The following is a 44,539-nucleotide window of genomic DNA, read 5'->3' on the forward strand; positions in this document are numbered from 1 at the left end:
AGTACAAAAGTACTTCGCTCGACTTGCATGTATTAGGCACACAGCCAGCGTTCATCCTGAGCCAGGATCAAACTCTCGAAAAAATTGACTTCGTCATGTTTATATATCTAGTTTTCAAAGAACGATTTGCATTGTTAAGAACAATTGCTATATAATGTTAGCACATTTTTTAATTTAGAAAAAATATTTTTTAAAATTTTTTTAGTGCTTGTTTTACGGACATATCTCACAATTGCCGTGATATAAATATACATTATTATTGATAAGATCAAAACATTTTTTTTATTTTTTTTAATCAGTTATTTAAAAATAAAAAAATAGCAAAATATAATAAGGTACAAATTTTAATATTAATATTAATATAAGTATTAATTAGATCATAATTTTTGGTTGATTAAAACTGTATTTACCTTTTGAAAGCAACTAAAATTAGCATGTTGTTTAATAGATTTTTATGCCTTCATTCCAAAATAAATTACATATTGGCGATAAAAGCCAAATTTTTTTTATTTTTTTGTAGCGTTTTGGCAACTATTTTGCTCCCAATAAGCGAAATAAAAATAAAATATCAAATAAATTTAAGTCTGTTTTCGATAAATAATTTGTTTATTTAGAAAAAATAAAACGTTAATTTAGGAAAACGGAGCAATAAAATCAAAAATAATTATTTAAGAGTAAAAAAACGCCTATATATGATTTTTTATTTGTTTTGCTACATTCGCATAAATAAAATGGTATATGTAGCAAAAACTAATGTTTTTATTTTAGAATTTACTAATTGCCGTTAAATATAGGCCTAAAAAATTAATACGTATTATGTATAAAAAAAATTTTTGCAAAAAACTAAAATTCACAATCAAATTTACTATAATAAATTCGATAATTTTTTATCAATCTTTACATTAGGAGAATACAGATACTATGAAAATGAAAGCATTAGTTTACCATGGCGACCACAATATCTCGCTAGAAATGGTAGATAAACCAGTTATTCAAAAACCAACCGACGCAATTGTTAAAGTAACAAAAACAACAATTTGTGGAACTGACTTAGGTATTTATAAAGGAAAAAACCCAGAAGTTGCTTCAGGGAGAATCCTAGGACACGAAGGAATCGGTATTGTTGAATCGGTTGGTGAAGCCGTTTCAAACATCAAAGTTGGAGACAAAGTCTTAATTTCATGTGTTACACCATGTGGAAAATGTGACAACTGTAGAAAACAACTATACTCACACTGTCGTGAAGACGAAGGTGGATGAAAATTCGGTTACATGATTGACGGTACACAAGCCGAATTCGTGAGAGTTCCTTTCGCTGATAACAGTTTATACAAATATCCAGAGACAATTTCAGATGAAGTAGCAGTTATGTTATCAGATGCATTACCAACAGGACACGAAATCGGTGTTAAATATGGTAATGTAAAACCAGGTGATTCAATCGCTATTGTTGGTGCTGGACCTGTTGGAATGGGAGTTTTATTAACTTCACAACTATACTCACCAGCAAACATTATAGTAATTGACTTTGACGAAAACAGACTAAAATTAGCTAAAGAATTAGGAGCAACCCACACTATTGTTCCATCAGATAATCTATTAGCCGATGTTCAAAAAATCGTTGGTGCTGACGGAGTTGATGTAGCCATCGAAGCTGTTGGTATGCCTCAAACATGAGACACATGTCAAAAAATCGTTAAAGCCGGTGGTCACATCGCTGTTGTTGGAGTACACGGTAAAAAAGTAGATTTTGACGTTCAAAATCTATGAATCAAAAACCTAACCATCACAACTGGATTAGTTAACACCAATACTACACCATTATTAATCAATGGAGTTTCAACCGGAAAATTACCTGTTTCAAAACTTATTACTCACAAATTTAATTTAAGTGATATGATGGAAGCCTACAATACTTTCTTAAACGCAGCCGATACTAAAGCAATGAAATTGCTTATCGATGCTGAAAAATAATTAATATATAAAAACATAAAGCTCTTGGCTTTATGTTTTTTATATCAATTCCGTGATTGTCGTGGCGATGGCATTAGTGTCATTAGCGCCAATTATTTTTTTAGCAGCACTTTTAGCCTCGAATGTACCATTGCCCATGGCAATTCCTAAACCGGCGTTTTTTAGCATTTCAACATCGTTGCCCGAGTCACCAAAAGTAACAATGTTAGCAATATCTATTTTGGCAAGCTCAGCCACTTGTTTTAACCCACTTCATTTATTGTTATTTAGACCATTAATATCAATATAAACCTCATTAGTATATTTAACTTCATAATTAGCACCAATTAGACTTTGATATTTTTCATAAACTTGATAAATTTCTGTTTTATCACCACGTAAAGCAATTTGAATTATATTGTCTTTGTTTTGTTTGGCAAAATTTTGCGTTTGCTCAAGTGTGGCCAAATTCAAAACTTTTGCTAGGTCCATTCTGTTTTGTTTGTCGACTCATTTGGCACTCGATAAATTATTAATGTATCATAATGAATTTGTTGGTGTATCTACTCGCAATAAAAAGTCGCTATCTTTTGTTGTTTGTAAAGCAAGATCGAAAGCATCCAAATTAACTTTAGCAAAAATTCTTACTTGCCCTGTTTTAACTTCATACAGAATTGAGCCGTTTGAGCCTAAAATGTATTCAAAAAGATTGATTTTATCGCCCAAAGCTTGAATAATATTATTAAGTGCTCTCCCGGTGCTTATAACATTGTAATGACCGCTTTTTTGAACTTTTGCTAGGGCTTCAGGAGTGTCTGCATGCATCGAATTATCTTTAACAAACAAAGTCCCATCTAGATCGTAAGCAAATATTTTTTTCATAAATCTCCTTAATTATCATAATTTTAACAAACTTACCAGCTCTTAAAATAATTACAGACAAATAATATAAAAATTACCACAAAAGCATTACCTAAAGAAATATTACTAGCTTAGCGAACTAGTTTTTAACCAATATAATATGAATAAAACATTGACAATCATTATTCAAATTGTATTTTTTAGATATGTTTTGTGATTGCTTCTGTTCAAACGCTCCCTTTTTAGTGGGAAAAACATAAAACAAAACAAAAAACGCCAGCCATTTTAGCGGTTGGTGTTTTTTGTTAATAATTATTGTTCTTTGAGAATTTTTCTAGATGAAATAATGGTTAATAAAATTAGTGAAGAAATAATTACAATAGCTAAAATTGAAATAATAGCAATATTATTACTATTGTTTATAGATTGTTTTTTATCTGTATTAGATGGTGCTGGAGTTGTTTTTTCTTCATTGGGACTTTGTTTTAATTTAGCTAATTCATCACGTAATTTTTGGTTTTGTTTTTCTAATTCTTCTAATTTTTCTAAATTAGCATTATGTTGTTGTTTAGCCGCCTCAATTGCCGCTTGATTAGCTTTAATTAATTCTTGGGCGTTAGTTAAATCAGTATTTTTTGTATTTAGCTCTTGAGTGATGTGTTTTATTTTGTCTAATAATGCGTTAACAAAGTCAATATTTGCAAGTGCATATTTTTCAAAAGTTGAATTTTGGAAATAATGAGAATCTGGACTATATGAGTGATCATCAATGAATTTTTGTAAAAGATTGGCCTCTTCTTTATTTAAATGAGGTACAACGCTTAATAGTGACGCTGCAACAATATTCATTCTTTTGAGTTCGGCTTCTAAATTATAGTAAGCAGGATACAAGTCAAGTAAACCTAGCTTGCTTGGTTCTTTAGCGATTTCATTTTTTAAACGATCATATTCTTGGCTAAAGTAGGACCCAATACTTTCGATAACATCGCCATAATTTAACTTAAATGAGTTGAATTCTGAATTATTGATTGCGTTAATATTTTGTAATGCATCATCATAAAGGGTTTGTAAATTAGAAATTCTCTCGTTCAATTGGTGTCATAATTCTTCGTATGGGTTTGCATCAGGTTGGTCACTAATTTTAGTCAAAATACTGATTAAGTCCGTATTGTGAGCATTAGTTTTATTGGCTGCTTTTAATTCGTCTTTAATATCTGTAGGAAGAGTGTTTAGTTTGTTAATGATCAATGTTTCAACTTTATTTGATTCATCAAACTTTTGAATCTCACTTTCTAATGCTGCAATCGGTTTAATTAATGTGAAAAGAGAATCAAGGTCATTTTTTTCATTTATGCTATCTTTGTGTTCATTAATTTTGTTAATTAGAGCTTGTTTTGTGTTTTTTAAATCATCTGTATTTCACTCATCGGTAGTTGGTAAAATAGCAATATTTTCGTCGATTCTAGTTAGGTATGAATCTAACTCTTGATTGAGAATTCGTTTTAAAGTATCAACATTAATGGTATTTGTTGATTCAACTTGTGATTCTGGATCTAATAATTTGATAACAAAATCAATTGTATCGATTTCATTAAGTAATTGTTTGTTGGTTAACAGTGAGTTCAATTTTGAGTCAGTCAATTGACCTTCGTATTGATTAATGAATAGGTCAAAAATCGCTTTTTTTGAACTATCAACGTCACTTCCTGTGTATTTTTCACTAGCTTTAACTTCTCTAGCTTTCGATAAGGCCGCAATAAATTTAGGCAGATTTTTAGAAACATTAGCAAAATCTTCTAATTTTATTTGAGATGTTTCATATAGACGATCATAGTATTGTTGAATTTTGGTATCACTATTTTTAATTTCAACATTATTAAGTTTCGAAAATAAATCTGGCATTATTAAATTATTCAATTCATCAGTAAAATTATCGTAAAGTTTATTGTTTCTAAGACTAATAATAAAATCTACAAATTTGCCTGATAATTCATCATTACTATATAAATTAGTTAAATCAATAAATCAAGGTTCAAATTCATGATACTCTTCGAATGTTCTTATAGAATTGATTTTATCTTTCAAGTGTTTGTCAATTTTTTCAATAATCATTCAATATAAATTATCTTGACCTAATGTATTTTCTTTGTATTTATCTTGTTCGTCAGGTGTTAAACGATCATACTCACCTTTATTTATAAAACCGTTGTATTTAGATCTAACTTCTACATTAAACGGAAGATATAAATAATATAAAGAAGAGAATTTAGAATATCCCGGATAATTCTCTGGCCAGCCATAAATGTAAGTTGAATTATCAAGGTATGAATAAAAAATTTCCTTTCCGTAAGGGCTCAAATCATTCAAAGTTTTGATTTTATCAAGAATGTGAACATCTTTTTCTCTATCCTCAGCGTCAGTAACAATAATGTTATCAAAAAGGGCTTGATATGAACCGTGATCTTGAATATACTTATTAATATTTTCAACAATTAAATTTTGGAAATAATTATTTGAAATATTTTCGATTGAAATTTCATGTGATTCATTCGTAATTTTATGAACTAATAAATTCGATCTTATAATAAGATATATTATCTCTAATAAATGCTTGTATTTTTTTCAATTATCAATTGTATTTTGTCTAGTTTTAATATAAGTCTCATCATACCAGTCTACAACTTTTTTAATAAGTAATTTAAATGAATGATAGGTGTCATTGGCATTATCGTTTTCGTCTTTTTCAACTAGTAATGAATCAGATATATGCGCAGCAACATTAGTATGGAAATTGACCGTGTTTCCTAAGTTATAAGTGTTAAAAAACTCTTTATTAACCACTAGTTCAGAATCCAAGTTATTAATAAAATTAATATATTGAGAGTAATTTTTTAAAACAGTCTGTCTAAATTCACTATCTTTTCGTTTTTTAACCGGCATATCTGAATTATTATGTCTTAATAGATTTAAAATTACCGGCGCAGGTTCATATAGCGGTGTCAGATTTAGCCTACTATAAGGATTTGACGATTCATAAGAGTGTCATCCCGTAGCTAGAGCCAAAAAGTCAATAGGGGCTTCGTATTTTAAATATATATCGTGATTATAAGCATTTTGTTGATTTAAATAAAGATCATTTTCTTGAGTTAAGAGTAAACTAAAAAACAATGAAAATCAATTAGAGGACATGCGAGTTATCGAATTAATATTATTATCTGCGTCAAATAAGTTCAAAATAAGATCATTATCATCTAAAGTTTTTTGAATGCTAGCGTTACTAGATGTGAACTTTCGTCTTGAAATATATTTAGTCAAAACATCAGCCCTGTCCGTAAAAATCGCTAGGTTTTTATATCTTTTAGTTGAATATTCACTTGTACTTAAATTGTTCAAAACCTGACTTGCAGCTCACGCTTTTTTCTCATTTACTTCTTGTGAAGCGGGAAATGTTTGGATTTGCGCGCCGAAAAAGTTTGTTGCCAAATCCCGATAAATTTCTGTTAATTTTTCGCCTAGTTTACTTGTTGTTAAGTTCTCAATGGTAAATAAAGATTTAGGTAAAGAAAATAAGTAATAATTCGCGTTATCTAAATATTCGGTAGAAATAATTTTGGGATTTGTCTCTCCATTTTCTTGAACTTTATAATTTTCGTTAATTAACTTTAGATATTCATTATATTTTGTGACAAATTGTTTAAAAGCGTTTCTAAAATTTTCGTTTTCATAAAGATTTTTATATTGTTCAAGAATTTGTTCGTATAAAGGTGAGTTATTGTAATCATCATCAACAATACCGTTTTTGTTCATCAATTGATTGACGCTAGCTTCAATCAACTTGATTAAGTTATATCTAAAATCTAAAAACAATAAATTTTTTTGCTTTAGCTTATCAAAAGTGATTTCAGATAATTCCATATCACCTTGTCATGATTGTTGTAGAGTCGTATCGGTTGTGATATTATCAATAAATGTTTTAAAATTAATCTTAATAAAATTCGTAAATTCTTTACCCATAACTTTTTTGTATAAATCAAATCTTTTTGTGTTTTTAAACTCATTTATTTTTTGTAAACTAGAGTCACTTAAACTTAAGTTAAGACCACTAGGATCTATGCCTGCTAATTCATCAATGTTATCATAGTAATGATTTTCAAAAAGACCCCCCGATGCAGTTGTTTTAGGTCCTAATTGAAAAGTTTGTGTTTCTTCTTTTGGAATAACATAGGTTTCTGAAATGGCAACCATTGGAGTTAATGTTGCAAACGAGCTAAGTATTGGAAATAATAATATTTTTTTCTTTTTCATATAGCCCCCTTTCTTAATCCGCAAGATTATACATTAAATTAAAAAATATACAAAATTATTAATTATAAAATATATCACGTGAAATAAAAACAAAAGTTGTCATTTATCAAATTTAAGAAAAACGAAACTTTTGTTTTTTCACATTGTTGACTGTTTTCTTTAAGATTTTTATTAATCAAATTAAAATTAAAATAGCTCACAAGTTATTTTTTCAATTAGTATTAATTGCATTCTCTTTTCAGCGCGAAATGCCCAAAACAAAAAACACCAGGTATTTGCTAGTTGGTGTTTTTAGTAATGATTTATTGTTTCTTTAGAATTTTTCTAGTTGAAATAATGCTTAATAAAATTAACGAAGAAACAATTACAATAGTTAAAAGTATAATAATACCGATATTATCACTATTGTTTATAGATCGTTTTTTATGATTTTCAGATGGGGTTGGAGTTATTTTTTCTTCTTTTGGACTTTGTTTTAATTTAGCTAATTCGTCACGCAATTTTTGGTTTTGTTTTTCCAATTCTTCTAATCTGGCTAAATCAGCATTATGTTGTTGTTTAGCTGCTTCAATTGCCGCCTGATTGGCTTTAATTAATTCTTGAGCGGTAGTTAAATTGGTATTTTTAGCATCTAATTCCTGGGTGATTTGTTTTATTTTGTCTAATAATGCGATGGTGAAGTCGACATTTGTAATTGCATATTTTTCAAAAGTTGAATCTCGGAAATAATGTGGATCCGGAATATATGAGTGATCATCAATGAATTTTTGTAAAAGTTTTGCTTGTTCTTCATTCAAATGAGGCACGACGGTTAATAATGATGCGGCAACAATGTTCATTCTTTTAAGTTCAGCTTCTAAATTATAGTAAGAAGGATACAAGTCAAGTAAACCGTACTTACTTGGTTCTTTCGCAATTTCATTTTTCAAACGATCGTATTCCTGAGTAAAGTAAGACTCAACACTTTCGATAACATCGCCATAATTTAACTTAAATGAGTTGAATTCTGAATTATTGATTGCATTAATGTTATGTAATGCATCATTATAAAGAGTTTGTAAATTAGAAATTCTCTCGTTCAATTGCTGCCATAAATCTTCGTACGGGTTTGAATCGGGCTTGTTATTAATTTTAGTCAAAATATTGATTAAGTCCATATTGTGTGCATTATTTTTGTTAGCCGCTTTTAATTCGTCTTTAATTTCTGCAGGGAAAGTGTTTAGCTTATTAATAATCAATGTCTCAACTTTATTTGATTCATCAAACTTTTGAATCTCACTTTCTAATGCTGTAATCGGTTTAATTAATGTGAAAAGAGAATCAAGGTCATTTTTTTCATTTATACTATCTTTGTGTTCATTAATTTTGTTAATTAGAGCTTGTTTTGTGTTTTTTAAATCATCTGTATTTCACTCATCGGTAGTTGGTAAAATAGCAATATTTTCGTCGATTCTAGTTAGGTATGAATCTAACTCTTGATTCAAAATTTCTTTTAAAGTATTAACGTTAATTGTGTTTGTTGATTCAACTTCAGAATTAGGTTCTAACAATTTGATAACAAAATCAATTGTATCAATTTCATTAAGTAATTGTTTATTAGTTAATAATGAATTCAATTTTGAATCTGTTAGTTGATGCTCGTATTGATTAATAAACAAATCAAAAATTGCTTTTTTCGAACTATCAACATCACTTCCTGTGTATTTTTCACTGGCTTTAACCTCTCTAGCTTTCGATAAGGCCGCAATGAATTTAGGTAAGTTTTTAGAAACATTAGCAAAATCTTCTAATTTTATTTGAGAAGCTTCATATAAACGATCATAGTATTGCTGGATTTTCGTATCATTATCCTTAATTTTAACTGCTTTAAGTTTCGAATACAAATCTGGCTTTAACAAATCATTTAGTTCATCGGTGAAATTATCATAAGGTACATTGTTTCTAAGACTAATAATAAAATCTACAAATTTGCCTGATAATTCATCATTACTATATAAATTAGTTAAGTCGTCAAATCAAGGTTTAAATTTGCGATATTGCTCGAATGTTGCTATAGACTGAATCTTATCCTTCAAATGTTTGTCCATTGTTTCGATAATCATCCAGTATGCATCATCTTGACCTAATGTATTTTGTATGTACTTGTTTTGTTCATCGGTTGTTAATAGATCATATTCACCTTTATTTAAAAAACCATTATATTTAGATTTAACTTGGGTGTTTAATGGAAAACTAAGTACAAACAAAGATGAGAATTTAGTAAGACCCGGATAATCTTCTGGTCAGCCATTAATGTTAGTTCCATTTTTTCAATATGAAGATCTAATATTATCTGTATAAGGGTTTAGATTATTTAAAATTTCGATTTTTTCAAGAATAGGAACTTTCTTTTCTCCGTCTTCATCTGCGTTAACTTCAATGTTATCAAAAAGTGCCTGATATGAACCATTATCTTGAATATATTTAGTAATATTTTCAACAACTAGATTTTGAAAGTAATTATTAGACACATTTGTGATCGTAAGTGGGTTTGTTTCATTTGAAATTCTATCAACAACTAGATTTGATCTTAAAATTAAATATATCCGATTTAGTAAATTACTATATTTATTTCAGTTATCAAATGTATTTTGTCCAGTTTTAATGTAAGTTTCATCATATCAGTCTACAATTTTTTTGATAAGACCTTTAAAAGCGTGGTAGGTATCGTTATCATTATCATTTTCATCTTTCACAACAAGTAATGAATTGTATATATCAACAGCATATGGTTTATAATAAGAGGATATACTACTTATATTTTTGTCAATAAAAACACTCCCTAAGTACACAGATGTTAAATCGACATTATTAATAAAATTAATATATTGAGAATAGTTTTTTAAAAAAATCTGTTTAAATTCATTGTCTTTTCGACTTATAACCGGCAGGTTTTCATTGTTATTACTCAATAAATCCAAAATTCACGACGGCGGTTGATATAGCGGTCTCAAATTTGTTTTTTCATAAGTTTGCCATGGATGGTAAGTATGTCATCCACTCGCCAAAGCTAATAAGTCAACGGGGGCCTCATATTTCGAATATATATCATAGTTATAGGCGTTACGTTGATTTAATTTAATATCATTTTCCTGAGTCAGTAATACTCTAAAAAGTGAGAAAAAACCTTGTGTGTAAGATCAAGTTAATGTACTAGTGAAATCAGTTGAATTGAATAAGTTGAAAACAAGTTCTCCACTATATAAAAAAATTTCAATAGTAGAAGATTTAATTTTTTCTCTGGAAATATAATTAGCTAAAACATCGATCCTATCTTCAAAAACTGCTAAACGTTTGGTTGCTTTAATTGTGTACCCGTTCGTCTCAAAATCATTTTTAACTTGTTCTGCCGCTCACGCTTTTTTCTCATTTACTTCCCGTGAAGTTGGAAATGTTTGGATTTGGGCGTCAAAAAAGTTTGTCGCTAAATCTTCATAAATTCCACTTAGTTTTTCACTCATTTTGTCTGTTGTTAAATTTTCAAGAGTAAACAGAGATGGAGGTAAAGAAAATAGGTAGTAATTTGCGTTTTGTAAATAATCAGTAGAAATGATTTTGGGATTTGGTTCTCCATTGACCGGTACTTTATAATTTTCATTAATCAATTTTAAATATTCATTATATTTTATGACAAATTTTTTAAAAGCGTCTCTAAAAGTCGAGTTTTTATAAAGTTTTTTGTATTGTTCAAGAATTTTTTCGAATAAGTCCGAGTTATTATATTCATCATCAACTACATTGTTTTTATTCAATAACTTATCAACACTGGCTTCAATTAATTTGATTAAGTTAGATCTAAAGTCATTAAGTAGTAAATTACTTGCATTCAATTTATCAAAGGTAAGATTAATTAGTTTATCTTCTCCTTGTCATGATTCTTGTAAGGCGGAATCGCCTGCAATACTATCAATAAAAGGCTTTAAGTCATATTTGATAAAATTAGTAAAATCTTTACCCATAACCTTTTTATACAATTCAAATCTTTTTGTATTTTTAAAATCTTTTACTTTTTGTAGATTAGATTCATTTAGACTTAGTTCAAGAACACTAGTATCTATGCCGGCTAATTCATCAATATTATCATAGTAATATTTTGAAAAAAGACTTTCAGGTGTATTTTCTTTAGGTGATAATTGATAAGGATATTCTTGTTCTTTATCAGCTGTATGAACCTCCGAAATAGCAACTATTGGCGCAAATAATGCTAGCGAGCTAAAAGCTGGTATCAATAACATTTTTTTCTTAGACATCGAAATTCCTTTCTTTTTTTTTTATTATACAATATAATTCAATATAAAATTTCATAGATTTCTTGAATAATGTATGAAAAACCATATTTTCGTTTCATTGTTTAGATCGATATTTCTCATTCCATAGTAAATTAAAATAAAATTATAACTTTTTGTGTGATAAAAACAGAAATTGGTTTATTGATTTTTCTTATCCTTATTTAATCCATTAAAACTGTATTTGTTTATGCTTTTTAATCCTTGCGATTCATAGATTCTTTTGGAATTTTAAAAATTAGCTCTCCAAAATCTTATTTGCATTGTTGACTTTTTTTGCGCTAAAACATTGCTAATCTGATTAAAATCAAAATTCTCTGCAAGTTTTAATAATACTAGAACAGTTTTGTTTTTGGCGCTATGGATGTTTTTAAGCTCGTATCGTATGTATTAAATTTGCGCAAATAAAAATAACACAACTATTTTATTTCATGAATTGTTATGTTAAGTTAACTGAAAAGGCACTTTGGAAAAAGTTTAGCTTTGTTTAATAAAAGCCGCAGCAAAATGCATATTCCGTTATGCTCTCAAGCTTTTTTATTGGTATTGTAAAATCATAAATACCTTTGTGCTTTAAATTTAGTCTGTTTTGATACTATTTTAAAACACACTAATTCATGCATGATATTTCCAAAAATTATTTTTTGGAAATATCATTATTTTTATTGTTTAATAGATAGTATATACTCATAAAATACAATTTTCCATTATAAAAAAAGTTCAAGTTCCACAATAAATTTTATCTATTGTGTTTCACTCGAACTTTCGAATTAATTTTCACATTATCGTGAGTTTAATTTAATAATGATTATTTTCAACTTGATACAGGAGCGAATAACGAGAATGTGTCTTCGCTTAGTGTGTATCCTTGAGCTTGTAGTTGATCTTTGTTTTCGTAAATTGTTAAACTTGTTTTATCGCTGTTTTGGAAATCAGCAATTGCATTGAATAAATATTTGTGTGTTCCGTCATTATATTCAACCATGTATGTTTTATCTCCGTTTTTATTGAATGCTAAAATCTGAATATTAGTTGGGTTATCTAAGTATAGCGAGAAGGCAATCAATTGAACGAATCCGTATTTACCAATACCTTGTTTTCACGCATCAATAGCTTCGTCAAAAGTTTGCTTGAATTTATTTGTTGTTTTGTTAAACGCATCATTAAGAAATTCATTCTCTTTTAAGTAATTAAAGTAGGCAATTGGGTCTTTTGTAAATTCTGTGATTCTTTTTTGAGCATCGCCTAACTTTGCAAATTCTTTTGGCTTAATTAAAGCGTATTTACCAGCTATAGTACTTGCGTAGTTTTCATTAATATATTTATTTGGCGTTGGATTTTTTAATACATAGTAAATTGGAGCTAGAGCTTTTTGAATTGGATGTTCGTGTTCATCGATTTTATGAATCAACATTTGATATGTATCAATTATCTTTCTGTATGCTAATTTAAAATTAGAAAAATTAGGGTTGTTTCTAAATTCGTTCGATCTAAAAATTTCAAATACTTCGTTAGGGATAATTGAAATAGCATCAATTTCAGTATCAACTGGAGATTTGTTGAATTCAAATACGATATTTTCATTAAATGTGTCAATGTCACGATATTTCGTACCATCTCAAACTTTGTTTAAAACATTATATGAATAAGGGGTATTATCGTACATATATTGTATTAAGGCAATTAATGAATTTTTATTCAAAGCAGCGTATCTTCTTTCGACATCACCATCTTCGTCAACAGATGAATATACATTATTCAATTTATTGCCTAAAAGAATGAATTTTTGGTGAAATAGTTGCATGTCGAAGAATAAAACATCGTCGATGTTATCAAAAAATCTTTTGAACACTTTTGAAACTTCTTTATAATCTTCTTTTTCTTGCTGTGTGTTTTGTGGATAAAGTCTTGAAAGGTATTGAGACTCAAATTGAGCGTAAGATTTATTTTTGAATATATTATTGTTATTATATTGGAATTTAGCATTTTTAATGCCTTCAGTATCTTTAAAAGGATTTGAACATGATACAACAGTAATTGGGGTAGCAACAGAAATTGCTGATAGACTTAAAATTAATTTTTTCTTCATCATTATCCTAAAGCGTAGCGCTGTAATTTCATGATCTAAATCCTAAGTAGCATGTAGCAACCGAGATTGCGAAAATTACTGAAAGAAAGGCTAAAATTCCAATTGCATATGCTTTAAACGCAAGTGCATCACCAATAATTGATTCTTCAAATCTGACGTGTTTAATTGATTCGATACCAGTAGTTATACGATAAATAATTATGGCACACAATACCATGACCACTAGAGAAAATATCCCAATAAATAATCACAAAATTGTGCTCTTTTTAACGTTAATTTTTTTCATAGATTATCCTTTAATTGTGCTTCCTTGACGCGAAATTGCGTTCATAATTTTGTTACGAGCAAATAAGAAGAAAATAAACATAGGTAAAATAACTAGAATTGCTCCGGCCATTTTGATGTTGTAGAATTGTCTTTCATCTTGAGTGGAGTGATCCACCCCGACGTCAAACAATCACACCGACATAACTCTATAACCAGTACCAGCAATAATGTTAGGTCATAGGAATGAGTTTCATGAAGCTAGAGTTGTCAGAATAATGATAGTTAATGTTGTTGGTGCAACCATTGGAATGGCAACTTTAAATAAGTATTTTGCACCAACTGCTCCATCAACCATCGCTACTTCTTTAATTCTGTTTGGAATTGATTCAAAAGCGTTACGGTACATTAAGGCATTGAAAATCGATGCAACGAATGGAATAGCAATCAAGAACAAGTTATATCCGAATTGTCCAATTTTATCGCTTTGGGCTGGCGAAATTATTTTACTTATTTCCGTAACAACTTTCCTTTGACCCGAAAGTAGGGCTACTTCCGGTAAAACTAGCAGAGTCATTAAAATAAATCAAACAAATTCTTTACCTCTTCATTTTTTAAGGCTAAAGGCGTAGCCTAATAACATTGTGACAAAGATTTTTAAAACAATTGATAATAAAACGTTTGAGAATGTTAAAGTGAATGAGAATAAGTATCCAATTTGTCATTCTGCTTGTCAAGGTCAAAAGTCAGTGGTGCTACCAGTCGCCGCTGAGCGAATGTTTTTACCAAATTCTCAGTGTTGTGGTCAAATACCAGCACTACCATTTCGAATTTGATCTGCTTGTGCGTTATTAGTTGAGGCTAATAAAATCATATAAGCAAAAGGAATGATAATAATCATTGCGAAAAACACTAGTAATATTAATTTAATTAAGTATTTAGTAAATAAAGAAACTAAAGAACTATCATGTACTTGTTGAGTAACTGAATCGCGCTTGTGCTTTAGCTTTATGTTCGCTAATTTCTGACGAATTTTTAATTTTGTTTCAAACATCAGATTCTCCTTTATTTAGTGATACTAGTGTTAAAATTCTAAATCCTGAACGAATTACTGTTGAGTATGACACACCAATAATGAATAAAATTATTGACGCAGCACCAGATAATTCAAATTGTCCAGCTTGAGCAAATTTATATACATATAGCATAATTGTTGAAGCACCAGCACTAAAAGCTTTATCTGGTACGTTTTCGAATAATGCTAATGGGAAAACTTTAATTCCGTTAATAATTCCCATTGTCATGATAAATGAAATGGTTTTACGAATCGATGGAAGGGTGATAGTGAAAAATTGTTTAGTGCCCCCTACACCATCAATTGAGGCTGATCTATATAAGTTTTTATCAACAGATAACATTGCGGTACTGAATAATAAGATGTTGAAGGCTAGTGAACCTCACACCCCATTAATTAGCATAACAAATAGTGATTTGAATGCAGTTTCATCAGTTCCACCTAATCAGTTGATATTAGCAGAAAAACCTAGTGATCTAAATAGTTGGTTAAATTGTCCATTGACTTGGAAAATTTGAACAAAGGCCAAAGAAACAGCAACTATGTTAGTAATATATGGTAAGAAGAATACTGTTTGTAAAAAACCTCTTAACTTCTTACGGATTACTGTTGCTATCAGTGATGAAATCAATAATGATACGGTCATTGAGAATGGTAAAACTAAAAGACCATAAATAAATGAGTTTCTAACACCGACAGCAAAAGTTAATTGACCTAATAAGTTGGTAAGATTATTAAAACCTACAAATTGCGAAGCACCTGTATTGGTATCGATAACTTTATAAAAGGTATCTTTAATGTTGTAAATAAAAGGAACAACAGTGAAGGTGATTAGGATTAATAATGCAGGTAATATTAGTAACAATGCGGCTAAAAATGGCGTACGACGATCGACAACAGATTCTGAAATCGCATTGTTTCTTTTCGCTTGTTTGTTAATAGCAAAATTAAAGATAAACTTGCTATTTGTTTCAAAGCTTTTTATTTTAAGGAAATTATTGAACATCGTATTCAATTCTTTCTTCGCTTACTGAGTCAAAAATGTGTAATCTATCAGTAGGTACGTTAAAGTGTATTTGGTCATTAACTTTGAAGTTGAATTTATTGTGAACTAAGAAGTTCAATTTAATATCGTCGCTTAACTTAACAGTTAATTTTGATTCTTTACCGAATTGTTCAACGGTAGTAACAACACCGTGGAATTGTGCGTTTTCGACATCTTCTAACACAATTTTGTAATCTTCTGCACGAACACCAACGTTTACTAAAGCATTGTCTTTACCGCTTAATTTAATTCCTGGAATTTCAACGCCGTTTACTTTTAGTAAACCATTAGCGTATTCAGAAGGGATAATTCCCATTTCTGGCATACCTAAGAAACGAGCAACAAATTGGTTTGCTGGTTTATTGTATAGTTCCATTGGTGTACCCATTTGTTGTACTTTAGCTGTTGACATACATACAATAATGTCAGAAATTGACATAGCTTCTTCTTGGTCGTGAGTAACAAATACGGTTGTAATTCCTAAACTTTGTTGAACTTCACGGATTCATTGTCTTGTGTTGATACGTAGTTTAGCATCTAAGTTTGACAATGGTTCATCCATCAATAAGATTTTTGGTTTTTTAACAATCGCACGTGCAATTGACACACGTTGTTGTTGTCCACCAGATAATCTAGTAGGTTTTTTTTGTAGAATTTGAAGAATCTCTACACGTTTAGCAACTTCTAAAACATCACGGTGAATAGCTTGTTTGATAGTAACAACTTCTTTAGAATATTTTTCAATTAAATCTCTTTGTTCTTGAGATAATTCAAAGTTACGTAACTTGCTATCTTTTTTAACAATTTCTTTAAAATTGTATTTTGCATCCAGTTCTTTTTCTAGACGAGCATATTCACTTTTCATGATTTTAGGTACGACTTTAAGATTTCTGTGTGCTCTTTTAACATCTTCTTTACCAATTGATTTTAGTTCTTTTTCAGCTAATTTTAATTCTTGTTTTAAATCAGCGATTTTTTGTGAATTTTCTCTTAAAATATCAATCATTTTCATTGAGTATTTAACTCTTGCTTGGTTGCGTAGCAATTTGTATTCCATTTTTGCTAATTTCATTGCGTCTGATTTAGAAAATTGCATTTTATCTTCAGCGGCAACTTTAGCGTTTAATTGTTGATATTGTTTATATAGTGTTTCTAGCGCTAGATATTTATTTGTGAATAATCAATCATAACGTGTTGGAGCATCAGTCTTAGTTACTTTTGGCGCTCTATATTTTAGCAATCCAGAAGCAATAATTTCATCTTCAATATCTAGATTTCTAAACTCAATATCAACACCATTAGCTTTGTTAATTTGGTGTTGATAAGCAATGTTAGAAATAATTTTGTTGTAATCTTCTTTCAAACGGTCAAAACGTTTTAAAACATTTTTTGAAAGAATAGTTGATTTAGCTTCAAATTTATTTAAAGCTAATTTATAGTTACTTTGAGCTTGTGAAAGTTTTTTTCTACGACGAGATATGCTTCTTGAAGCTAATCTCTCTAACTCATCCATTACAGCTCTAGTATTAACTACAGCTTGTAAGTAGTCATTTCTTTCTTCTTCACTAGCTCCTAAAGCTTCTAAGTAAATATTATTAATTTTAGTTTTAGCTACTAAACTAGCAGTGATAACGTCATTTTTTCAGCTTGCATCATTTTTCAATGGGAATGCAATGTTATCATAAACACTCATGTGAGGGTAAAGTGCATAGTTTTGGAACACAAAACCAATCTTACGTTTTTGTGGGGTTAATGTTGTCACATTTTTACCATAAAAACGAACTTTACCACTACTGATTGTTAATAGACCTGAAATAGCGTTTAACGCAGTAGTTTTACCTGAACCTGAAGGACCTAGTAAGGTTACTAATTTTCCTTCGGGAATTTTAAAACTAACGTCATCAACAGCAAGAGTTTCACCAAAATCAATATAAACGTTTTTTAATTCAATAGCAGGAAGATCTTTTTCTTCTTGTTTAGCAATCACGTTTGCAAGAATTTTTTGATATTCTGCATAATCTGAAGCTAAAAAGCCATAACGTTTTTCATTTGACATTTCTGGTTTATTATCTTTCATAATGATTCCTTTTAATTATTTATATTGGTCGTCTGGGGTATAGACTTTTCCGTCATTGTCAATGTTAAAAACATTGTCAATTTCTTTGCGAGCATTTTTTTGGTATGCTCAGAAATTAATATAGTTTGTGCCTATTGGTTTAAGTTTGTAGATATTTGCAAATTCTTCAATACTTTTTCTAGGTTGGCCTTTTTCCACAGCAAAAAAACCTTTTTGATTATCGTAAGCAAATTTTAAAGCCATACCTAACATTCTGAATGTATATCATTCTAATGTTTGGTAACTTTTAATTTTAATTCCTAAACCACTATTAGCGTTGAAAGGCAATGTTCAACCCGCTTTAGTTATCTCAACGCTGTATGATTTATCAACATCAGCAAGGGAATCGGGTTTATTATTCGTATAACTAAAAAATACATCTCCGGTTGTCCGGTTAAAGCTATCATGTCCGGTTGCAAATACGTATACGACTTGATTATCTTTTAGAGTATCTTCAGCAAATTTAGATGCTTTTTTTGCTCAAAAGAGTTCAATTTTGTCAGCTTCATTCCCACTAACATTTTTTTCTGGTGTATCAATACCAGCCAATCTCAATTTATAAGTTCCGCCTTCTTCAATTCTGGCTTGAGGTTTCTTCTCTAATGCACGAACTGTTATTGTATCACCATCTGAATGATCGACAACTACTGCCTTAAAAACAAAATTTTTTATTCTTTTATTTTTAGGATCTAAATGAATACTAGAATCTCATTGAGTCTTGTGGTCTTTATCAAGTGGCAATTCTTTTGCACAACTAACGACTGATGCTATTGGAGTAGCAATCAGCGGTAGCGAGAATGATGCAATTATTTTTTTAAATCTCATTTTTCTCCATCTCGTTCTTTGCGTAATAAACATTTATGTCCGCAGACATAAATGTTTAGCGAAAGTGAAAGTACAATTATTTATTAAAGTTTCTAACTGTTTTGTTAATTGACGCAATAAATACGTCGAAAGCACTAGGAGTAGCCCCTGAGTCACGAATTGATTCAGATTCAGTTTTGTATTTACTATTAAATGCTTCTCTAAATTGGTTAGCAAATTTACTTGTTGGTTCTTCATATCACACAACATCTTCATTTTTAAATAAGTCGAATGATAATGATAAGTATTTGTTTTCTTTGAATGATTTTGAATTTGTTAGTGAAGTGTCGTCAGCAAATCCGGTGTATGGGATCACGTATGACGCTGTTCTCGAAATGAATCCTAAAGCAGATTCTTGACCATCTTGTTCTCTACCAAAGTTAAATTTGTGGCTTGTATCAAAAACAAATTTTAAAAATCTTAAAGCGGCTTTATTTTGTCTTTCACCGTTGTCGATTACAAATAGGTTAGGACCTTGTAGGAACGCTGTTGACAATTTTGATTCAGCGTTGAATTTTTTAGGTGGATATTTAGCAACTAACTCATCTCTTTGTAATGAAGTTGCTGGTGTTGGAACTATTGCTTCATAGTCATCATTTTTAACTGTAGCTGTCAATGGACTATTGGTTTTATACAACACGTATGTTCCAGATTTTTTACCTTTACCGTATTCTTCAACTGTACCTAATTTTGTGAATAATTTGCCTTCACCAACATATGTTTTATCTAAATCAGCTATCAATTGGGTATTAGTTGCGTCGATTTTTGCGAAATAAATTGAATCTTTATTAGCAGATTTTGCTGTTGCATCAAGTATGTCGTAAATTGAATCGCTAGCTGTATCGGCTGATTTTCAGTAGTATGTAGCTTTTGTTTCCTCTGTTGATTTAATAAAGTCATTTGCGTATTTGAATTTTAGTTGAGGTTTTTTGCCTTTGCTTAATGTAGCTCTACCAAAATCATCTGAAGAGATAGCTCTTGGTTTTTTGGTTTTTTCATCAATTGATTTAAGTAGTTTAACTGATGGGTTTAAACTTTTAGCATCAACGAAGTTGTGTTTGTAACCGGCTGTTGAACCAAAGTTAGCACCAATTTTGTGGTTAACTTCCTCTGATGATGAATATGAACCGCCACCAAAAATTTTAAGTGCACCTTTTTTAATAGCTTCAGAGATCAATGCATAAACTTCAGCATTATTTTTGTATGCCACAGATTCGGTATCGGCTAACGAATCGAATCCAACAGTAATAGAACCATTAGCGTCATTTGTAACTTTTAATGACATTTTATCGTCGTCACCATCTACTTTTGAATACATAACTGTATTTAGGATACCTGATGGGTCATCAATTCCTAATAAAGCAACGGTTGAATTATCTGAAGATGATGAAGCAAAAATTTGGATTGCATCAGTTATAAATTTAATGAATTTAGTAAATTCATTAAAGTATGATTGATCAATTGTTTTGTTTGGATATTTTTCATCTGTGAAAATTTTGTTGATTTCAGCAGTTTCTTTTGGAGCACCAAAGTATCCTTCACTTTTAATAACGTCGATGTCAGCTTGTCAATCATTTGTATTAAGTTTGAATTCTGTAGCTAGATCTTCACTAATAGTGAAACCTGCGTCTTGAAGAGTTTTTAACACATATTTGTAAATTGGTCCGTTAATTCCAAAAGCAACGGTTGATTTTAGAAAAGGAACTGAGTAGAATCCTCCGACTTTAGCACCATCAATTTTGTCGTTGTTTGTAGTAAATCTTTTTTCAAAGGTGTCTCTTAATATTTTTAAATCGCCGTATTTTTCATCTGAAAGATTAACACCTCTATTACGGCTAACAATTTCAGCGATTGTTGAACCGTAGTTTACGGTTAGGTTTGGTAACTTAACAATGTCATTGTTTTTCATTGCACTTAGGATATTTTGGTGTCCTGAACCATAACCTGAACCATCTTGAATTAATTCAACTTCCATGTATGTTTTTAATTCATCTTCTTTTTGACTAATTAATTTTTTATCAGCTTTAGATGCTTTCAAATTATCAATTTCTTTTTGAAGAGCTTCTCTATTTTTAACTACTTCTTGGTTGTAAACTTTGATAACACCATCAAGTGCGTTTCATTGTTCTTTACCTCTTGAGAAAGTAACACTAAATTTTAGTTTTTGTCTTTTTGCATCAAATCTTTTATTTTGACACGCAACAAGAGAAATTGGAGCTGCTAGAGCCACAAGTGATCCTGTTAATAATAATTTATTTTTTTTCATATTTCCTTTCATGTAACCCCGGAAAGGGGTTGCTTATCTGTTTTTACCCCATTTTATATATAATAAGCGTTTATATTATACATTAAAATTAATTTATAAGTAATTGTATGTGAATAAGATAAATAATAAAAAATACTCCGCTCGGCGGAGTTATGCACTTATTTTGGCCCTTTTTCTTCTTATTGCTCGTCAAAGACCAAAAGCCAATAAAGCTAATGGTATTAAAATAGTTAAAATTACTAAAACGGCGTAAGAAATACCTCAAGCTTTATGTCTGTCTTTTTTAGCTTTTTGGATTTGTTCGTGAATTTCAACACTTCTTTCGCCTAAATAATCTCCAAGATCGCTTAAACGTTTTTTATCAATTAAACGCATAATCGTGTAAAAAACAATCAAAGCAGTCATTGATAAAACGCTAATTAAGCAAAATAACGGCGTGTTGCCAAAACCTGAGTCTAACCATTTTGAAAAATCTAAATTGGTTTTAATTACTCCACCAAACATATTTAATTCAAAATCAACTTTACCAATATTGTATAAGCCATATATTACTGCCGTAATAACACCTAAATATGTTAGAACAAAAATTAATATTCATGTTAAATTGATGTCTTTTAAAATAATAGAACGATAAGCAATGTGGAAAGTATTACTTGAAGCATAATCGCCATTGCTTAAAGATTCACGGTGTCTTTGAATCGTTTTATTTCAGGCACTTTTTTCAATTGCGTTTTTTATTCCTAGAGCAAAGAATATAAAAGCACAAATACTAAAAACAATAATATAGCCAATATAGTATTTATCGCTGAACGGCGGAACTTTAAAACAGGCAAGCGTGATAAAACAAGCAGAAAAAAACATTATTAAAAAAGATAAAGTGATATTTACAGTCTTAATGTTTTTTTCTGTCCTAATGACTGAATAAACACGTGGTGAGTATTGATTTTGCGGGTCCCTAACAACATTTTTGGACTGATCGACATTTAAATCAGCGTTAGCTTTTACCATTTCAATCGTTGAAGTATCATTAACTGGTTTATATTTCATTTCGCTCCTTCATTATTTAATAGAAACATAAAACATGTTTCAATGCGAAACATTTTTACTTTTTAATTATATAATTTAACTAAAATTATAGGAGTTAAAATGAATGAAAAATTACGTCAATATTTAGCGAACACACCTGACAAAAATGGTTATTTTGGAGAATTTGGTGGATCATATTTACCAGATGACTTGAAATTATTATTTGACGAAATCGCACAAAAATATAGTGAAATTTCGCAAACTAAGGAATATCAAGATGAATTAAAAAAATTACGGGAAGATTTCCAAGGACGCCCAACACCTTTATATTATTGTCAAAACCTTTCGCAAAAATATGGCAAGTGCCGTATTTTCGTCAAGCGTGAAGATTTAAATGAAGGCGGTAGTCATAAAATGAACCACTGTTTAGCAGAAGCTCTTTTTGCCAAAATGATTGGTAAAACTAAACTAATTGCCGAAACCGGAGCCGGAAGTCATGGTGCGGCTGTGGCTGTGGCTGCTGCCCATTTTGGTCTAGAATGTGAAATTCATATGGGAGCAGTCGATATTGCTAAACAACAACCAAACGTTGAAAAAATGAAAATTTTAGGTGCTAAAATTATTCCTGCCACTCACGGAGCTCAAACCTTAAAAGAAGCGGTGGATTCCGCATTTGCATCATATAAAAAACAATCACAAACCGCAATCTACGCTATTGGAAGTGTGGTGGGGCCACACCCTTTCCCAATGATGGTGCGAAATTTCCAAAAACTAATTGGAGATGAAATTAAACAACAATTTAACAATAAATATAATAAAGAACCAGATTACATTGTCGCTTGTGTTGGCGGTGGTTCTAACGCAATTGGTGCTTTTAGTTCATTTTTATTTTCAAACACCAAGTTGATTGGTGTTGAACCATTAGGTAAGGGCAGCAAAAAAGGAGACCACGCCTCAACTTTATCTTATGGTAAAGTTGGTGTATTGCACGGATTTAAGTCGATTTTATTGGCTGATGAACAAGGCAATGCCGATCCAGTTTACTCAATTGCTTCGGGATTAGATTATCCAGGTGTTGGTCCAGAGCACGCCTACTTAAAACAACAAGGGTTAGTTGAATATGTAGCCATCAACGATAACGAAGCAATTGAAGCGTTTTTAACACTTTCTTCAACTGAAGGAATTATTCCTGCTTTGGAATCATCACACGCTATTGCTCAAGCAATCAAAATCGCTAAAGAACATAAAGATGAAAACCTAGATATTATTATTAATTTATCAGGTCGTGGAGATAAAGATTTAGCTTATGTTTTGGAAAATTGCCAAGATCAAATTGCTAAATTTCGCCAAAAATAATTACAATAAAACAAAAAATCAAAACTAGCTTAACTTATAGTTTTGATTTTTTTGTTATTAAAATCTAGTTTAATTATCTTTAAAATTTTCTTGATTTGCTCGAGAATTATATAGACTCTGGTAAGCATTAGTCCATATTATTTGGTTATCGTAAAGACGTAAATAATATGGTAAATCAAACCTAAAATCGTCGAGATAAGTAATTTGCTCTTGTTGATTTAATTTGTTATTTCATAGCTCAAAGATTTTGTTAGACTTATTGATATTTTTTGTGTAATCTTCCAAACGCCCTAAAAAAGAATATTTTTTTAAAAACTCAGGTCCTTTGGGACCAATTTTTCATAAAAATGATGTAAATGTGTTGTAACTAGCCAAAACTTTTTGGTAGTAATGGTTATTAAAAGCATAAGTGGTTTTTAAAGACCTTTCAACATTAGCTAGATCAACTTCAACATTTTTGGCAGTTATATCAGTGTTTTTATTGAAGCCATAATTCAAATAGTATGCGAAAATAAAATTAAAATCAATTATTTTATATTTTTGGTTTGGGTAATATTTTTGCTCATTAAATTTAGTTGCATCAGTTTTCAATTGTTTTCAATTATTGATAAAATCATAGTCCAAATATTTGTAACTCTGATTCATTTTTGTGTCAAGCTCAGTGCTTAAAATATTGAATTTTTCAGTTAATATTGAGTATTTTTGTTGAGAAGTGTATATGTTTTCGAGTTTAGATTTGACATTATCATCGTTTATGAATTTCAGTAAATTATCAAACTTAGATTCAATTATTTTTAATATCGAACTCGAATTGGCACTAATTGCATCTTCGAGGCTTTGACTATGATGTTTATATAGATGCTCAGAAGCAAAAAATATTGGAAAACGTTCAACTCGATATGTTTCTATTTGTCTTTGCAAAATGTCTGATTTTTCGAGTACTCGTGTTTTTATATTTTCGAAGTCATTATTGTCATTATTAGCAATAATATTATTGATTATTTCAATGTTTTTATTGACTTTTTGCCCTAAAATCTTTAATTCATTATCCTTAAAATCTTTATTGATGTAGGCACTTTTATAATTCCATAAATCAATGTTTAAATATTTATTGATAATGCTAAATTTTGCTAAATCATTAGGCAAAACGTATTCAATATCTCTAACAGCATTGTATAGTTGTTGAGCTTTATCAAAAGCACTTTTATACTCAGTAAAACTTTTATTAGCATCTCGCTTGTCACAAGCCACACTTAAAGTCATTAAGGGTGCGAAAGAAGTTAAAATTGATCAATTAACTATTTTTTTAATTTTCATAGGCAAATTATACATTCATAAACCTAGATTTAAAAACTAATATTAATATTGAGTAATAAAATTAACCAAAAAACAATTATTTATTATAATTCAAACATAATTAATTTTAGGAGGAAATATGCCATCAAGCACGATGTGAATTATTTTTGGGGTTGTTATAGCTTTATTACTATCGTTTTTTATTTATTCAGCCGTCAAAGATCGTATGAACAAAAAGAAAAGAAAGAAAAAAGAAATGACACATCGCATAAATTCTTTAGCAACTAAAGATTCAGTAATCATTAATTTAGACTTAATTTACAACAAAAATCAAAGTTTATTGAAAAAATTTAGACCAAGTATTGGTGATTTCAAAATGTCTTTTATTGTCGGTAATGCACGAAAATATCTTTTAGATTTACAAACCGAAGAAAACTTCAAAGAGTATATAATCGGTAATCCGGACACAAAAGAATTGTTGCAACATTACAGCAAATTAAGAGACACTCGCTCAACTACTTGAGAAAATTTAACAGAAACTTTAAATTACATTGCAGAAGAAATGCAATTAATTGACAAAGAACTCAATAAAGAAATGATTGAGCAAATAAAAGCCAAAATTGAGGAGTTTTATAATGAAAAAAAATAAATCATTTGACAAAAAACTGCCCAATAAATTAACATTATTGCGAATGTTTTTAATCATTCCGCTTTTGATTTGTATGGGAATATACATTGAAACAGCTTCAGTATTTGGGGCTTTCTTAATTAGAAATGATTTTTGAAGAGTCGTAACCCAAAGAATTTTAATTTCGTTGATATTAGCAATATTTGTAGTGGGAATGATTACTGACTTTTTTGATGGTCATTTAGCACGTAAATATAATGTCGTTAGCGCATTTGGTAAATTGTGAGATCCTATCGCCGACAAGGTAATGACAACATCAGTTTTAGTATTTTTAACAATCGCCTCACAAAACTTTATTCCTTTTGTCATTGTTATTTTATTTGTTATTAGAGATCTTATTGTTGATGGAGTTAGAGCAGCAATGAAAGGTTACGGAATTGATGTTGCTGCTTCAAAATGAGGAAAAATAAAAACCATCATTTTAACCATCTCGATAGTTATATCGCTATTATTAATGACTATTTGACCTAATTTCTCTTTCTCAAAACATCAAAATATTGTCCAAGTTATTCGTTTAGTTGTTAATATTCCATTGATTATTGCTTTAGTTTTCAGTATTTTTTCAGGTATTTTATACGTATCGAAATTAACACGTTATATGAAAAAAAACAATAAATAATTCAATTCAAACCATAGCCCTCGCTATGGTTTTTTTATCAACGAATTAGTCCACATTAATCAATAAGTATTAAAACCAAACAATAAAAAAATAAGTATTACTCTGGCTAAATTTGATACAATAAAAACATGTGGGGGTGTAATGGCTTCGACATGTACTGGGTAGTACTAACATCAGTGGTTTGGTAAACCTTAATACTTCTAGGCTTTATAGTCGCAAACAAAAAACAAGCTCAAGTTGAGCTAAAAGACTTAGTAATTGCTAACCAATTACAAGCACAATCAAATCTAGTTTTCGCTTAATTTAGCATTCTAGTGCCCAAAATCAATGCCTTGGGATTTTGGTGCGGTTTAAAGGCTCGGTGAATGCTCACACTTAGTAATGAACTTAAATTTTAATGTGTACTGTCGTGAATTCTTTTGTTTATTTAGAACCATTGACAGAACTATAAATAGACTAAACTTGTAAAAAGTGTTAGTATGTCTTAGTATGTGGACACGGGTTCAACTCCCGTCATCTCCACCAAATGTTAATTCGCCAATTACTCATTTGAGTAATTTTTATTTATTTTTTTAGAAAAAAATACTTTAGTGATAAAATTAGTTAGAAATTAAAAAATTATTTTTGCACTAGGTTTAAATTTAACATTTATGCTTGGTCAAAACATAATAAAGGAGATTATTATGATTACAAAAGAACAAAAAGCGCAATTAGTTGCTAAATACGGTAAAGATCTCAAAGACACAGGAAGTTCATTTGTGCAAATTGCTATTTTAACAGCTGAAATCGAAGACCTAAAAAAACACTTCGCAAACAACCCAAAAGATAACCACTCTCGTCGTGGATTCTTAGCAAAAATCGCAAAACGTCGTGTTCTATTAGCAAATCTAAAAGCTGATAACTTCGATTTATATCTAAAAGCTTTAAACGATTTAAACTTAAGAAAATAATGTTCACTCGCTTTGGCGAGTTTTTTATTAATTAATTAAATAAAAATAGAAAGTATAATTAAAACTATGACAAAGACTGAAATTAAAGAATTACTATTAAACGAGTTGAATAAAATCGCAAACGAGTTGCAAATTAGCCGCCAAGTAGTTTTAATAGAACCTAAAGATCATGGTGATTTAACTACAAATATGGCTATGGGTAATAAAGGTTTAAAACCATTAGATTTGGCTCAACAAATTGTTGATAAAGTCAACGCCAAAAAAGACGAATTAGGTATTGCAAATATTGAGATTGCGGGTCCAGGTTTTATTAATTTTTTCATTAAAAAAACTTCTTTTATTGCTGGAGTGAACCAAATTTTGACACTTGGTCAAAATTATGGGAAAGGAACACGAAGTGGCAACATAAATATTGAGTGAGTATCAGCTAATCCAACTGGATTTATGCACGTGGGACACGCAAGAAATGCCGCAATTGGTTCTACCATTGCTAATATTTGTGAGTTTAGTGGATTAAATGTCACTAGAGAATACTATATTAATGATGCCGGAAATCAAATTAACTTATTAGCACAGAGTGTTTTTGCTCGTTATCAACAAATTTTTAACGCTGACTTTCCAATGCCTGAAGACGCATACAGAGGCGAAGACATTATCTGAGCTGCAGGTGAATTTAACGCAAAATTTGGCGATAAGTATAAAGATGCAAAACTAGAAAATGAAGTTTTAGATATTTTTAAACAAGAAAGTGTCGCCTTATTTTTAGGTCAAATCAAACACGATTTAGCGAGATTCAATGTCTTTTTCGATAAATACTTTAGTGAAAAATCACTTTATAAAAATGATGGCGAAATAATTAAAAACACAATTGCAAAATTAGAAAATACCTATACTAGCGATGGTGCCTTATGACTAAAAACAACACTTGATGGCGATGACAAAGACAGAGTATTGATCAAAAGTGATGGTTCATACACATATTTTTTACCTGATATTGCTTACCATAATATTAAATTCAATTCGAATGGTCAAAACCCAACTATTTTAAACGTGTGAGGTGCTGATCACTCGGGTTATGTTAAAAGAATGGAATCAGCTATGAAAAATCTCGGGCACGATGCCGATAAACTTGTAGTCTTATGTATGCAACTTGTGAGATTAATCAAAAATGGCGAAGAATTTAAAATGTCAAAACGTAAAGGAACTAGTTTTTGATTACGTGAATTTATTGACTTAGTCGGTACTGATTCAGCAAGATTTATTCTTTTAGATCGTACAACGAATACTAAACTAGATTTTGACATTGATTTAGCCACAGCCAAAACAAATGATAACCCATCATTTTTAGTGCAATATTCTAATGCTCGTGCATTAGCCTTACTTGAAAAATCTAATGCAAATAATTTAAATTTAGTTGCTCAAAAATATGATGATCAAGCTGATCTAAAATTAATCTCAACACTGTTGGAATTTCCTGAAATTATTGAAAAATCAGCAGATAAATTAGTTACTAATCTTCTAACACAATACGCAATCAAATTAGCTAAAGAATTTAATTCTTGATACTCAAATACTGAAAAAATAATTGAAAAACAAGATCAAATAAGTGCTTTGGCTTTAGTTAAAGCAGTCAATATTGTCTTGGAAAATTCAATGAAATTACTGGGTATTTCAATACCTGATAAAATTTAGACATGGCAAAAATTAGCACTAAACAAAGAGTGCTAATTTTGTTTTATTAATCAAAATATTGTAGTGAATAAGTAAACGTTCAGTTAGTAGGTTGGTTCTCTAATAGAAAATTTGTTCATTATCAAAATCTATGTTTATCTTCTTATCAGCGATTTTGTTCATATGAGTATATTTGACACATTTTGATTCCTATTTTGTATGGTGTTCTCAATAAATTGAAACAATTCAAACAATGAAAAATGATTGACAAAATAAATTTCTAAATTGATATGTAATTGATGAAATGGAATAAAAAACTATTCAATAAAGAACAAAATATCTTTTAATAGCTCAAATCGGTTCAACTGAAAATTAGCAATTAACTATAAAAAACACAAATTATCTACATATAGGGAATATGTTTACATTTTCTCTAAACATTACAACAAGAAAACGTTGCCATAAAAAAGCAAAATATGTATAAATACTTAAAAAAAGGTATAATATTTAAAACAAATTTTACTGAAAGGAAAATAAATATGAAAATATTAGTAGTAGGTGCAAACCATGCCGGTACATCTTTTATGAGAACTTTAAAAACAGTTAATAAAGATGCTGAGATTGTTGCATACGACAGAAACACAAACACATCATTTTTAGGTTGTGGAATTGCTGTTTGAGTAGCCGGAGAATTTGATGAACCAGGTGGATTATTCTATTCATCGCCTGAAATTTTAACAAATGACTATGGCATTAACTTAAAAACAAACCACGAAGTTATTGCTATTGACAAAGACAAAAAAGAAGTTACAGTTGTTGAATTAGCCACAGGTAAAAAATTCACAGACAACTATGACAAATTAATTTTTGCTGGTGGTACATGACCAATTGAACCAGACATTAAAGGAATTAAATACAAAAATATTGTTTTATCAAAACTATACCAACACGCTCAAGATTTAATTGAATACGCAAACAATAAAGAATTTAAAGATGTTGTTATTGTTGGTGCAGGTTACATTGGTGTTGAATTAGTAGAAGCTTTCAACATTAAAGGTAAAAATGTAAGATTGATTGATGTTAACCCTAGAGTTGCAAGTAATTACTTTGGTAGCGAATTTACCGATATTATGGAAGATAATATGCGTAAAGAAGGTGTTAAACTTTCATTAGGCGAAAAAGTTGTTGAATTTAGATCAGCAGATGGTATTAATGTTTCAACCGTTGTTACAGACAAAGGTGAATATAGAGCTGATTTAGTTGTTATGTGTATTGGCTTTAGACCAAGAACAAACGCTTTAGAAGGTGTTGAAAAATTACCTAATGGCGCTATTGTAGTTGATGAATTCCAAAGATCAGTGTCAAACGAAGACATTTACGCAATTGGTGACTCATGTGCACTAAAACACGTTGTTACAAACGACAACAGACACGTTGCATTAGCAACTAACGCTGTTAAATCAGGTTTAGTTGCTGCTCTACACATTGCAGGATTAAACATTCCTTTCCCAGGAGTAGCTGGTACAAACGCAATTAATGTATTTGATTGTCATTACGCTGGAACAGGTTTAACAGAAGAAATGGCTAAAAGAAATGGTTTTGAAAACGCAGCTTCAGTACATTTCGAAGATATGGATAGACCTGAATTCATGAGCAATGCAGAAAAAGTTGCAATCACTATTGTTTATGACAAAGAAACATTAAAACTATTAGGAGTTCAACTAGGTTCATGAGGCTCAACTGTTCACGCCGAAACAGTTTACATGTTTGCTTTAGCAATCCAAAAAGGTTTAACATTACCTGAAATTGCATTGACAGACGTATTCTTCTTACCACACTTCAATAAACCATTTAACTTCTTCTTAGTTCCAATGTTAAAAGCATTAGGCCTAAACTACAAAAAATAATTATTTAACCAAGCTTTATGCTTGGTTTTTCATTTTAAAATATCATTCAGTATTCAACAACATTGATAAAAGAGGATAAAAAAATAAACCCGAATCATAACGATTTGGGTTTTTGTTAAAACTATTAATTTATGAAAAAGATGTCCCTTGTAATCAAGGATTGAAAATAAATTTACGTTAAATAAAATTTTATTTTTTAAACATTTTTTTGTTCTTAAAATATGCTAGCAATATTTTTTTCTTAATGTCTTCCACATTGAAAACTGAATATGTGGCTTCATATGTTTCCTTTAATGCAGTTCGTGCAGTTTTTCAACCTGCACCGTCAGTAATTCAAACAAATTTGAATTTTTCCTCATTGCTCGTTTCATCTGCTATACTTTTATAACTTCTGGCAGTATCATTCAATTTTGAACCGCCCGTACTATAAAAGTTGCATTCTATTCCATAATAAATACTGTCTTCGAAGACAATAAAATCAAACTTTTTATTGTCTTGTATATTTTTATTTTCAATCTCAACACCAAGACTAGATAGTGTACACTGTTTAAATAAATTTTTATTCAGAACGTAGCCGAATTTAACTAGCGAATCCTCTACAAGATTTTCCATTAATTTGCCAGTTCTATTTTTTCTTGCATTAGTGTCTAAACCAACTTCTAAGCCGTAAATATAATCCTTTATATTTGTTATTTCTTTATCTTCGAGAATTTTCAAAAAACCAGTGTTTTTCATCAATTCAACACAACGATCAATATTTGAATTATCTAATTCATCGAAAAATATTTTATTTCCATCTTCAGTTTCAATAAATTCGTTTTGTTTTATTCTTTTTGCTAGTAGTAATGGTAGAATTTTCAACAAATTTGGGTTTTTCATTAATATTTTTTTAAAATCTTTTTCAATATTGTTAGAACCTATTAATGAATTTAGAATTAATAATTCGTTTTCAATTATTTTTACATTATTACGGACTTTTGCAAAATCAACAAAATAGTCATATGAATATATCACTGACTTAAAGGTTTTTAATCAATCTTCAAATTTTGGTCTCATTCTTCCCCTTAACTACCTTTATTGTGCATAGAAATATTTCAGAAATCTAAATGCATGTAAAAGATAAATTAGTAGTTTGTGATTATAACTTCTTCAACATCCTTACGTGTATCAATCTTAGAACCAATCAATCTCTTGACAAAAATTGTTTCGATATTATAGTCTTTAAACAAATTTTTAATAAAGGTCGAACCGTGATTACTAATCATTACTTTAACACCTTTTTTTGTTAAAGTATCAACTATTTCTTTCAGTCTCATTTGGTCACTAACATAAAAATTTTCTTTAGTGTAAGATGTAAAAGATTTTCGGTCATCTAAGTCAGAATATGGAGGGTCTAAATAAACAAAATCATTCATATCCGCAAACTCCAACACTTTTTCGAAGTCCAAATTTAAGATGTTTTTGTTTTTTTCTTTTAATAACTTATGTATAGAAACGAAATTATCATGGTCAATAAGATTAATATTGGCTTTTTTACCTGAAGGAACATTGAAAAATCCGCTTTTGTTAACACGATAAAGACCATTAAAACATGATTTATTAAGGTAAATAAATCTTGCTGCCCTTTGGACACGAGACCATTTTAAAAAATCAGGTTTTCTATCTTGGTTTCTGATTTCGTAAAAATAGTTTTCATTATGGTTTTTCATATGAATTTGTAATAACTTAATTAACTCATTATATTCATCATTATTGCTAAAACATTTATATGTATCTATCAATTCACTATTGATATCATTCAAGATAAAATCGTGGGGCTGAATATGAAAAAAAAGCGAACCACCACCCACGAAAGGTTCAATATATTTATTGTATTTGTTAGGCATTTTCGCCACTATTTTTGAGATTAATTTAGTTTTACCACCAGCTCATTTTACGAATGGTTTCATATTCACCCCTTTCTGATATATTTACATTATACAATGCTCTATCTTTTGCATAGATGAAATTAATTTTTATAGTAGGAAATGAGCGATGTAAGAAACAAAAATGTCCACATAGTGTAAGAAACAAAAAAAGCCTTTTGATAGTGCTAAACGTGATTTTAATAACAAAAATATTGAGGCGAAATTCCTCAATATTTTTGTTGTTCTCTGCAATATATTATTTTTTATTAAGACGAGTTCAAATCATAGTCAATAATATTAAAGCATTATTTTATTTTCATCACATTCTTGTATAAATTATTAAACATTTCTATAATTTCATAACTTTCAGATAAATTTGATAAGTAGTCGTCTATTTCTTTATATTTTACATTTAGAAATTTATTAAAAAATTTTTCTCCTCTGTAAATATTGGTTTTCTCTGGTAAATATATATTACCTTTCATTTTTTTATTGTTAAAGAAAAACAATATTGGAATAATATCTTCACTACTATCAATATTAAATTCACTTAATAGATAAGCATAAGTTTTAATTAATTTTCTATTTATATCTACGAACTTACCTGTATCATGATCGTCATTATATTTTATTTCTGCGTAGTATATTTTGTTATTTTCTGTGTCTTTAAACAATAAATCAATATCATGTTTTATTTTTATTAATTTATTTTTTTTATTTTGCTTTTTATGATTTAGAAAAATATTTTCTTTTAGTTTATTAAATTCAATTTCTAAATCATAACCATCTGAACTTGTTTGACATTTTGTAATATATTCATCTATTAATGTTTCTTTTTCTTTTAATATTTTAAAATTATTATATTTTTTACCAGAAAATTTTTCTATAACTTCATATCTACCATCATTTTTTAATAAATTTTGAATTAAAATCTCTATAAAATTTCCAAATTGAATATTCATACTCTGTAATAGACCACCCAATACTCTATACTTTGATGGTATAAAGTGTATTTTCTTATCATGCTTATCTATTAAGCTATCAATTTTATTTTTACTCTTTTCTATTATCTGACTTACACTTTCATTTATTAACTTTTTTGTATCATCTGTCATTTTAATTATTTTCCTTTGCATATTTATATCTTAAATTATCTAGTGGTATAAATTCATTATTATAAATAATATAAAAATAATCTCAACCATTATAATTTAATTTATTTAATTTTTTTGCACTCATCTTATGTATAGATAAGGTGTCTTCTCCATCAAAAACTTTCCCTTTTTCTACTATAACTGCTATTTCTTTTTTATTTGAATTATATAATTTATCTCCTATTGATAAATATTTCATATCTACTAATTTATCTAATGGTACTTTTGGTGGTTTTATTTCTAATTTCAAATTCTCAATATCAGTACTTTCGTTTTTGACTAATTTTAATCTTTTGGTTGCACCTTTTATATATTTTTCTTCTCTTTCAATTCCTATATAGTTTCTACCTATTCTTTTTGCTACTGCTCCTGTTGTACCTGTTCCAAAAAACGGATCTAAAACTATATCATTTGGTTTTGTTGCAGATAAAATTATTTTGTATAGTAATTCCTCTGGTTTTTGTGTAGAATGTAATTTCTTACCATTTTCGTCTTTTAGCCTTTCATTGCCATTACAAATAGCAATATTTCAAACTGACTTTTCTTGTTTATTATTATTTAGATATTTCATAGTTTTATAATTAAAACTTACTTTACTTTTTTTATTTTTACTAAACCATATTAATGTTTCATGTGAATTACATAATCTAGTACCAGCAAAATTAGGAACGGGGTTTGTTTTATTTCAAACTATATCATTTATAATTCAATAACCTAAATTTTGCATTATGTATCCAATTCTATAAATGTTTTGAAATGAACCTATAACACATATACTCCCGTTATCTTTTAAAACTCTTTGACACTCTTTAAGTCAATTTATAGAAAAATTATCATATTCTTCAAAACTATTAAATTTATCTCAGTCATCTTCTACACCATCAAATTTCTCTCCATTAACCCTTAACAATTCACCTTCTGTTTGCATAAAATAAGGAGGATCTGCAAAAATAAAATCTATACTACCGCTTGGTATTTTTTTTAATATATCAATATTATCACCCATTATTATTGTGTTTTTTATTTTTTCTATTTCTAACATTTTTAACTCCTTTTTATTTAACTTAATAATATTTGACGAAACTTTTTTATTCTTTTACTTTTTACCATCATTTTTTTATAGTATTTTTAGATAATCCTGTTGCTTTTTGACATTGATATTTTGCGCTATTTGGATTATTTTTTTTCAATATTGTATTATTTTTTGTTTTGTTGGTCTACCATTATTATCTCTCCAATTTGTTTTTCTTTGTCTGTCTTTAATTAATTGTATTACTCTTGCTATTTCTAAGTGTTCTTCTTGATTTAACCCATTTCTTTTATTAGCAGGAATTAATACTCCTGTCAGTTTTTCTATATCTTTTCTTGGGAATGTTCTATAACTTTCTTTAAAGGCTTTTAAAGAATCTTTTATATCATCTTCTGTAAAGTGATTGTCTTCATTTGATGTTAAAGATTCCATAGTATCAAACAAAGCAAAAGAGTCTTTTATCAATTCTTCTTCTGATATATTACACTTTAAAGCATACATTGATAAAGTCATTAAAGTAAAATATCTATGTCCTTCTCTTATTTCTTCACTATAACACTTTCTAAGTCATCAATCATATAAATCTCTTTTAATATTTCAAGAACCTTTTTTTGACCTTTCACTATTCTTCTTTCGTACCAATCAGGGTACTTTTCTTTAGCTTCATCTAAACTTATTTTTTTATTTTTATATAGAATTTTCAATAGTTTTTATATCATTTTCTTTTAGTCGTTTTTTAGTATCTTTTATAAAGTTATTTAATTCAGAAATTGAATAATAACTTAATTAACTCATTATATTCATCATTATTGCTAAAACATTTATACGTATCTATCAATTCACTATTGATATCGTTCAAAATAAAATCGTGGGGTTGAATATGAAAAAAAGCGAACCACCACCCACGAAAGGTTCAATATATTTATTATATTTATTGGGCATTTTTGCCACTATTTTTGAGATTAATTTAGTTTTACCACCAGCTCATTTTACGAATGGTTTCATATTCACCCCTTTCTAATATATTTACATTATACAACGCTCTATCTTTCGCGTAGATGAAATTAATTTTTATAGTAAGAAATGTTCTATATCTTGATAAATGATATTGAGTATTCATGCATCACTGACATCTTTATGATTTATTGAAATTAGTCAAATTAGCTCTGTTAAAATTGTGAATTCGAGTGTTAAAAAGTAATCTAAAAAAATTCAAGCGTTATTTTATTAGCTTGAACTTAAATCGATTAATATCAAATATTATTTTTGTTTATTTTTTATTCGGATCAAAAATACCAATAAAAGGAACGCTGCGGAATTTTTCCTCATAGTCTAAACCATATCCAACTAGAAAAGCATCAGGAACAACAAAAGCTGCCTTATCAGGATGAAGATCAACCTTACGATTGCTTGGTTTATCTAGCAGAGTTATTATACGATATGATTTAGGGTGTCTATTTTTTAGCATTGAACTTATTTTATGCAATGTAATACCTGAATCAATAATATCTTCAACAACTAAAACGTCTCTGCCTTCAATATCGGTTTCAATATCCATAATTATTTTGACATTACCGGTAGATGAGGTTCCCCCTTCATAGCTAGAAGCTATCATAAATGCTATCTCATTTTCAACAGTAATATCTTTAATTAATTGTGCCATAAATGGCACAGCACCTTTTAGTAAGCCAACTAGTAATAAATTTTTAGAATCGGCATATGTTTCGTTAACCCACTTTGCCATTTCTTTAATTTTGTCCTCTATTTGTTCACGTGTATAAAGAACTTTTGTAAATCTTTTATCCATATTTCCCCCTTTTTATTTTTATTGCCTTTTATTTTTAAAGTCATAATTTTCAATACTTTTTATTGCTTCGCCAAGTATTTCAAATTCATTTTTATTATTAGCATCAATAACTATATAGTCGATATTAAAAGAATTCATTAAATGGACATATAAATCTTTATATAATGCGTGCAATTCTTTAAAATATTCTTCATTTTCGGCATAATTGTCAATTTCGCTTTTGCGTCCTCGTTTCATTATGCGTTGTTTGAATGTATCGAAATCAATATCTATAAAAATCGCTAAATCAGGATTTTCGTTAGTGTCAATTAAGTTATTAAACATTGCGTCAAAAGCCACTAAATATTTTTTGGGCTTGTGTTTTAAATTTAAAACAGCGAAAATATAATGTTCAAGATTGAAGCGATCTAAAAATATATGATTCTTGTTTCAATTCAGTTTCTTTTTATTGAATTCTTCAATAGTTTTATTGAAATTTGATGATAATGATTCAATAATATAAGCTTGAAAACCAATATCGATATTCTCTTTTTGTTCGTAAAATCAACGTAAAAAAGTATTGAATACTTCGTCATCTTCAGAAAATTCTTCAAGCAATATTGAATCTGAATAATATTTAGTTAAACCTTTGGCCAGAGTGCTTTTACCACTCCCGATCATTCCGCTAATTCCTATAACCATTATTTATTGTAACGTCCCTTTTTACTGAAATCAAAGCTTTCAATAATTTCAATCGCTTTATCAAAAACCTCTTCTTCGCTCATATCATTTGTATCAAGAATAATATAATCCATATTGAATTTATTTGCTTGACGAATAAAAGTGTCTTTATAAACTGAGTGTAATTGTCTAAAGTATTCTTCATTCATAGCGTAATTTTTAATTTCAACTTCACGACCACGGGCGAATAAACGTTTTTTAAAAGTTTCAAAACTTACATCTAGATATATCGCTAAATCTGGTGTTTCTTCATCAGTGATTAAGTTTGAAAATAAAGAATCATAAGCCTGCATATATTTTTCGCTTTTTGTTGCTAAATTTACACTGGCAAAAATATAGTGCTCTATACTGAAACGGTCTAGAAAAATATGGTCTTTACTATGTTTTTTACCTAATTCATTGAACTCATTGAACAAATTCGCTAATTTAGATGTGTGATTTTCGACAACATATGATTGAAATCCGATTGTTAAGTTTGGTGTTTTTTTATACAATCATTCAAGAAATTGATTGAAAACTTCATCGTCTTCTTCAAATTCCTTCAACATCATTGAAGTGGGATAATGTTGCATTAATTTCTTGGTTAATACACTTTTACCACTCCCGATCATTCCGCTAATTCCTATTACCATTGTCTCTCCTTGCTAAAAAAATAAGAAAAAAAGTAATTTAAAATTACTTATATTCTACGTTTATTATTCTAATATTGTATTTTGTTGAGGCGTCAACTTCAACGATTTGACCAATTTTGCCATCTGCCAATGCTAACGCAAGGGCTGATTCATTCGAAATTTTGCCATTAAGCGGATCACTGTCATGAATACCCATAATTGTTACTTCACGCAATTCTTTTGTATCTTCTTTTTCGTAAGTTACTGTTGCACCAATACCAATTTTTGTAACACCTTTAATTTCGGTGTTTGATATAACTTCAGCACGTTCGATAATTGCTTCTAATTCACGAATTCTGCCTTCAACAATCCCTTGTAATTCTCTGGCTGCATCATATTCAGCATTTTCAGAAAGGTCACCTTGTGCACGTGCTTCTTTAAGCGCTTGTTGAACTTCTAGTCTTTTAGTATTTACTAATTCGTAGTATTCATTTTTATATTTATCTAATGTTTCTTGCGCTAAATAAATTTTTTCTTCTTTTTTGTTTGGCATTTTTAATCCTCCTAATTTAGTTAATTTTTATTTTACCATTTATGTGAGATTTAATTATTATTTTGTTGTTTAACAATATAAATAAATTTGGATTTTATTGCTGATACTTCGTGTAAAACACCAGTAATTTTGAGATCTGTTACCAGTTGTTTTAGGTCAGAATTTTTGGTGCTATCTTGTCTTATAATCAACATCCCTTTTGGTTCTAAAATTGAATAAAATTGTTGAAACAATTCAATATTTGATTGAGTAAGATTGCTAGCAAATATTAATTTAAATTGCTCTTTTTTCAATTCGCTAATTGAACTGGTTCTAACTTTTTTTGTGAAATAATGTGGAAAATTTACAACCGCACTATTTCAAAGATTTGCATTAATTTCTTTGTCTACGATAGAAATATTAGCTTTAGTTTTTAAAAGTAATGTTGCTAATTCAAATTCGAGTTTAGGCGAAACAAATAATACATCATTAGCATCATTCAAAAAGACGGTATTAACTCAATTTTCAACATCATAATCATCGCTTTTGGAACCGAAAAAATCTCTTAAATCGTATGGAATCATACCTAAATCGTCGCCTCTTAATTCCATTAATTTTTGACGATTTCTTCTATCTTCTTCATTTTGCAAATTTTGTTTAATTTGGCGTACTTTTCAACGTGACCAAAAGTAAGCACCAATACCAATAGCGGCAACAATAAACATTGACGCAAATAATGTTCATTTTGCTCAATCCGGTAGATTAAGTTTAGCTGAAATCATTAGATTTTATGCCCACCATATTCTAAGTATTCTTGCAAAATGATGACAGCTGACAGCGTATCTTTGACACTTTTACGTTTTTTAGCACTCATTTTTGTGTTTTTAAGTGTGTTTTCGGCTTTAATTGTAGTTCCATATTCATTTACTAAAAACGTATCAATATTGAAGTGATCTTTTAGTCTTTTAGCAAATTGTTCGCACATGATTGTGCGTTCGCTTTTGTCGCCATTGCTACGCAATGGATAGCCAACAACAAATCCATCTATATCGTTATATGTTTTTAAATATTGTGTAATTTTATCAATCACAACATCAAAATTCATTTCTTCAAAACGAACAGTATCTAAGGCATTTGCGGCAATTTGTAAAGAATCAGTAACAGCAAAGCCGCATGTCTTAGTTCCTAAATCGAGTGATAATTTACGCATTTAAAACCTCAGTAATATAGTCGAATAGATGAGGTGAATTATCCACCTTACCCATAGCTAGAATTGCTGATCCCCCGCCACGACCGTTTGCTTTAGTGCAAATTTGTTTAAATAATTTGTTTGAGTCTGTTAATTTAGTTGCAATCGCCAATAAAATTTGATTTTGAGATGGAGATCCTAAAATTATGTATGCATCTTGATATTTTTCTCTTAGAGTTGAAGCAATAACTTTAATTTGTGAGGCATCAACATCTAAATTAAGATATACATTTTTGTCTGCTATTTTTGTTATATTGACATTGTCGAAGTCAAACTCCACATTTGATTTTTCTTTATTAATTTTTCTAAAATCTTCACGAGCTTGTTCAATGTTGGTGTTAATGTTTTCTAACATTAATTCTAAATTATCGCTTTCGCTTAATTTCGATGGTTGATAATTTGCATCAAGAGTTTTGATTTTAGCAACGATATTATTTAATTCTTCAGTACTTGAGCTAATTTGCTCTTTCAATCATTCATCAACTAATTCGTTTGAGGTAATGACTCTGAAACGATATACACCAGCTTGTTTTTTGTCAACATTAGTGATTTTGAAGTTTTCCATAAGAGCACTATTGCTTAAGTGAGTTCCACCACATAAATCGCTTGTTACATCGCCTCATTTTACAATCCGAACTGCTTTAGGGTCCATGTATTGATCTTCTTCAATTGTCATAACTGCGTGTAGATTTTTTGCTTGCTCAATAGTTGAAATGATGTATTCACGCTTAATGTCACGTGCAATTATATTACGCATTTTTTCTTCGATTTGTTTAACTTGTTCTGGGGTTGGTTTATTATCACCTGGAAAGTCAAATGTAAATCTTTGTTCAGTGATGTCAGAACCTAATTGTTTAATTTGGGCTCCTAAAATATCTCTCATAACTGAAAACATTAAGTGAGTAGCTGAGTGATTACGAGCACAATTCATTCTTACATATTCATCAACAAAACACTCAACCGGATCAATAGCATTAATTTTGCCCTCAACTAAATGTATGTGGTTGCCGTATTTGTCTTTGAAAACATCAATAATTTTAATCTTGTTGCCGTTTTGCAGCATATAGCCTTCATCGTGTTTTTGACCACCAGAAGTAGCGTAAAATGGAGTGTTATCTAAAACAACATATGAATTATTTTCGCCTTCTTTAATTCTTTTCTCACTGTCAAATAATTCAATAATTTTAGCAGTATATTGTGTGTAATCATAACCTACAAAGTTAGAAATTTTTTCTTTAATTAAAGACAGTGAATTAATGGCTTTTTGCATTCCACTTTGTTTGTTTCCTCTACTTGCGTCAATATGTTTTTGTTTTGCTTCTTCAAAAACTTCCATATCAACTTCAATACCTTGCTTTTGTAGAATTTCAACAGTTAATTCAATAGGAAAACCATATGTTTCCAATAAATTGAAGGCAACTTGTCCATCAAAAACTTTTTCGCCTTTTTGGATATATGATTCAAGTAATGTTTTACCATTTTCAATCGTTTTAGCAAACACTTCTTCTTCATCTTTGATTGCTTTTTCCACTGGAACAATATCATAATTAAATGGCAATGAATCGTGCACAACTTTTACTAACTTGTGTAAAAATAAACCTTTAATGCCTAATTGCATTCCTTTATAAATTGAACGTCTGATTAAACGACGAATAATGTAACCACGACCTACATTCGATACACTTTCTCCATCGGCTAAGGCGTTGACAACAGTTCTAATGTGGTCGGCAATTATTTTAAAGTTTGTGTTCACTTCGCTTTGAATTGGGTCTTTTGTGAAGTAATTATTAACATCATAGGTGTAGTTTGTGTATTTTTCAATTTCGTGAATTATATTTAAAAATAAATCAGTGTCATAGTTTGTTGGTGCATCTTGCATGATAGAAACAATTCTTTCAAAACCGGCACCAGTATCAATATTTTTCTGTGCTAATTCAGTATATTTATTGTCGCCCTCATTATTGAATTGACTAAATACTATGTTTCAAATTTCAATATAACGGTCATTTTCAATATCATTTTGCAATAGTTCAATACCACGAGAATCATATTTTTCACCACGATCAAAGAAAATCTCAGTACATGGACCACATGGACCTGAACCTACGTCCCAAAAGTTTGTATCTCTATCTCCCGAGATTAAATGAGAGGGGTCAATACCCATACTCAATCATTTTTGTTTGGTTTCTTCATCTTCTTTAAAGTAGGTAAAATACAATTTATCTACTGGCAATTTTAGTTCTTTTAGTAAAAATTCATGAGCAAACTCGATAGCTTCATTTTTAAAATAATCGCCAATACTAAAATTACCTAACATTTCGAAAAATGTGTGGTGTCTAGATGTAACTCCTACGTTTTCAATATCATTAGTACGAATTGCTTTTTGTGAGTTGGCTAAACGATTTTTAGGTGGTATTTTTTTACCACTAAAATAGTCTTTTAATGTTGCTACTCCAGAGTTAATTCACAATAATGATGGATCATTAACCGGAATTAAACTTTTGCTCTCCACAATTAGATGGCCTTTAGATTCAAAAAAATCTAATCATTTCTTTCTTATTTCTTTTGAATTCATTTTTATCTCCTATACATATGTTTTCTCTTGATTATTTAGGAAAATTTTTTCGATGGTTGCACCACCAATACATTTATCGCCATCGTAAAGCACAACTTGTTGTCCTGGTGTTACGGCTTGTGCTTTTGACGGGTATTTTACGCGCACGTTGTTGTTGTCAAAGATTTCGATGCTAACAGGGATATCTTGTTGTCTATATCTAAATTTAGCACTTAAATTATTAGGATTATAGTCAGTGTTATTCAATGTCAAACCGCTGGCCTCTAACATGTCTGATTCCAAATAACTCATATCTGAAGCAGGAGCAACATAGACTATATTTTGTTTAATATCATGCCCACAAACATAGTGAGGTTCACTCATACCACCTAGATTTAAACCTTTTCTTTGACCTAAAGTATAGTAATAACTACCTTCATGTGTCCCTAGTTCTTTATTGTCAACAATTGAAACAATTTTTCCAGGTTGGGCAGGGATGTAATTTTGTAAAAATTGAGTGAAATTTCGCTCACCAATAAAACAGATACCAGTTGAGTCTTTTTTAGAAGCTGTCGCCAAGCCTAATTCGAGTGCGATTTTTCTAATTTCTGGTTTTTCGTACTGAGCTAAAGGCATTAATACTTTTTCGAGTTGTGTGTTAGTTAATTGTGCTAAAAAATAACTTTGATCTTTGTTTTGATCTTTGGCACGATATAAATGACCATTTTTAACATCAGCATAATGACCCATGGCTATGTAGTCAGCGTTCAAATTATTGAATGCGTGGTCGGCGAATGCTGAAAATTTAATAAATTTATTGCATAAAATATCGGGATTAGGAGTGCGTCCTTTTTGGTACTCAGAAATAAAGTTTTCAAAAACATTATCTCAATATTCCTTAATAAAATCGACACGGTGTAGTTTAATTCCGAGTTTGTTTGCCACTAGTTGCGCATCTAGATAATCTCTTTCTTGTGAACACATATCTTGAGCAATTTCTTTATTACCTAAAAAATCATTATTAACAAAAGAATCTCAATTACGCATAAATAAACCTTCAACATCATAGCCTTGACGCAATAATAATGCAGCGGCAACTGATGAATCAACACCACCTGACATACCTAAAATTACTTTTTTATTTGAATTTGCCATTTTGCTCCTTACTAAATAATAAAGCCAACCACTAGTGTGGCTGGACAAAGTTTAATAATTACCAGTAAAACACACTCTTACATCGTGTGGTTTGATGTCAATCAAACTTTCAAAGCGAGTTTCGAACTCTTTAATGAATTGTTCAATAACATCACCCAAATTTTTATTTTTTTTAACTTTTACATCAATGATAAAAGACGCGTTTGAGTAATCTTTGTTGAAAATTATTTTGGCAATACCGTCTAACTTCAAAAAACTTGTATCATTAGCACATTGTTGAATTAGTTGTTGCAATGTGTCTTCAGTAACTGAGTATGATTGATTAATGCCACACGATACTGTAATTAAATTCATTATTTATTTCCTCTACTTGTGTATTTACCAGTTTCGGTTGAGATAATAATTAAATCACCTTCTTTGATAAACATTGGAGTATCTAACTCATATCCTGTTTCAACTTTAACTTTTTTCTGTGGATTGTTTGTTGTGTTGCCTTTAACTGCATCTGGTGCTTCAATAACTTCTAAGGTAACAGATGAATCTAATTCAATGTCCAAAATTTCTTCTTGGAATTTTCTGATTTTAACACTGGTTCCTTCTTTTAAAAAGTTAAGTTCTCATTCCACATGGCTAACTGGTATTTCTACTTGCTCATATGTTTCGTTGTCCATTAAAATAATGTTTGCACCGTCATTGTAAAGATAATTCATTGGACGTTTTTCAATATGTGCTTTTTTGATCATTGTTCCACCGGTGTATGACTTAATAGTAATAGCACCAGTTCTTAGGTTTTTAACTTTTGCTTTAACGTTAGCTTGTCCTCTACCTTGTTTTGAGTGTTGAGCTTCAATTACAACAAAAATTTCCCCTTCGTCTTCAAATGTAATTCCACCTTTAAATGTGTTTACGTTAATCATAATTATTCTCCTATTATTTAATATATATTAATTTATAATTCAATTTTATTATAAAAGTTAAAATATAAAAATTAATTTAATAATTGTCTTTAAATTTGATTTTATGAAATAAAAAACAAAAGTTCCTAGGGTAAATAAAAAACAAAAGTTCCAATTTTTAATAAAGTATTAACGTAATGAAAAAAAGCAATTACGAAATTAACAAGAGATATCAATTGGAGTATATA

The 44,539-nt window shown here is 29.5% G+C and carries 35 protein-coding genes, 1 rRNA gene and 1 other RNA gene; 8 read left to right on the forward strand and 29 right to left on the reverse strand.

Features of this window, described 5'->3' with window-relative positions; all coding sequences use genetic code 4:
• A 16S ribosomal RNA gene (locus NXS15_RS02795) occupies nucleotides 1–83 on the reverse strand; the annotation flags it as partial.
• Nucleotides 84–921: 838 nt separating this feature from the next.
• On the opposite strand from NXS15_RS02795, the gene NXS15_RS02800 reads away from it, so the two are divergent.
• Nucleotides 922–1,974, forward strand: a complete 1,053-nt coding sequence (locus NXS15_RS02800; protein ID WP_259290346.1) for a zinc-dependent alcohol dehydrogenase family protein — start codon at nucleotides 922–924, stop codon at nucleotides 1,972–1,974.
• A 39-nt stretch (nucleotides 1,975–2,013) separates the two neighbouring features.
• On the opposite strand, the gene NXS15_RS02805 is transcribed toward NXS15_RS02800, so the two are convergent.
• The 11 genes from NXS15_RS02805 to NXS15_RS02855 form a co-directional block, all read right to left on the reverse strand.
• On the reverse strand, nucleotides 2,014–2,835 hold the full coding sequence (locus tag NXS15_RS02805; RefSeq protein ID WP_259290347.1) for an HAD family hydrolase: 822 nt from the start codon (nucleotides 2,833–2,835) through the stop codon (nucleotides 2,014–2,016).
• A 291-nt stretch (nucleotides 2,836–3,126) separates the two neighbouring features.
• On the reverse strand, nucleotides 3,127–7,119 hold the full coding sequence (locus tag NXS15_RS02810; protein ID WP_259290348.1) for a CCDC90 family protein: 3,993 nt from the start codon (nucleotides 7,117–7,119) through the stop codon (nucleotides 3,127–3,129).
• Nucleotides 7,120–7,421: 302 nt separating this feature from the next.
• The gene (locus NXS15_RS02815; RefSeq protein WP_259290349.1) at nucleotides 7,422–11,408 is read right to left on the reverse strand and encodes a hypothetical protein; all 3,987 of its coding nucleotides are present in this window, start codon (nucleotides 11,406–11,408) and stop codon (nucleotides 7,422–7,424) included.
• Between the two features lie 844 nt (nucleotides 11,409–12,252).
• Complete coding sequence (locus NXS15_RS02820; RefSeq protein ID WP_259290350.1) at nucleotides 12,253–13,533, reverse strand: hypothetical protein; 1,281 nt, start codon at nucleotides 13,531–13,533, stop codon at nucleotides 12,253–12,255.
• 7 nt (nucleotides 13,534–13,540) lie between these two features.
• Nucleotides 13,541–13,819, reverse strand: coding sequence for a hypothetical protein (locus NXS15_RS02825; RefSeq protein ID WP_259290351.1), 279 nt, complete (start codon nucleotides 13,817–13,819; stop codon nucleotides 13,541–13,543).
• Between the two features lie 3 nt (nucleotides 13,820–13,822).
• The gene (locus NXS15_RS02830) at nucleotides 13,823–14,851 is read right to left on the reverse strand and encodes a carbohydrate ABC transporter permease (protein ID WP_259290352.1); all 1,029 of its coding nucleotides are present in this window, start codon (nucleotides 14,849–14,851) and stop codon (nucleotides 13,823–13,825) included.
• The gene (locus NXS15_RS02835) at nucleotides 14,760–15,878 is read right to left on the reverse strand and encodes a carbohydrate ABC transporter permease (RefSeq protein WP_259290353.1); all 1,119 of its coding nucleotides are present in this window, start codon (nucleotides 15,876–15,878) and stop codon (nucleotides 14,760–14,762) included. Before NXS15_RS02835 ends, NXS15_RS02830 begins: the two co-directional genes overlap by 92 nt.
• Complete coding sequence (locus NXS15_RS02840) at nucleotides 15,868–17,994, reverse strand: ATP-binding cassette domain-containing protein (RefSeq protein ID WP_259290354.1); 2,127 nt, start codon at nucleotides 17,992–17,994, stop codon at nucleotides 15,868–15,870. Before NXS15_RS02840 ends, NXS15_RS02835 begins: the two co-directional genes overlap by 11 nt.
• Nucleotides 17,995–18,009: 15 nt before the next feature.
• Nucleotides 18,010–18,858: a thermonuclease family protein gene (locus NXS15_RS02845; protein ID WP_259290355.1), complete on the reverse strand. Its 849-nt coding sequence runs from the start codon at nucleotides 18,856–18,858 to the stop codon at nucleotides 18,010–18,012.
• 76 nt (nucleotides 18,859–18,934) lie between these two features.
• The gene (locus NXS15_RS02850; RefSeq protein WP_259290356.1) at nucleotides 18,935–21,175 is read right to left on the reverse strand and encodes a P68 family surface lipoprotein; all 2,241 of its coding nucleotides are present in this window, start codon (nucleotides 21,173–21,175) and stop codon (nucleotides 18,935–18,937) included.
• A gap of 138 nt (nucleotides 21,176–21,313) precedes the next feature.
• Complete coding sequence (locus NXS15_RS02855) at nucleotides 21,314–22,210, reverse strand: MSC_0882 family membrane protein (protein WP_259290357.1); 897 nt, start codon at nucleotides 22,208–22,210, stop codon at nucleotides 21,314–21,316.
• 99 nt (nucleotides 22,211–22,309) lie between these two features.
• Here NXS15_RS02855 and trpB point away from each other — a divergent pair, with 99 nt between their 5' ends.
• A complete protein-coding gene (gene trpB / locus NXS15_RS02860) occupies nucleotides 22,310–23,545 on the forward strand; it encodes a tryptophan synthase subunit beta (RefSeq protein WP_259290358.1) in 1,236 nt (411 codons plus the stop codon).
• A gap of 69 nt (nucleotides 23,546–23,614) precedes the next feature.
• Here the strand turns inward: trpB and NXS15_RS02865 are convergent, their stop codons facing one another.
• Complete coding sequence (locus NXS15_RS02865) at nucleotides 23,615–24,862, reverse strand: hypothetical protein (protein WP_259290359.1); 1,248 nt, start codon at nucleotides 24,860–24,862, stop codon at nucleotides 23,615–23,617.
• A 118-nt stretch (nucleotides 24,863–24,980) separates the two neighbouring features.
• On the opposite strand from NXS15_RS02865, the gene NXS15_RS02870 reads away from it, so the two are divergent.
• The 6 genes from NXS15_RS02870 (at nucleotide 24,981) to NXS15_RS02895 (ending at nucleotide 30,676) form a co-directional block, all read left to right on the forward strand.
• Nucleotides 24,981–25,490 carry an MHJ_0274 family protein gene (locus NXS15_RS02870; RefSeq protein WP_259290360.1) on the forward strand — a complete coding sequence of 170 codons (510 nt, stop codon included), beginning with the start codon at nucleotides 24,981–24,983 and terminating at the stop codon, nucleotides 25,488–25,490.
• Nucleotides 25,477–26,148 (forward strand): CDP-diacylglycerol--glycerol-3-phosphate 3-phosphatidyltransferase, encoded by a 672-nt coding sequence (pgsA, locus tag NXS15_RS02875; protein ID WP_259290361.1) that lies wholly within the window; start codon nucleotides 25,477–25,479, stop codon nucleotides 26,146–26,148. Before NXS15_RS02870 ends, pgsA begins: the two co-directional genes overlap by 14 nt.
• A 132-nt stretch (nucleotides 26,149–26,280) precedes the next feature.
• Nucleotides 26,281–26,673, forward strand: a transfer-messenger RNA (tmRNA) gene (gene ssrA / locus NXS15_RS02880).
• Nucleotides 26,674–26,831: 158 nt separating this feature from the next.
• Nucleotides 26,832–27,098, forward strand: coding sequence for a 30S ribosomal protein S15 (gene rpsO / locus NXS15_RS02885; RefSeq protein WP_259290362.1), 267 nt, complete (start codon nucleotides 26,832–26,834; stop codon nucleotides 27,096–27,098).
• Nucleotides 27,099–27,164: 66 nt separating this feature from the next.
• Nucleotides 27,165–28,790, forward strand: coding sequence for an arginine--tRNA ligase (gene argS, locus NXS15_RS02890; RefSeq protein ID WP_259290363.1), 1,626 nt, complete (start codon nucleotides 27,165–27,167; stop codon nucleotides 28,788–28,790).
• Between the two features lie 518 nt (nucleotides 28,791–29,308).
• Nucleotides 29,309–30,676, forward strand: coding sequence for an FAD-dependent oxidoreductase (locus NXS15_RS02895; RefSeq protein ID WP_259290364.1), 1,368 nt, complete (start codon nucleotides 29,309–29,311; stop codon nucleotides 30,674–30,676).
• A 189-nt stretch (nucleotides 30,677–30,865) separates the two neighbouring features.
• Here the strand turns inward: NXS15_RS02895 and NXS15_RS02900 are convergent, their stop codons facing one another.
• The 16 genes from NXS15_RS02900 to efp all read right to left on the reverse strand — a co-directional run bounded on the left by NXS15_RS02900 (nucleotide 30,866) and on the right by efp (nucleotide 44,312).
• Complete coding sequence (locus NXS15_RS02900; RefSeq protein ID WP_259290365.1) at nucleotides 30,866–31,732, reverse strand: type II restriction endonuclease; 867 nt, start codon at nucleotides 31,730–31,732, stop codon at nucleotides 30,866–30,868.
• 68 nt (nucleotides 31,733–31,800) lie between these two features.
• Complete coding sequence (locus tag NXS15_RS02905) at nucleotides 31,801–32,625, reverse strand: DNA adenine methylase (RefSeq protein WP_259290366.1); 825 nt, start codon at nucleotides 32,623–32,625, stop codon at nucleotides 31,801–31,803.
• A gap of 263 nt (nucleotides 32,626–32,888) precedes the next feature.
• Nucleotides 32,889–33,698: a HinfI family type II restriction enzyme gene (locus NXS15_RS02910; RefSeq protein WP_259290367.1), complete on the reverse strand. Its 810-nt coding sequence runs from the start codon at nucleotides 33,696–33,698 to the stop codon at nucleotides 32,889–32,891.
• 1 nt (nucleotide 33,699) lies between these two features.
• On the reverse strand, nucleotides 33,700–34,779 hold the full coding sequence (locus NXS15_RS02915) for a site-specific DNA-methyltransferase (protein ID WP_259290368.1): 1,080 nt from the start codon (nucleotides 34,777–34,779) through the stop codon (nucleotides 33,700–33,702).
• A 75-nt stretch (nucleotides 34,780–34,854) separates the two neighbouring features.
• Nucleotides 34,855–35,280 carry a hypothetical protein gene (locus NXS15_RS02920; protein ID WP_259290369.1) on the reverse strand — a complete coding sequence of 142 codons (426 nt, stop codon included), beginning with the start codon at nucleotides 35,278–35,280 and terminating at the stop codon, nucleotides 34,855–34,857.
• Nucleotides 35,281–35,598: 318 nt separating this feature from the next.
• Nucleotides 35,599–35,772: a DNA adenine methylase gene (locus NXS15_RS02925; RefSeq protein ID WP_259290370.1), complete on the reverse strand. Its 174-nt coding sequence runs from the start codon at nucleotides 35,770–35,772 to the stop codon at nucleotides 35,599–35,601.
• 265 nt (nucleotides 35,773–36,037) lie between these two features.
• On the reverse strand, nucleotides 36,038–36,574 hold the full coding sequence (hpt, locus tag NXS15_RS02930) for a hypoxanthine phosphoribosyltransferase (protein ID WP_259290371.1): 537 nt from the start codon (nucleotides 36,572–36,574) through the stop codon (nucleotides 36,038–36,040).
• Nucleotides 36,575–36,592: 18 nt separating this feature from the next.
• Nucleotides 36,593–37,255 (reverse strand): deoxynucleoside kinase, encoded by a 663-nt coding sequence (locus NXS15_RS02935; protein WP_259290372.1) that lies wholly within the window; start codon nucleotides 37,253–37,255, stop codon nucleotides 36,593–36,595.
• Complete coding sequence (locus NXS15_RS02940; protein ID WP_259290373.1) at nucleotides 37,255–37,926, reverse strand: deoxynucleoside kinase; 672 nt, start codon at nucleotides 37,924–37,926, stop codon at nucleotides 37,255–37,257. Before NXS15_RS02940 ends, NXS15_RS02935 begins: the two co-directional genes overlap by 1 nt.
• Before the next feature lie 43 nt (nucleotides 37,927–37,969).
• On the reverse strand, nucleotides 37,970–38,458 hold the full coding sequence (gene greA / locus NXS15_RS02945; RefSeq protein ID WP_259290374.1) for a transcription elongation factor GreA: 489 nt from the start codon (nucleotides 38,456–38,458) through the stop codon (nucleotides 37,970–37,972).
• Nucleotides 38,459–38,508: 50 nt separating this feature from the next.
• Complete coding sequence (locus NXS15_RS02950) at nucleotides 38,509–39,219, reverse strand: BC85_0335 family putative methyltransferase (RefSeq protein ID WP_259290375.1); 711 nt, start codon at nucleotides 39,217–39,219, stop codon at nucleotides 38,509–38,511.
• Complete coding sequence (gene ruvX / locus NXS15_RS02955) at nucleotides 39,219–39,647, reverse strand: Holliday junction resolvase RuvX (protein WP_259290376.1); 429 nt, start codon at nucleotides 39,645–39,647, stop codon at nucleotides 39,219–39,221. The genes NXS15_RS02950 and ruvX overlap by 1 nt, the downstream gene beginning before the upstream one ends.
• Nucleotides 39,640–42,261 (reverse strand): alanine--tRNA ligase, encoded by a 2,622-nt coding sequence (gene alaS / locus NXS15_RS02960; RefSeq protein WP_259290377.1) that lies wholly within the window; start codon nucleotides 42,259–42,261, stop codon nucleotides 39,640–39,642. Before alaS ends, ruvX begins: the two co-directional genes overlap by 8 nt.
• 9 nt (nucleotides 42,262–42,270) lie before the next feature.
• Entirely contained in the window at nucleotides 42,271–43,395 is a 1,125-nt protein-coding gene (gene mnmA, locus NXS15_RS02965; protein WP_259290378.1) for a tRNA 2-thiouridine(34) synthase MnmA, read from the reverse strand.
• 51 nt (nucleotides 43,396–43,446) lie between these two features.
• Nucleotides 43,447–43,749: an MMB_0454 family protein gene (locus NXS15_RS02970; protein WP_259290379.1), complete on the reverse strand. Its 303-nt coding sequence runs from the start codon at nucleotides 43,747–43,749 to the stop codon at nucleotides 43,447–43,449.
• Nucleotides 43,749–44,312 carry an elongation factor P gene (efp, locus tag NXS15_RS02975; protein WP_259290380.1) on the reverse strand — a complete coding sequence of 188 codons (564 nt, stop codon included), beginning with the start codon at nucleotides 44,310–44,312 and terminating at the stop codon, nucleotides 43,749–43,751. The genes NXS15_RS02970 and efp overlap by 1 nt, the downstream gene beginning before the upstream one ends.
• Nucleotides 44,313–44,539: the final 227 nt, after the last annotated feature.

The sequence above is a fragment of the Mycoplasma sp. CSL7475-4 genome (assembly GCF_024834065.1).
Lineage (GTDB): Bacteria > Bacillota_I > Bacilli_A > Mycoplasmatales > Metamycoplasmataceae > Mycoplasmopsis.